The sequence below is a fragment of the Collinsella sp. AM28-11LB genome (genome assembly GCF_003469895.1).
Classification (GTDB): domain Bacteria; phylum Actinomycetota; class Coriobacteriia; order Coriobacteriales; family Coriobacteriaceae; genus Collinsella.
In genome coordinates this window covers 160675-206880 of sequence record NZ_QSKJ01000002.1, presented here as the reverse complement: position 1 = coordinate 206880, position 46206 = coordinate 160675, and the positions used below count along the sequence as shown (strand labels likewise).

At 55.2% G+C, this 46206-nt stretch carries 38 protein-coding genes and 2 tRNA genes; 7 read left to right on the top strand and 33 right to left on the bottom strand.

The window, feature by feature from the left end; genetic code table 11:
• Positions 1-91 precede the first annotated feature (91 nt).
• The 31 genes from DW732_RS02835 to DW732_RS02695 all read right to left on the bottom strand — a co-directional run bounded on the left by DW732_RS02835 (position 92) and on the right by DW732_RS02695 (position 29893).
• Positions 92-1249, bottom strand: coding sequence for a hypothetical protein (locus DW732_RS02835; protein ID WP_118098615.1), 1158 nt, complete (start codon positions 1247-1249; stop codon positions 92-94).
• Between the two features lie 369 nt (positions 1250-1618).
• Positions 1619-1693: transfer RNA gene (locus tag DW732_RS02830), tRNA-Val, on the bottom strand.
• Positions 1694-1736: 43 nt separating this feature from the next.
• Positions 1737-2060, bottom strand: coding sequence for a hypothetical protein (locus DW732_RS09835; protein ID WP_158567325.1), 324 nt, complete (start codon positions 2058-2060; stop codon positions 1737-1739).
• Positions 2061-2111: 51 nt separating this feature from the next.
• Positions 2112-2420 (bottom strand): type II toxin-antitoxin system RelE/ParE family toxin, encoded by a 309-nt coding sequence (locus DW732_RS02825; RefSeq protein WP_199569719.1) that lies wholly within the window; start codon positions 2418-2420, stop codon positions 2112-2114.
• A 2-nt stretch (positions 2421-2422) separates the two neighbouring features.
• The gene (locus DW732_RS02820) at positions 2423-2791 is read right to left on the bottom strand and encodes a hypothetical protein (protein ID WP_117636992.1); all 369 of its coding nucleotides are present in this window, start codon (positions 2789-2791) and stop codon (positions 2423-2425) included.
• A 69-nt stretch (positions 2792-2860) separates the two neighbouring features.
• Entirely contained in the window at positions 2861-3223 is a 363-nt protein-coding gene (locus tag DW732_RS02815) for a hypothetical protein (RefSeq protein WP_118098611.1), read from the bottom strand.
• On the bottom strand, positions 3198-3509 hold the full coding sequence (locus DW732_RS02810) for a nucleotidyltransferase family protein (protein WP_118098609.1): 312 nt from the start codon (positions 3507-3509) through the stop codon (positions 3198-3200). The genes DW732_RS02815 and DW732_RS02810 overlap by 26 nt, the downstream gene beginning before the upstream one ends.
• Positions 3510-3704: 195 nt before the next feature.
• Positions 3705-3836 carry a hypothetical protein gene (locus DW732_RS10155; protein ID WP_255413411.1) on the bottom strand — a complete coding sequence of 44 codons (132 nt, stop codon included), beginning with the start codon at positions 3834-3836 and terminating at the stop codon, positions 3705-3707.
• Between the two features lie 89 nt (positions 3837-3925).
• Positions 3926-4225, bottom strand: a complete 300-nt coding sequence (locus DW732_RS10195) for a type II toxin-antitoxin system YafQ family toxin (protein WP_118098607.1) — start codon at positions 4223-4225, stop codon at positions 3926-3928.
• On the bottom strand, positions 4222-4542 hold the full coding sequence (locus tag DW732_RS02800; RefSeq protein WP_233539336.1) for a type II toxin-antitoxin system RelB/DinJ family antitoxin: 321 nt from the start codon (positions 4540-4542) through the stop codon (positions 4222-4224). Before DW732_RS02800 ends, DW732_RS10195 begins: the two co-directional genes overlap by 4 nt.
• 163 nt (positions 4543-4705) lie before the next feature.
• On the bottom strand, positions 4706-5800 hold the full coding sequence (locus DW732_RS02795) for a hypothetical protein (protein ID WP_118098605.1): 1095 nt from the start codon (positions 5798-5800) through the stop codon (positions 4706-4708).
• A gap of 187 nt (positions 5801-5987) precedes the next feature.
• Positions 5988-7670, bottom strand: coding sequence for a hypothetical protein (locus DW732_RS02790; RefSeq protein ID WP_118098603.1), 1683 nt, complete (start codon positions 7668-7670; stop codon positions 5988-5990).
• A gap of 6 nt (positions 7671-7676) precedes the next feature.
• Entirely contained in the window at positions 7677-8684 is a 1008-nt protein-coding gene (locus tag DW732_RS02785; RefSeq protein WP_233539341.1) for a dsDNA nuclease domain-containing protein, read from the bottom strand.
• Between the two features lie 210 nt (positions 8685-8894).
• The gene (locus tag DW732_RS02780; protein WP_118098599.1) at positions 8895-9917 is read right to left on the bottom strand and encodes a bacteriophage abortive infection AbiH family protein; all 1023 of its coding nucleotides are present in this window, start codon (positions 9915-9917) and stop codon (positions 8895-8897) included.
• 208 nt (positions 9918-10125) lie between these two features.
• Positions 10126-12342 (bottom strand): hypothetical protein, encoded by a 2217-nt coding sequence (locus DW732_RS02770; RefSeq protein WP_147356349.1) that lies wholly within the window; start codon positions 12340-12342, stop codon positions 10126-10128.
• 329 nt (positions 12343-12671) lie between these two features.
• Entirely contained in the window at positions 12672-13931 is a 1260-nt protein-coding gene (locus tag DW732_RS02765; RefSeq protein WP_118098594.1) for a nucleotide sugar dehydrogenase, read from the bottom strand.
• Positions 13932-13994: 63 nt separating this feature from the next.
• Positions 13995-15176: a non-hydrolyzing UDP-N-acetylglucosamine 2-epimerase gene (gene wecB, locus DW732_RS02760; protein ID WP_118098592.1), complete on the bottom strand. Its 1182-nt coding sequence runs from the start codon at positions 15174-15176 to the stop codon at positions 13995-13997.
• A 45-nt stretch (positions 15177-15221) separates the two neighbouring features.
• Positions 15222-16499: a lipopolysaccharide biosynthesis protein gene (locus DW732_RS02755; RefSeq protein WP_158567322.1), complete on the bottom strand. Its 1278-nt coding sequence runs from the start codon at positions 16497-16499 to the stop codon at positions 15222-15224.
• Positions 16492-17643 carry a hypothetical protein gene (locus DW732_RS09770; protein WP_147356348.1) on the bottom strand — a complete coding sequence of 384 codons (1152 nt, stop codon included), beginning with the start codon at positions 17641-17643 and terminating at the stop codon, positions 16492-16494. Before DW732_RS09770 ends, DW732_RS02755 begins: the two co-directional genes overlap by 8 nt.
• Positions 17636-18796, bottom strand: coding sequence for a glycosyltransferase (locus tag DW732_RS02750; RefSeq protein ID WP_118098588.1), 1161 nt, complete (start codon positions 18794-18796; stop codon positions 17636-17638). Before DW732_RS02750 ends, DW732_RS09770 begins: the two co-directional genes overlap by 8 nt.
• 38 nt (positions 18797-18834) lie before the next feature.
• Positions 18835-20052 carry an NAD-dependent epimerase/dehydratase family protein gene (locus tag DW732_RS02745; RefSeq protein WP_118098586.1) on the bottom strand — a complete coding sequence of 406 codons (1218 nt, stop codon included), beginning with the start codon at positions 20050-20052 and terminating at the stop codon, positions 18835-18837.
• A gap of 1 nt (position 20053) precedes the next feature.
• Positions 20054-21112 (bottom strand): polysaccharide biosynthesis protein, encoded by a 1059-nt coding sequence (locus DW732_RS02740; protein ID WP_118098584.1) that lies wholly within the window; start codon positions 21110-21112, stop codon positions 20054-20056.
• Positions 21105-22310 (bottom strand): glycosyltransferase family 4 protein, encoded by a 1206-nt coding sequence (locus tag DW732_RS02735; RefSeq protein WP_118098582.1) that lies wholly within the window; start codon positions 22308-22310, stop codon positions 21105-21107. The genes DW732_RS02740 and DW732_RS02735 overlap by 8 nt, the downstream gene beginning before the upstream one ends.
• A complete protein-coding gene (locus DW732_RS02730; protein WP_118098580.1) occupies positions 22307-22951 on the bottom strand; it encodes an acetyltransferase in 645 nt (214 codons plus the stop codon). Before DW732_RS02730 ends, DW732_RS02735 begins: the two co-directional genes overlap by 4 nt.
• Complete coding sequence (locus DW732_RS02725; protein ID WP_118098578.1) at positions 22941-23594, bottom strand: sugar transferase; 654 nt, start codon at positions 23592-23594, stop codon at positions 22941-22943. The genes DW732_RS02730 and DW732_RS02725 overlap by 11 nt, the downstream gene beginning before the upstream one ends.
• Positions 23587-24840 (bottom strand): DegT/DnrJ/EryC1/StrS aminotransferase family protein, encoded by a 1254-nt coding sequence (locus DW732_RS02720; protein WP_118098576.1) that lies wholly within the window; start codon positions 24838-24840, stop codon positions 23587-23589. Before DW732_RS02720 ends, DW732_RS02725 begins: the two co-directional genes overlap by 8 nt.
• 15 nt (positions 24841-24855) lie before the next feature.
• Positions 24856-26520, bottom strand: coding sequence for a nucleoside-diphosphate sugar epimerase/dehydratase (locus tag DW732_RS02715; RefSeq protein ID WP_233539335.1), 1665 nt, complete (start codon positions 26518-26520; stop codon positions 24856-24858).
• 297 nt (positions 26521-26817) lie between these two features.
• The gene (locus DW732_RS02710) at positions 26818-27354 is read right to left on the bottom strand and encodes a KOW motif-containing protein (protein ID WP_233539334.1); all 537 of its coding nucleotides are present in this window, start codon (positions 27352-27354) and stop codon (positions 26818-26820) included.
• 954 nt (positions 27355-28308) lie between these two features.
• Positions 28309-28384 (bottom strand) — tRNA-Ala (locus DW732_RS02705).
• 168 nt (positions 28385-28552) lie between these two features.
• Complete coding sequence (locus DW732_RS02700; RefSeq protein WP_118098570.1) at positions 28553-29194, bottom strand: thiamine diphosphokinase; 642 nt, start codon at positions 29192-29194, stop codon at positions 28553-28555.
• Between the two features lie 9 nt (positions 29195-29203).
• Entirely contained in the window at positions 29204-29893 is a 690-nt protein-coding gene (locus DW732_RS02695; RefSeq protein ID WP_118098568.1) for an HAD family phosphatase, read from the bottom strand.
• 331 nt (positions 29894-30224) lie between these two features.
• Here DW732_RS02695 and glgB point away from each other — a divergent pair, with 331 nt between their 5' ends.
• From glgB to DW732_RS02660, 7 genes are all read left to right on the top strand, one after another.
• The gene (gene glgB / locus DW732_RS02690) at positions 30225-32501 is read left to right on the top strand and encodes a 1,4-alpha-glucan branching protein GlgB (protein ID WP_118098566.1); all 2277 of its coding nucleotides are present in this window, start codon (positions 30225-30227) and stop codon (positions 32499-32501) included.
• Between the two features lie 94 nt (positions 32502-32595).
• On the top strand, positions 32596-35022 hold the full coding sequence (locus DW732_RS02685; protein WP_118098564.1) for a glycogen/starch/alpha-glucan phosphorylase: 2427 nt from the start codon (positions 32596-32598) through the stop codon (positions 35020-35022).
• Between the two features lie 106 nt (positions 35023-35128).
• Positions 35129-36277: a glucose-1-phosphate adenylyltransferase gene (locus DW732_RS02680; protein ID WP_117762940.1), complete on the top strand. Its 1149-nt coding sequence runs from the start codon at positions 35129-35131 to the stop codon at positions 36275-36277.
• A gap of 4 nt (positions 36278-36281) precedes the next feature.
• Positions 36282-37409, top strand: a complete 1128-nt coding sequence (gene glgD, locus DW732_RS02675) for a glucose-1-phosphate adenylyltransferase subunit GlgD (protein WP_118098562.1) — start codon at positions 36282-36284, stop codon at positions 37407-37409.
• 90 nt (positions 37410-37499) lie between these two features.
• Positions 37500-39674, top strand: coding sequence for a glycogen synthase GlgA (glgA, locus tag DW732_RS02670; protein WP_199569713.1), 2175 nt, complete (start codon positions 37500-37502; stop codon positions 39672-39674).
• Positions 39675-39891: 217 nt separating this feature from the next.
• A complete protein-coding gene (locus DW732_RS02665) occupies positions 39892-43188 on the top strand; it encodes a 4-alpha-glucanotransferase (RefSeq protein WP_118098560.1) in 3297 nt (1098 codons plus the stop codon).
• 87 nt (positions 43189-43275) lie between these two features.
• Positions 43276-43512, top strand: coding sequence for an FmdB family zinc ribbon protein (locus DW732_RS02660; protein WP_117735090.1), 237 nt, complete (start codon positions 43276-43278; stop codon positions 43510-43512).
• A 141-nt stretch (positions 43513-43653) separates the two neighbouring features.
• Here DW732_RS02660 and DW732_RS02655 read toward each other — a convergent pair whose 3' ends face one another.
• The gene (locus DW732_RS02655) at positions 43654-45060 is read right to left on the bottom strand and encodes an RsmB/NOP family class I SAM-dependent RNA methyltransferase (protein WP_233539333.1); all 1407 of its coding nucleotides are present in this window, start codon (positions 45058-45060) and stop codon (positions 43654-43656) included.
• Positions 45057-45977, bottom strand: a complete 921-nt coding sequence (gene fmt / locus DW732_RS02650; protein ID WP_118098558.1) for a methionyl-tRNA formyltransferase — start codon at positions 45975-45977, stop codon at positions 45057-45059. The genes DW732_RS02655 and fmt overlap by 4 nt, the downstream gene beginning before the upstream one ends.
• Positions 45978-46206 lie beyond the last annotated feature (229 nt).

Here is a 46206-nt window from a genome sequence, read left to right as displayed (position 1 = left end):
GTCCGGGTCCAGCCCCGTAATCCGGCATGGTTTTGAAATGGCACTAATTCACTTGCAGGCAAACTAGGTCGTTCTAGCGCCTTGTCGCCGGCTAATTTCCGATTTCCAACCAGTTGCACAAAACATTTGCTCGCAGTCTCGTCTCGGCGCACTTCATTGCCTCAGTTTTGGCTTTATAGCGAATCCCTAAACGGTCGCAGACGCTTTTGACTATGGTGTCTAGCTGCTTTTTGTCGTTAAGCATATCGTGGGTTACCAGGAACACGTCGAAGCCCATGCTCTGCAACGCAGTCATGCGTTCCGCATCGTGGTCAAGTATTGCACCTGAGCCATGAATGACTTCACCTTGGATTTCGATAATTGCCCCTTTCATAAGAATCGGATTTACGATCACGATATCGCCGTAGCAGACCTTTTGACCTGCAATGCTTTGGGCTGCCACGGATAGAGGGGTTAAATCGTTGAGGTACACGTATCTGAATCCTGAACCACCTAGACGTCGAGAACGGCTTAGAAGCAGGACCCCCGCGACCTCGAGTGGTGATGCAGCAATGCCGATAACCTGTTGAGCGGCATCATAAAACTGCTTTCCCCACATTTGACTTTTGACTTTGTCGGCGAAACGATGCAGGTCGCTCAGTTCGATGAGTGGCTTTCTCATCCAGAGAGAAGTAGCTTTGAGTTTTGTAACCTCTCTTCCATCTTCACGCTTGCTCGTTTGGCTATCATTATCTGGGTCCTTAACGGTTGCGCGGGCATAAACTCGTTTCCAAGGAACCTCGTCTTCACCCTCTCCAAGTTCGAACAAATCCTGCGTGCTGGAATTGCGATTCTCCTCTACCGCCATTTTTAGCTGCATTTCGGCAGCGGAAGACGGTTCGAAAACAGAAAACCAGCCGCAAAGTTCGTACATGGCCAGCACGAGATCTATTTGGGACACAAAGCGTGTCATAGTAAATAACGTGTTAAGCGGATTGGTGACACTAAAGCCTAAATGAGTGTCGATTGTTGTGCCGGCATCCGATGCCCCATCCCAACGAATAGTAGAGCGCAATCCCGAGTGGTGATTACAACAACCTGGCGAAGCAACAGCGATAATCGGGGTCTTGAGGACGTCGGTTACGAAAGGGGCTTGGGATAGAGCTCGCCAGCCATCTTCGGAGCTGGGTAAGCGCGGGTAGAGGTCGCGCACCTGCGGCGGGCAGCGCCAATAGCGGAATGCAGTGTTTGCGCAGACGATTTCGTCCATTTGCGCCTCCCCTGGTATCGGTCGTAGGTCGTGCGGATTGCGGGTAAGGTCGATTATCTACTGGCGCATCATGCGGGTAAGTACGGGAAGCTGACCAAACGCTGACCAAAAGCTTGGCGCAATCCGTTGAAAAGCCGCCATAGGCATGAACGCGCTGGTACAAGCTGTGAGCCAGCGGTCTCTGTCTCCACAATTGCACATAGATTACGCAGGGAATTCAATGAATGAACGCAGACGCATTTTGCAAAACGCGCAATGACGACACCTAAGGTGAACTGCATAACATATAACGCCTTAGGTAACTTCGCTTCGATTTTGGTTCCAAAAGAAAAAGGCCAGAGGCATAACACCTCTGACCTGAACTTTAGATGGTGGGCGATACAAGATTCGAACTTGTGACCCCATCCGTGTGAAGGATATGCTCTACCCCTGAGCCAATCGCCCGTCGCCTTTCGGCAAAAGAGATACTAACATAGCAGCGCGTGGTTTACCAAGAACTTTTTGCCCCGATTTTAAATTCGTGGGTGCTAGCCGCGCCATGGCAAACGCCGTAACCACTAAAACCGCAGCTCAACGCTGCTTTACAGCTTGAACCACGACGTCTCGGGGTGGCAGCTTCGTCGATCAGGGCGATGCTGTCCAAATCATCGGGTAAAGTGCGGGGTGCTTTCGGCGCGATAGGGTCGGTTGCGTCTGCTGTACAGTTGTCAAAAGTCATGCTTTCAGGATAATTGCTGCAACAACTATCAGGGCATGTCGTTGCGTTTAACGTTTTAATCACGCCGTCCTTCTGCTGGCTGAATCCGAGCATTTAACCCGGGCATTTCGACCATGCAACCTAAATAGATTATTCTTGAGGCAATCAATCATCGCTGTCCAAGCGTCTAGATGCCAGGTCGAAAACCTTGCCCTTATCCCTTGCACCTATTGCGATGATTTGAACTACTTCGACGTGCCCATCGCGGATGCGATAAATTACGCGAATGCCATCAGTGCGAAACTTAAGTTCCCTACAACCTGCAAGAAGACCCGAAAGCGGCTTGCCAATTTCATCGGCACGAAGCGCAAGACGCGCAATACCTTTGTCCACCATAGCGCGCACCGAGCCATCGAGTGACAGATACTCTTTCTCGGCAATCTTGTCGTAAAACTCAACCTTAAACCTAGCCACGCTCACTCGAACAGCTCCTCGTCGGAAATGGGATCGGTCGCCTCGGCTTCTAGCATGGCCTCGAACCTCTCACGTCCCACGGTATCGGAGAACGGAATGCCCTTTCGATTCGAATCAGTGTCGCCCTGCGCGAGCCTTGCAGCGGCTATAGCGTGCAGGCGCTCCTCTCGGAGCTGTTCGAGTTCGACCGCCATCGCTTCGAACTCGTCGAAGCCAACGATAACAGTATCGATGCCATCGTTCCTGTCTGAGACAAATTGCGGCTCTCTCCGAGCGCGACGTCTCGCTTCGCCAAAATTTTTGCTTGCCTGCGTCGAAGTCAGCACCTGTTCGCGTCCGAAAACGAGTTTCTTGTCTATCACGGCAACCATAGCAACCTCCTTTAAAATCTGTCTCTATTACGTATTATAGTTTCATTTAAATACGTACGTAAAGGAAAGTTAAACAGCAATATTCTTACTATTGATTGCTTCGGATGAACAGGGTTTCGAATCGTACTCCAGAGCAACCGGTTGCCTGACAGGGTTTTCGATGGCGCAGTTTAGGGTCTTTGCGAGCGCCAATGCCGAAGAGACCGAGGCGCGGCGTAGGCCGAGTCGGATCTGCTTGTAGAGCTGTATAGCGCGAAGTAAACCCCCGATTGGATGGCGAGCTATTTTTGCGTTAGACCGGCTGGGCTTTCCCGTGGCTATTAACGCATCCCCATCGCGGATGGCCTTTAGGCTCTCAACGTTGAGTACATCGGGAGGATCAGATAGCAGGATGGTATTCGCAAACTCATCGTCCCGCACATGTTGCTTCATAGATGCGCACCTCATCTTGCTCGATGCTTTTGCGGAAGGGCAGGCGCATGTGCTCTGGTGGGTTGGTGACGATTTCAACCTTTCGCCCAAGTTCCCTTTCGAGCTCATGGGAGAGTTCGTAAAGCGTGCCGAACGTCATGGTGTTGCCGCAGACTAGGCGCAAGTCAATATCGCTATCGGGCGTTTGCTCGCCTCGGGCAAAAGAGCCAAATAAATAGGCTTCGCTGACGTCGTATTGAGCCAGCACGCGGGAGGCGACGGTGGATATGTCGGAAGGCGAAATCATGGGATATTTTCCGTTCAATAGTAGAGCGTCAGGGGGGGCAGCGCGGATACCGCCGATCCGGCTTTTTGCCGTTCTGCAAGCTCGAAAATAAACGGAGCGTTTGATCTAACGAACTCGGTCAAAAAATCCAGATCGTCAGTAGAAAAACCTTCGATATTGAACCAATTAACCTCAGGCAAGAAGCATTCCGCATGGTCAAAGCCAGGCCCAGCCGGGGCCCGACACGCCCGGCTCGTAGTACGTCGCGCCCGCGATGATGAGGCTCTCCGCGCCCGCTGCATAAGAAGGCCCGCCCAGCAGCAAAACGCATAGGCAGGTAATCGTCATTGTGCAGCTACATATCCAACAAGATTGAACAAATTGGATGCCATTAGGTTGAAATCCGAATGGTTTTGGTGGTTTCGATATTAAGGGAATTATCGGAACAGCTCATCATGGCTGCCAGTGCGTTCAAAGAAAGCTACCTCTTCGTTTGATGACCATATGACAAGCCAATCGCCAGAGTTTGCTACGTGACATTCGTTTCGCCCTGCCCAGCTGCCGCTTAGCCGGTGCATATTATGACGTCGCTTTAATATGTCCATTGACTCAGGTGTATTCTGTAGCACCAGGTCAATTAGCTTTTGAAGCTCAGATAAATCCCATTTACGGCGCTTTGCTTTTTTCTCTAAATCTCGGGAGAAGGCTGCAGAGAACTCTGCGGTTAACGTGCTCATTGTGCCATCGCAGCAGCGATCAGATCGGCGCCATTGTCAAACCGTCCTTTTTTGCCAGATGCAAGAAAAGCGTCCCCCTCGCGAATGGCCTCAAGGCTTTCGGCACTGGGCTCCTCAGGGGCAAAAGTCAACGGGATGCGATGGGTGTTGACCATTTGCTTGAAGAAAGCGCGAGTCACGGACGACAAATCAAGTCCATAGTAATCAGCAACTTCCGCCGCCTCGCGTTTGAGGTCGTCGTCAACCCTGATGGTTAATGTTGAGCTTGCCATTTTTAGACCTTCCAATCGCGTGAGTGCAACCTTATTATACTGCATATACAATAGTAGACTATGTAATTACAAGTAATTACATAGTCATTTAAGTGATATGGCACGTCATACATTGCATGCACGAAAAAGGCAACGCTCCCTATCCGGAAATGTTGCCCTTAAAGCTTCAACAGAGTTCTTGTATTGCAGCTAAGTGCGTTGCGCCGCCTCAGCAGCGATATGCGGCAGCTAGAAGTACTGTTCCTAGCAGGAAGAGCGCCACGGATGCTGCAATCCAGTTGGTGTCGCCGGTCTTGGGGAGTACCGCAGTGGCCGCGGTGGCAGCCTTGGGTTTGGGGACTTTGGCGACCGTGGTCTTGGCTACCGTCGTTATTGTCTTGGTTGTCGTGGCCGCGGGTTTCAGTGAGGGATTTGACGTGGGGCCCGTGGTGGGCTCTCCGGCAGCGGGGTTAGCATCGGCGGGAGACTTGTCCGCGCTATCGCCAGTCACCTCGCCCCTGTCGGTCTCCCCCGCCGGCGGCGTGGCGACATCGGGCTCGATCACCACATGCTGTGCCGCAGCCCCGCCAGCATCCACCACGCTACTGGCACCAAAGGCCCCGCCAGCGGGCGTCACAAACCGTGCGGATGCAAGCGACCCGTCCGTGCACGCAACGCCACCGTCGGCGCCGGCCGCATCCAGCCACGAGGCGTCGACGGAAAGCCTACAGCTGGCCGCACCATTGCCAAGGCCCGCATCTTGCAGATACACGCCATAGGCGCGCACGCCCGCTCCGGACCCGGTGCCCGCGGCAACGACGCGCCCGCCGCCGCGCACGGCCATATCGCCAGCGATCACGCCGGCGACCGCCTCGTCCGTGATATCGGCCCCATCCGCCCGGGCATCGACGGTGCAGCCGTCCACCACGAGCGCCTGCGAGGCGTGGATCCCGCACTGCGAGCCCGTCGCCGTCAGGGTCCCGGTGCCGCGAAGCGTCAGGTTACCCCACACCTCCATGCCGCACAGCGTGATGTCCGCATCGGGCGCATGCGACTCCGTCACGGAGTTTTGCCCGGCAAGCGTCAGCACCAGGTCGCCCTCGGCGCCGATGGCCTCACCCGCGTAGCCGTTAAGCTCAAGGTGGTCGGCATCGGTCCAGGTCCAGCCGGGGCCCGACACGCCCGGCTCGTAGTACGTCGCGCCCGCGATGATGAGGCTCTCCGCGCCCGCGGCATAAGAAGGCCCGCCCAGCAAAACGCATAGGCAGGCCATGACAACAATCGCAATGAAATGACGGCTGGTGTAGGACTCGGCAGCAACCATACCCGCTCCGATCTTCGCAGGAGCCAATAGAATGTGTACCAGAAAATGCCCTGGTAGCAGCAGTTATTAGTTTAGCGAGATCAATGCAGAAACAAAGAAAATGTCCCTGAGCAGCGCCAATAATTAGGTGTAAATCGTTTTGCCAATCGGTGAAAGGAGTTCTCCCTTTCACCGATTGACCCGTAAGCTAATTCTTTTCCAAGCATTTAAAGACTACACTCTTGCAATCAGAATAATCCTCTTTGTTGAGGAGATGATATTTCTCATTATTGAGAACAATGATATTAGCGTTCCGAGGGACAACCTCAGAGTCGGCTAAATTAAGCCCTGACACGATCATCTGACCCTGGTAAATAAAAGTGCTGAATATCAGACTGTATTGCCGATAGTATTTTTCATCATCCGCTTCGATATTCAACGGGCTATCTAGAACAACTGGAAGTTCTACCAATTGTTCATTAAATTCTTTCTTCAAATCCAATAGCGTCAAATACCACGCAAGGGTGGCTAAGGGGGCATTGCTGCCGCCCGCCTCAATCTTTGAATTAACATTTTTAATCTTTGCTTTATCAATTGATCTAAGATTGAGTTCCGTTATATGCTCACGTGTCAATTCAACAAAACGTTTGTCGATTTCGCTTTTCTTACTGCTGTAAGAATTGAGTTGTTTTTTAATCTTATCAAGATCGTTACGGCTTTCTTCAAGCGTGGCAATGAAATCAGCACATTCTTCAAGAAGTCGCTTGTTCAGTTGAACGAAACCCTCGATTTGGACTGCTGTTAAGTTATCGCGCTTCACCAGGTTCATTTTCGCTTTCAGCACAGCAAGCTCGGATAATTTCGATTTATATCTCTCTTCTTCAGTGGCAATCTTACGGTCCAATTCGTTAATATCGCGCCCAAGATCATTGCTTAAAAGAAGTGCGTCTTCGCGGGAAATCGAGGAATTAACTCGAACCATTAGGGTGTTAAAAATATCTTGCTCGCAAAGAGGGCATTTTCCCGTCCGAAGCGATTTGGCATTCAAACATAGCTTACGAACTACTCTTTGGGAACCGGCGTAAGCCATCTCCGTTTCTGTCTTATCCGATTTTAGTCGATATAACTTTTTACGGATTTTAGATAGACCGGTAGCCAAGCGTTTATATTCATCTTCAAATTCGTCACAATCCCTTTTAAGTGAGGGCATATCAGCGCTGTAGCCAAGCTGCTCAAGCTCGTTTTGAATACGCTTTCGCATTAAACGATTGGCTTTCAAATCTGTTTCAATTTGTGTAAGGCGGTGCTCAATATCCGTTTTCTGAGCAGTTAAATCAAGATATGTGTGGTCATAGGCGCCTGCAAACTCGTAAATCAAATCGGACTTATACGAACTGTACTCCCCCATGTTATTAAACGAGTTGAAATGCGAACCGTCATAATGATTTTGGTCTACAAAATACGGCGCATAGGAATAAGCGGGCGATGCAATTTCAGTTTTCCCCGAAGCACGCGAGGTCAACCAAATGGCGAAACCAAATTGATCGTATAACTTTTCTGCAAGTAAATGCCTATGGGTCTCAGTCCAAAGCAATTCGAGCCGCTCATCAAATAACTTGAATTGTCCACGGCTTCGGAAAATCGTATATAGTTCAGAACCATAAGAGAACTTTAAAATAAATACTTTACTGTTTACGTCGAACTTGTCATCAAATTTGCAGTCTGCGCCCATGCAGTGATATAGACTTTTAGTGATGACCGATTTACCAAGATCATTGCCCTTTTTTCTATTTGACGTTATGACATTTAAGCCTGATTCGAAACAAATGGTCTTTGCAGTTTCTTCCGAAGGGGACGCAATGATAAGTCTCATGAAGTTAATTCGTGCCATGGCGTGTTACCCTTCTAGAGCAGTCTTAAACGTAGCGATCAGTACATATATCTTTGCAAGCTCTATGCTAATTTCAGGACCTACATTGGATATAAGCTGAGGTCCAACCGTCTCAGCAATCTCATTAGGGCTCATCGACGGATCGGCCTCTTTAAGTAACGAATTTGCAATATTTAGAATCGACTCAGCCTGTGGCTCCATGACTGTTGAAGTGTACTCTTGCAATGCAATACGTAATGAATTCTGCATTAGAGGGGGTTGCCCTTTTATCCATTCGTTTACGAGACCTTGGGGAGTTTCTGCCCTATCTTCATAAACAGAGAAGAGCCTCCTGACTTCCTCACCGCTAATACCCTTATTACTGATCACAGATTTATAATCAGGCTGTTGTTTCTCATTGCATGCGCGATCTGAAGCTAAACCCTCAAGCGCTTCGCATAGCGCCATAGGTTTTTTGGGCTCACATCCCATGACATCATTATAGGTAGACAGAAGGTGTCCGCGAACAGATTCCTGCGGTTTATCAAGGTTCATAGCGACAAGTAGATATGACGCCTTATTTAAATCAGGAGTCATCCCTTTGTTGTCGCGCGTGACAGCTTGTTCGATCTTTTGTTTATCCTCGGGTTCAAGGGTCGCAAACAGAACTTCTCCTGGTGAATCGAATGAACCGCCTTTTTTTACGAAGGGCCTATTGCCAACTATCACAAGTTTTATAGGGCAATCCTGAGATGCATCGTCAAGCTCATAAAGTCTAGCGATAATTGAGATGCCCCTTTTTGGAAGCCGTGTAGCCCAAGTGACTCCAAATTTTCCTTTTCCGCCGGTTTTAACCTGATAAAACTCATAGCGATCGTCTAAATGTAGTTCTATATCGCAACGATAGTCAAAGACAACAGCAAATGAATCAATTCCGGAATCCAAACATGTGAGCAAACGATCGATACCCCAAAAAAGTTCGTTTCTGAATCGATTCTTCGAAATGCTTCCAGAGAGGTCGGGGGCAGTGCCCATATATCCGTCATGGCAAATGGGCATACAGCACTCCCTAACTTAACCAATTAACATAACTGAAGTATAGACTTACCGAAGGCTGTCAGTTGGAAAACCGTTGGGAAACAATTTTATTATGACTCAATTATCTTAGAATCATGACAGGCCTTCATTTTTAGACGATACGCTGCCTATCAATTTCACGTAAGTCGTGAAGCGGCACTCAGCACCCTAGATACTATCTATCGACTGGTCATATTCCTTGTCAAACTCCATGTAACTGGTCATGCGGTAGTTTGAGATGGCAAGCTCGTGGCAAAATTTGTCAATACCATACCGCTTATCCTCGTTGGAATCATACTCGCAAAAGACCCATTCGGCATCACGGTAGCGTGGAGCCAGAACGTCGCGGTAGTATGGCTTATCGACTTTGTCGAACGAGTTGCCCATGACAATTACGGTATCAATCTTGGCAAGCGAGTCCAAGAAATGGTTTAGGGCGTCGCAGTTACCCTCGATGTTTTTCCATGTATCCGCGCAGCGATCGCATGCAACTGTTACACCTTGCTGAATAGTTGCACCGTAAAAATCATCCATTCCATATTTGTCTTCAAGCATCTTCTGAAGCTCGAAAGGATTATTGTCGGGAGAGCCAAATTGAAGAAGCTCGTCTTTATTTAAGACGCTGCCGTGAAGATGGAGGATTCTATCTGGACGAACACCGTAGACATACTCCAGCGTTGGTGTGTAATTAAAGGTAATGAACGAGGCGGCGTCTGGTAAATCAAGCATAGGCTTTACATTAGACACATCGATAGACTCTACCCATTCCCGAAAGCGATCCCTGGTGAGCTTCTTCAGGTATTCAAGACGCATGTGCAACTCAATCCAGAAATCGTCCCATCCTGGATTGTCTTCGGTTAGATCTGGATACGTGTGATCGAGAGTTTCATAACAAAGGTCGTCCCATTCAATGCCGAGTGATTCTTCAAGAGAGCACCATCGAGGATTGTCTTCCCTGGCGGAACCGCGCGTGTAGTCAAGGCTATTCTCAAAATCGGAGCATTCCAACGCATAGACAAACGAATCAAAGTCTTTAACCACTTGCTTATCATGGACTTTCAGCCATTTGTGATAATCCGAATAACTAGTTGCTAAGCCATGATGAAGATCGAATCCGTTTCCAATAATTAAAAGGGTTCGCGTGGCGTCACAATCTACGCCATTGTGAATCTCACGCTCTCTTCTAGCCATCAAGTCGGATGCCTTTCTTTAGAAAAATTCCTTATCAGGTTTTTTGACTTCTGAACACGAACTCCTCTTAATTAAGAAGCTAATATCCGAGTCTTCGATGAGAACATTTGAATTGACGTATGCCTTAGCGTGGCAATGATTTCTGCCGTGCTTCAGCTTGTCCTTTATAATTGCCGATAATGTCTTTCGCTCTATAGGGATCACTGCCTTACTCATCGTTGACGTCCTTCCCAATTGCTAAATCGATAAACGACTTAGAACCCTGATGATACGGATTTACTGAAGATGCCCAAACGGGGAAAAGCCAGCCGTCTTTCCAATTAGAGCCAATGAGCGCACGGTAAAAATAAATACCCATTTCATATTCTGATACTCGCCCTTGTGCATATGGCTGAATATCGCCATCTGCATAGGCATCGGAAAATACATAGTCAAAATAGGGATCTGCCGAATCAGAATTTATTGCATCCTGGTACCTTTTTGCGATACTGTCTAAATCGTTGGGACGCAGCGTGCGCTCATAGTTATCTGAAATGGATCTCGCCACTGGAACTTTATGCATGATATTACCGTGCAGCTTAATCTTTCCATACAGGGCATATGCGGATCCGGCAGAAGTAAAATACACAAGACAGATTAGTAGCTCCCAAAGCAATCGAATTAAATCTGCCCATTCAGCATTCATACACAGGAGCAGGCCCAGCACAAGCGCCGTGATGGTCGTAACGGCAAGAGCGCCGACTCCCATCCACAGCCATTCCTCAGCAAAATAGTCTTCCATTGTTTGCCAAATTGAGATAATATTACCGACTGAAAGAATTGTGATTAATCTAAACAAGTCAGAGGCATCAAAACCGCTGCCCATGCCCTTTGCGTCCGTGCTGCTGGAAAGTTGCAGGTTGTTCGCGAAATAGATATAGACCATTACCATAAGGCATAGAAAAGCAGCCATCGCTAAGGCCGCGATGGGCTTATGACTGCGTTTTTCGTAAGACAGCTCAAGGACAGCTCCGGAAAAACCACGTCCCTCATGAATGTAAAGACGTGAAAACTGTTGATCATAACGATTGCTAACAATCAATTTGTCGGCAAAGAATATATCGCGACCAAGTCCGATTGAGTTTAAATTTAGGCCAGATAGATAACAGTCCTTTAAACCATGAAACGTCAGGTGATAGCTCTCGCAGCAGTCTGCCATTCCAAGTCCAAAGTAATAATGCATGCGCTTTTTGGTTAGTAGTCGCTTGATGTGCAGGATACCCTTGCCGACTATAGATTCGACTCTTTCCCTAAGTAGAACTTGAGGAACGGTTCGTTCAACAGTAATTACTGGAGCCGCAATGAATCCACCCTTATCAGATGGATTTAGCTCATAACAAACGGGTTTTGCGAATCTGTATGATTCCAACAATGACTTTAAAGTTAAGACAGCCTGCCTGTTGTTCTCCGTCTTATCTTGGAATGCATTCAATTCTTTAACTGAATTTACCCCAAGAGCCTTACAAATGCATGAAAGAGAGTCATCTTTAAACTGTTTGTCAGTCTGGTATCTACTAGTTTGCAGCATATAAGCGCAAAAAACCTTGGAATCAATTAGGCGAGGGTAATGGCATTCTGAAAAGTAGTTATTTAGTTCTTCTATCAGCTTATTTAATAACTCGGCATCGTTAAGCCTTCTGCAACGATAGCCGTCCTTTGAGTTCACAACAAGATTGCGCATCAACTCGCATTTCCCTTGGAACAGGACGGGGAGTGTAATGGATTCAGAAATTTGCAGATCGTTAGGTAATAAGAATTCAATTTCGGAGTTGACTTTATAAGCACCTGTCGCAGGCGTTATGCCCTCGCGAACTCGCTTTATTAGCGCCGACGGCGTTATCAAGGCGCGAATAAGAACGGCATTACGGGAAACATCTTTGTTCAGATCGCAGCTAGAGCGCACCTTGCTCTTACAGACTCTGCTAAATACATAAGGGTTACTGGCGCTTTTTATTTCAACATATGAATAAGCTCCGATATACGCCGAATATAGTCCGATAACTGTATCCAGAATAATTGCCGCTTTAATAGAATTGAAATTAGTAAATGAATTGAGACAGCCGAATATGTTGGCTGTTGACCAGAGTAACCCAACTAGTGTGGTTGCGATAAATATGTGGCGCAATCGCCTAATTGCTATCTTGCTTGCCGAAAGCCTGAATGCGGCAAACGTAAGTAATAGCAGAAAGACGCAAAGACTCGCCTCGCTAAAACAGGCAAGGCGGGCATTATGGAAATGAAAGTAAGTGCTTGCACAGGCAGGCACGGCACCGATTGATAACCTCGGAGCCGATCGAGCACCGGTTATAAATTCCGTGGCGGATAGAGAGATTGCAAAGAATAATAAGTACAGTAAAGCAAAGCACGCGTGTATAGAACTAAACATATTAGCTGGATTTCTACTTGATCATTCACTGGACTCAGTATGACAGTCGCACTGTCAAATTTCTTGAAAAATTGTCCTATAAGCCAATAAGCTATGGTTTCTTTCAAATAAGCATGGGATGTCTCAGTTGAAATGACCATGGCTCCTGTATTGATTTGTAAACGGAACGCTCAATAATCAGAAATTGTTGGCTCACTACTTAGTAACGAATTCATTAATGTTAAACAACAGTGGGGTGGTATCGGCGTTAGCCGATACCACCCCACTTTCAGCGAAGCAGAACTTGTCGAAGCCGAGCCCACCCAACACAGGTAGACCGTTCCTCTCCCCTAGTCCCGCTTAAACAGATCCCTCGTGTAGACCTTGTCCGCCACGTCCGCGAGCTCGTCGCTCCATCGGTTGGCCACGATCACGTCGCAGCCGGCCTTGAAGGCCTCCAGGTCGTGGGTCACCTCGGAGCCGAAGAACTCCGGCGCGTCCAGCGTGGGCTCGTAGACCACCACGGGCACGCCCTTGGCCTTCACGCGCTTCATGACGCCCTGGATGGAGCTAGCGCGGAAGTTGTCGGAGTTGGACTTCATCGTCAGGCGGTACACGCCAACGACCGGCTTCTCCTTGCCGGCGTACACGCGGTCCCACACCATCTGCAGCACCTCGTCGGCCACGAAGTCCTTGCGGGTGCGGTTGGCGTCCACGATGGCCTCGATCAGGTTCTGGGGCACGTCCCTGTAGTTGGCCAGCAGCTGCTTGGTGTCCTTGGGCAGGCAGTAGCCGCCGTAGCCGAAGCTGGGGTTGTTGTAGTGGCTGCCGATGCGCGGCTCCAGGCACACGCCGTCGATGACGTCGCGGGTGTTGAGGCCGCGGACCTCGCAGTAGGTGTCGAGCTCGTTGAAGTAGGCCACGCGTAGCGCCAGATAGGTGTTGGCGAACAGCTTCACGGCTTCGGCCTCGGTGGTGCCCAGAACGAGCTCCGGGATGCCCTTCGAGCCGTCGGCGTTCACGCGCTCGAGCTCGGCGGGATCGGCGCCCTGCGCGAGCAGGCCGGCGAAGCGCTCGGCGGCGGCCACTGCGTCGGCGTCGTCCTTCGGCGCGCCCACAACGATGCGGCTGGGGTGCAGGTTGTCGTAGAGCGCCCTGCTCTCGCGAAGGAACTCGGGGCTGAAGAAGATCTTGCTGTCGCCCAGCCTCTCGCGCAGTCCCGCGGTGTAGCCCACGGGGATGGTCGACTTGATGACGATCCAGGCATCCGGGTTCACCGAGCGAACGGCGGCGATGGCGGCCTCGACGGAGGAAGTGTCGAAGAAGTTCTTATCGGAGTCGTAGTTGGTGGGCGTGGCGATGACGGCGTAGTCGGCGCCCGCGTAGGCCTCCGCCACGTCGACGGTGGCGTGCAGGTCGAGCTCGCGCTCCCCCGCCTTGGCCTCCGCCAGGAAGCGCTCGATCTCGTCGTCTTGGATGGGCGATACGTAGTTGTTGATCTTCTCGACCTTCTCGGGCACGATGTCCAGCGCGTGCACCTCGTTGTGCTGCGAGAGCAGGACGGCGAGGGACAGGCCGACGTAGCCGGTACCGGCGACAGCGATCTTCATGTCATTCTCCAATTGTCAAAGAACAGGTTAAAAATAGCCCCAAAAGCTGTTGGGGCTTAAAATCTAGAGGCTCTTCCTCCACACCATCTTGTCCACGACGCCGGTGTAGCTCTGGATGATCTTGACCACCTTGGTGGACACGGTCTCGTCGGCGTAGTCGGGAACGGGCGCCTCGGGCAGCGACCCCTCGGCGTCGAGCTCGACGGCGGTGTGGACGGCCTGCAGCAGCCCCTTCTCGGAGATGCCGGCCAGCGTGAAGCAGGCCTTGTCCAGCGCCTCGGGGCGCTCGGTGGAGGTGCGGATGCACACTGCCGGGAACGGATGCCCGACGCTCGCGAAGAAGCTGGACTCCTCAGGCAGGGTGCCGGAGTCGGAGACAACGGCGAAGGCGTTCATCTGAAGGCAGTTGTAGTCGTGGAAGCCCATGGGCTCGTGCATGCGCACGCGCGGGTCCAGCTTGAAGCCGCTGGCCTCCAGGCGCTTGCGGGAGCGCGGGTGGCAGGAGTACAGGATCGGCATGTCGTACCTCTCGGCCAGCGCGTTGATGGCGGTGAACAGGCTCGTGAAGTTGGCCTCGGAGTCGATATTCTCCTCGCGGTGCGCCGAGAGCAGCATGTAGCGCTTGGGCTCCAGGCCGAGCTCGGTCAGGACGTCCGACGCCTCGATCTTCTCCAGGTTGGCGCGCAGGACCTCCGCCATGGGCGAGCCCGTGACGTAGGTGCGCTCGGGGGCGCAGCCGGTGTCCTTGAGGTAGCGGCGGGCGTGCTCGGAGTAGGCCAGGTTGACGTCGGAGATGACGTCGACGATGCGGCGGTTGGTCTCCTCGGGCAGGCACTCGTCCTTGCAGCGGTTGCCCGCCTCCATATGGAAGATGGGGATGTGGAGCCTCTTGGCCGCGATGGCCGACAGGCAGCTGTTGGTGTCGCCCAGGATCAGCAGCGCGTCGGGCCGCACTTGGACCATGAGACTGTAGGAGGTCGCGATGATGTTGCCCACGGTCTCGCCCAGGTCGGCTCCCACGGCGTCCAGGTAGACGTCCGGGTCGTCAAGTGACAGGTCGCGGAAGAAGATGCCGTTGAGCGTGTAGTCGTAGTTCTGCCCGGTGTGCGCCAGCAGGCAGTCGAAGTGGCGGCGGCACTTCTTGATGACCTCGGACAGGCGGATGACCTCGGGGCGGGTGCCCACGATGATCAGCAGCTTCAGGCGGCCGTCATTTGAGAAATTTGCATTAGAGTAATTGTTCATTGAATTTCTCTTTTCTAAACAAAAGCTGACCATAGAACATATCGGCTATAGCGACTTTAGTTGTCTATCAAATTTGAAACAGCAACAAAGAACACCTGCAAGCATGCATGCATACATAATTGAATAACCAAAACCAATTGCCTTAAGAAAGGATTCCATCGGCCACGAACAGGCAATCGAAAGCCCGTAAACAATGAAAGCGGCCAGAACCAAAGCGACGTTGAGAAACAACTCGTACTTCTGTTTACCAAATGCGGTGAAAGAACCAGAAAAAGAAGTCGCAACTAGTCGCATGGCGTACATAAGACATAGACAACGAATATACGAGCCTGCGATACCGTACCCTTGGCCAAAAATTAGTTCACACAAGGGAACAGCAGCTAGAAACACCACACCAAAAGTAGCAATCGAGACTGCGCTCAGAATGAGCACCAACTTAGCAATCGTTTTCGAAATCGGCTGCGATTCGGAAACACTCTCACAGATACGCTGGAAACACACTTTGCTTACATTGGAAGATATAAACATGATGGGAACATCGAGCACCCGAACGCCCATGGAATAATACCCCAGAGCAGAGGCGGAAAACAAAGCTCCAATCATCATTGTTACTAGCGATGAGGAGAAGCTATTTATCAGCTGCGCAGGCATTATAAACATAATTTGTTTTCTGCCACGTATGAGCAGCCCCTTGATTTGGGAAAACGTTATGCGAGGTCTATTCTTAAGTCCTTGAAAATAGCGTTTCATCTGCAGTCTATAGCCTAAAACGGGAGCAACAGCATAGCCGGCGAGAAGCCCTTGCGCGCCAAATATTAGAAAACCTGACGCGGTCTGTATAGCAGCTCGGACAAGCTCGCGAAGGGCTTCCAGTTTTGAAATAAGTTTATATTCTTTGTACCTGTTGTTATAGCTAATGAACAGAAAACGTAACCCATTTGTCAATACCAGGATCGGGGCAAAGTAAATTAGCGATCCGTATTGAAGTAAAACTACATTCGGGAAAAAAATCTTACAGACGATTAAGAAAAAAAATAACCCAAACGCAACGAAAAAGCAGGCCAGGACACAGATATCTGTAATATACTGCGCCCTCATATCATCCTTTTCGGAAACAATTAAGAGGTCCAGTTTCAGAGATGCAATAGGTATTAAAATGTTTGCAACGGATATTACGAAAGTATAGATGCCTAAATCAGAAGCTGGAAAAATGCGAGATAGTAAAGGCTGGATAAGGACGTTAATTCCTTGAGCAAGTAGCGTCCCAAGACCCATAATTGCAATATTTTTGCCAAGCCCATCTTTTTTTAAAGCGTTAATCACGCGGTACCGACCCCAAATCTTTAGAGATTCCTGCATTGCAGAAAACAACGCACCAGAAAGCAAGCGTTATAAGCAATTCTGGTCGAAATAGAAAGCTCTCAACGAAGCTATATGCGAGGACACCACATATAAAAGCAAGTTTTGAAACTTCAGCGTGAATAGCTAAATTGACGATTGCCCTCTGGATGACGATTAAAAGTAAAACGAGAAGAGGCAATCCGTAATTAGCGACAGTAACAAGGCAGAAATTGTCCAACGAAAAGTTGACAGGACTGCCTGTTACCCAATCAGAAATTGTTAAATTGCTTGCAAAGGCTGAAAATAAACTAGGCCGACCGCTCAACAGATCATTCACTGGAGTATTCTCTAGCAGCGGCAACGCAAATGAACCAACCACTACGAATGCTAGTACGCCGGTGGAAATTACAGCTGGTAAACCATTGTGTCCAAAATGATATGACAGTTGAAACAAAATATAGCAGGTACAAAAAACGATACAGCAAGCATAGAGACCTCGTGTATCTGTTACATTTGCGATATATAACAAAAAGGCAAATAACGCTGCAAAAAACAATGATTTTCTGAATTTAGGAATTAAAACCAGAGTAATGGCGGCACAAAAGAAAAGGGATGTTTGATTCGGATTTTCGAAACCAAGAGTTCTTCTAAAACGTCCTTTTGTGCTTATATATGAAAAATCAGGAAGAACGTGAGCGAAGAGCAGGACAAGGTTTAATGCTATTAAAATTACTGCAGATACTGCAATGATCTTAGTAGCGTATTTCTCGCCTAAACGACGACTAACCAATATAAATAAAACTACGAGCAGCAGGTTTAACGAGCTTTCGCCATGATATAAAAACGAGATTAGCAATAATCCTACAATCAAGATTTCGATTACGGAAAGCTTGGCTGAGCGCAGCTCGAATAATAGAGCGATGACAAAACCAATAACAGCAACCAAACGTAACTGGGATTTTAGGCCTGCAGCCAGTCCGGTGCAGTACAGCATAAAATTCAAAGAAAGAAGGAATACTGATATCGTGAAAAATAGCTTGGAGATTGGAACGTCTGCCACGCTTCTAGATAAAGAAATCTTATTGCATGCACTGTATCTGCTTTTTTCAGCCACTGATTTAGACATGGCCATCAACATCCAGCCGAGTCATGTTGCTATTCGTCAATTCAAGTAGCGCCTTCAGATACCTACGCCTCAACTTATCAAATTGGACCTTCGAATTGAAGTAATCAATTGCTGCCTGTCTTCTATTTAACATTTTCGTTGTATCTGAATCAACAATCGACTGCAAAGTCTCAACCCATTGCTTAAATTCTTCAATGGGGATCGCCGTACCAGCGTTCTCGAATTCGTTAAAATCCCAAGGAGTTTGATCACTTACAAGCACGGGACATCCGGCTGACAAGGACTCCGCAATTACATGTCCATAGTTTTCGCTCAATGTAGGGAAGACAAAGCAGTCATAATTTGCGAAAGTTTTCGCAGCCTCGCCCTGCCCGACCGTTCCTTTATATGACACCTTTATCGAATTTGGTAGTTCTTTTACGGCGCGGAGACACTCGTCCCAATAATCGTAATCTTCAATTGGCCCGTAAATATCGAAAGTCAATTTTCCTCGGATCCCTGCAATTAAATCTATCGCCTTGCGAAGATTTTTCTTGGGTACAATGCGCGAAATGAATACGAGCTTAGCTTCACCTGGTTTCTTTTCTGGATGATCGTAGTTTTCAGATGGCATGGAAGGCACGTTGGTCAGGAAGTAGCAGCGGATAACTTTGCCGAAATATTTCCTTATGCCCTCAAGCTCATCTTGACTCGTGTATTGAAAACTAATATCGCGAACTAGGCCCGAAGCGCGGAGGAAAGAAATGTAGGGAAGTTTTTTATACTTCTTCTTCATCGCCCCGGGGCATAATTCACCCCTCGGAGCAAGAAGAACAGGAATGTTATTCTTCTTCGCGAGCATTAAACATGGCACTATACAGTCTGCAAATAAACTTTGTAAATAGAGCACATCCGGCGCTACTTCGTTAATCGCCTCAGTAAAACCCTTATAGCAGTATTCGGAATCGCTTAAATATTTTACTATGCAATTACCCCGATCGTTCCACCCGGGCTTAATGTCTTTATACGGTTCCGTTTCTCCCATGTCATGATTCTTAGTAACGATATAGCACTCATCGTCTTGCATAAGCGTGCAAAAGTTATTCACGCTAACCGGAGGTCCACCGAATTTAACGCCTGGGAAAAATCCACCGATGATGATTAATATTTTCATTCTTATTACTCCTCGCCGAATAGTGGACTGGCGAATCTCTAAACTTCCTCGAAGAAGGTGTCGGGATTCTCGGGATCGAAGGGCTCGTTGGCCCACATGATCGTGACGAGGTCCTCGGTGTCGGACAAATTGGTGATGGAGTGTGTGTAGCCGGGAATCATCTCCACGGCGCGCATGTCGGACCCCGAGACGGTGTACTCGTCGACGGGGAACGGGTTGCCATCGGCGTCCTCCCCAACCTTCCTCAGCTTGATCGATGCGGTGCCGGAGACCACCAGGAACCTCTCCCACTTGCTCATATGCCAGTGGTTGCCCTTGGTGACCCCGGGCCTTGAGACGTTGATTGAGACCTGGCCGCGCTCAGGCGTGCGCAGGAACTCGGTGAACGAGCCGCGCTCGTCGTTGTTGGGCCTGAGGCCGTAGGCGAAGTGCCCCGGCTCGTAGTAGGACAGGAACGTGCTCCAGAGCTTCTTGGAGAAGGAGCCCTCGGTGAGGTCGGGCACCGAGAGCGTCTCGCGGCTGTCGCGGAAGCTGTCGAGCAGGTAGACGATCTCGCCCAGGGTCTTCACGTCGGTCCCGGGAACGTAGCAGAACCTGTCTCCCTCTACCCTCTCGAGGCCCTCGTATCCGCAGCGGTGCTCCTCCCCCAGCAGCGCCCCCAGCATCTCGTCCACGAGGTCGTCGATGTAGAGGAGCTCCAGCTCCACCGAGGGGTCGTTGACGGTGTAGGAGCGGCCGTTGGCGATTGCGTCGCAGAAGGTCGCCACCGCGGAGTTGTAGCGCGGGCGGCACCACTTGCCGTAGAGGTTGGGGAAGCGGTAGATGAGCACTGGCGCCCCCGTGCGCTCGGAATAGTCGCGGAACAGGCCCTCACCCGCCAGCTTCGACTCGCCGTAGACCGAGCCCGCGAAGCGGCCCGACAGGCTCGCCTGCGCGGAGCTGGAAAGCATGACGGGGCACGTGTTCCCGTGGCGCTCGAGGGCGTCCAGCAGCATGGAGGCGAACCCGAAGTTGCCCTCCATGAACTCGGATTGGTCCTTGGGGCGGTTGACGCCGGCCAGGTTGAAGACGAAGTCAGCGCGGGAGCAGAAGTCCTCCAGCTCAGCGTGCGTCGAGTCGAGGTCGTACTCCATGACCTCGAGGGGAAGAAGGCCCGCGTACTTCTCGCGGCGGTCCTTGCCATCGCGAACGTTCTTCAGCGCGCAGCAGAGGTTCCTCCCGACGAAGCCCCTGGCGCCTGTGACGAGGACGCGCACCCTACTGCACCGCCTCGTGCTCGCGGCCCTCGAGCGCCAGCTGCACGTACTCGGCGGTCTTGATCTTGGCGATGGTGCCCTCCACGTCGAGCCTATCGGTGTTGTGGGAGGTGTAGGACTCGTCTGCCTGGGTCTCCACCTCGCCGTCCACGACGAACTTGTCGTAGTTCAGGTCGCGCGAGTCGCAGGCCACGCGGTAGTAGCCGCCCATGTCCTCGGACCTCAGGCGCTCCTCACGGGTCATGAGGGTCTCGTAGAGCTTCTCGCCGTGGCGGGTGCCGATCACCTGGGTGCCCACGCGGCCGAAGACCTCCTGCACGGCCTCGGCGAGGTCGCCGATGGTCGAAGCCGGCGCCTTCTGGATGAACAGGTCGCCGGGGTTGGCGTGCTCGAAGGCGAACTGCACCAGGTCGACGGCCTCGTCCAGGTTCATGAGGAAGCGGGTCATGTTGGGGTCGGTGACCGTCAGCGGCTCGCCTTTTCGGATGCGGTCGATGAACAGCGGGATGACCGAGCCGCGCGAGCACATGACGTTGCCGTAGCGGGTGCAGCAGATGGTGGTTCGGCCGGCGCCGTTGCGGGCGTTGGCGTAGATGATGGACTCCATCATGGCCTTGGACTTGCCCATGGCGTTGATGGGATATGCGGCCTTGTCAGTGGACAGGCACACGACGCGGTCGACGCCCTCCTCGATCGCGGCGTGGAGCACGTTGTCCGTGCCGATGACGTTGGTGCGCACGGCCTCCATGGGGAAGAACTCGCAGGAGGGCACCTGCTTGAGGGCGGCGGCGTGGAAGATGTAGTCCACGCCGTGCATGGCGTCGCGCACGCTCTGGGCATCGCGGACGTCACCGATGAAGAAGCGCACCTTGTTGGCGAGCTCCGGAGACCTCTCCTGTAGGCGGTGGCGCATGTCGTCCTGCTTCTTCTCGTCCCGACTAAAGATGCGGATCTCGGCCAGGTCGGTGTGCATGAAGTGCTTCAGCACGGTGTTGCCGAAGCTTCCAGTGCCGCCGGTGATCATCAAGGTCTTGTCTTTGAAAACCGTCGGATTATCCATTGAAGTGCCTCTCAATCAAGTCGCATGACCTCTTTACGTCGTAGTTCTCTTCTAGATACGCCCGCCCCTTCGCGCCCATGGTCGCGGCGGTCCCGGGCGCGAAGCGCGCGCAGGTGCGCAGGAACTCATCGGGATCTGTGCTACCGCACCGGAAGCCGAAACCGTTCTCCTCCGCTATGGTCCCGACGTCAGTGGAGGGGTCCACGGCGGCGACGACGGGCTTGGACGCCTTGAGGTAGCTCAGCAGGCGCGAGGGGAAGTTGGGGATGGTGAACCGGTGGTCGAGGAAGAGCAGGCAGACGTCCGCCGACGAGACGAGGTCATCGAACTCCTCGACGGGCAGCATCGGGTAGAGCCTCGCGTGGGCGGGACGGGACTCTGAGAAGTACTCCTCAAGCCTGGGGCGATCCGTGCCGGCGCCCGCTATGGCGAAGTAGCCCACGGGATTTATCTCATTGGCCTTCAGGCACTCGATGAGAAAACCGATATCCTGCGGCTTGCCGAGGCTCCCGCCGTAGACGAAGACCATCTCCCCCGCGGGAAGTCCAAGCTTAGCGCGGAGCGCGGGCACGTCCGGGACGGGACGGGGCGCGACAGCGACGCTGTTGGGGTTGACCTCCACGGAGCCGGCGTCGATCCAGGGCTCGTGCTCGAGCAGATATGCCCTATTGGCCTCCGACATGCACCCGATGTAGTCCGCGAGCTCGTAGGACTCCTTCTCGGTCGCTTTGAAATGTCGGAACACGAGTCCCATGGGGCCAGACTCCCTCAGCATGCCCAGGTCGAGGGAGTTTTGGGGGAATATATCCTTGAGCAGAAGGTATGCCTTTGCCCCAGTGTGCTTCTTGACCTTGCCGATGAAGCCGCAGAGCGTCGTCGGGGGCGTCGTGTAGACGACGAGGTCAAACCGCTCGTCGTCGAAGTAGCGCCGGAATGCGGACCAGTACCTGCCGCCGATGGAGAGCGTCGCCACCCCCTTCTCGAGGAGGCCGCTCTTGGTGACGTTGCCGACGGCGACCTTCAGGAGCCGGACGCCGCAGGAATCGGAGAACTCAGTTGGCAGGCCGGAGCGTCTCTCCCTGGGCACCATTGCACAGACGTCGTGGCCGCGTGAGGCGAGCTCCCTCAGGAGGTCGCTGTAGATTCCGGGCCTGTCCATGGTCTCCATGGAGACCATGCAGGCGAAGAGGATCCTCATTGGGACGACTCCCTTCTCATATGCCTTGCGGGAACGCCGACATACGTGCCGGGCTCGGTTATATCCTTGACGACGACCGCGCCGGCCCCGACCATCACGTCCGCGCAGACGGAGACGTTGTTCGAGACAGTGGCCCCGGCCCCTACCCAGGTGCCGTCGCCGAGCGCGACCGTGCCGGCGAGGTGGGCGCCGACGGCTACGTGGCACCAGTCCCCGACGGAGCACTGGTGGTCGACGGAGGCGCAGGTGTTCACGATGGAACCCCTGCCCAGGGAAGCGCCGGCGTTGACGGCCGCGCAGGGCATGATCACGGAGCCCTCGCCGATGGCGGCGCTGGCGGAAATGACTGCAGAGGGGTGCACGAGCGTGACGGGGGTGAAGCCGGCGGCGATAAAGCGCTCCGTCAGCGAGCGGCGGATGGCGGGATTGCCGATCGACACGAAGAAGCGGCACGGGCGCTGCGTGAGCGCGTTGGAAACGGACCCGACGATCTCGTGCGGGAAGCCGGGTCCGACGCATGGGTCGTCGTCGGCGAACCTGATGCCCGAATATCCCATGAGCTCGGCGATCTCAGCACATACGAGGCCGTGCCCGCTCGCGCCGACCATGAGGAGCCCCGCGCGCGAATCTTTAGCAGGCATCCCGGGTCTCCTTGCTCTCATCGCCCATGAACTCGGGCATGGTCGCCTCGCCCTCAGCGCTAATGCCGGAGCGGCGGAGCGTCGCCAGGATGGTCCTTAAGAAAATGGAGGCGTCGAGGCCGAGGGACACGTTGTCCACGTACTCGACGTCATAGAGGAACTTCTCGTCCCACGATATAGAGTTGCGGCCGTTGACCTGGGCGAGTCCAGTGAGCCCGGGACGCGCCTCGTGCCGGCGGCGCTGCTCGGCACTGTAGCGCGGGAGGTACTTCACCAGTAACGGCCTCGGCCCGATAATCGACATGTCACCCCTCACGATGTTAAACACCTCGGGCAGCTCGTCCAAGCTCGTGGAGCGCAGGACGCTGCCGAACTTGGTCAGGCGCTGCTCGTCAGGCAACAGGTTTCCGTCGGCGTCGCGCTCGTCGGTCATCGTGCGAAACTTATATAGGTTGAACACTTTCTCGTCGCGGCCGGGACGCGGCTGGCGGAACAGCACAGGGCTGCCCAATTTTACGCGCACAAGAATTGCCACGATCGCCAGTACCCACCAGAAGAGAATGAGCAGGACAAGAGACAGGCACAGGTCAATGACTCGTTTGCCATATCGCTGATAGAACGTCTCGTTACCAAGCCTACTCAAAACAACGCCTAATCACTCCGATGATTACGTCCTGCTGCTCGGGAGTCATCTTGTTGTCGGAGGGCAGGCAGAGACCACGATGGAAGATATCGGCGCCTACATCCAAAGGCAAGCCATCTGCACCTGTTGCGCCGCCGGAAATATACGCATTGGTCTTAGCTCGACCATTGCCCTCGCGCGTTACGAAAGCATTCATGCGATAAATAGGCTGCATGTGCATAGGCTTCCAAATGGGACGACCCTCGGCGTTAATGGCGGCAATAGCCTCAAGAATCTCGGTGGGACAGCTCTTGCCAGGCTCGCTTGCGTAAAGTGCCTCACTCTCGCCTCGAACCTGCTTGCACATTGCGCTAGTATCAATCAGCATGCAAGAAAGCCAGAAGTTAGGCTCGCAAACGTTGGGGTCATAGGGGTTCATGCTCACCGGCAGACCCTTGAAGCCCTCTTTGTAACGCATGTAAATAGCCTTCTTTTGGGCAATATGCTCCTCCAGATACGGAATCTGACCACGCACGACACCGGCAATTACATTGCTCATGCGATAGTTATAACCAAGCTCCTCATGCTGGTACCAGGGAGCAGCCTCGCGCGACTGGGTCGACCATTTGCGCGTTTTATCAGCTGCCTCTTTGCTTTCCGTCAAGAGCATGCCACCAGCGGAACCAGTAATGATCTTATTGCCGTTAAAGCTAATGGCGCCGATGTCACCAAACGTGCCGGTCTGACGACCCTTATACGTGGCGCCAAGTGACTCAGCAGCATCCTCAACAAGGACAGCCCCGTGCGCATCGCAAATTGAACGAAGCTCTTCGACTTTGCCAGGCGTTCCGTATAGATGCGCCGCCACAACGACCTTTGCAGTCGGATGCAGTTCGAACGCCTTTTCAAGAGCGACGGGATCCATATTCCAAGTGTCTCGCTCGGTATCGATAAATACAGGGACACCGCCCTCGTAAACAACTGGGTTCACCGTTGCGTCGAACGTCATATCGCTGCAAAGGACCTCATCACCGGGCTTAATTCCAGCAAGCTTCATGGCAAGATGCAAGGCAGAAGTACCACAAGAAAGGGCAACGGCATAGCCGCAACCAATCTTTTTAGCCATTTGGCGCTCGACTTCGTTGATATTCTCCCCTACCGTCGACATCCAGTTGGTCTCATATGCCTCGGTAATGTATTTGAGCTCATCGCCGTGCATGGTCGGCGAGCTTAGCCAAACCTTATTCTCAAAGGGCTTGATATCCATCGTGACTCCTTATCCCTAATCGTTGAGCTGTGGATGATACGTAGGTACAACCTCGGCGAGAACGGACTTGACCGTGTCGTTATCCTTGTCGAGGCAGTCGTGAAGCTTCTCGAGCTTGTCTTTGATTTCTTCCATCTTGTCGGCCTCTGCCGTGGAAATGCGAATCTCGGAATGCTCGGTAGGCAGGAGCTGCTCGTTGTCCATAAGGAGCTCCTCGTACATCTTTTCGCCAGGACGCAGGCCGACTTCTTTGATCTGGATATCTTTGCCAGGCTTAAGACCGCTCAGCGTAATTAGGTTGATGGCAAGGTCGTAGATCTTGACCGGCTCACCCATGTCCAGTACAAAAATCTCGCCGCCATGCGCCAAAGCGCCGGCAGTAATGACAAGCTTGCTGGCCTCTGGGATGGTCATGAAGTAACGCGTGATGTCCTTGTGCGTAATGGTGATAGGGCCACCCTCGCGAAGCTGGCGCTTAAACAGCGGGATGACCGATCCGTGACTACCCAGAACATTACCAAAGCGAACAGCCGTAAAGACGGTCATACTTTTTGCCGCGTAATACTGAACGATCATCTCGTCCATACGCTTGGTGGCACCCATTACGTTCGTGGGATTAACGGCCTTATCGGTAGAAATCTGCACGTAGTGGCTGCACTGGTACTCATCAGCAAGGCGCACGACATTGAGCGTGCCAAAAACGTTATTCTCGATTGCCTCGCGGGCGTTGTGTTCCATAAGAGGAACGTGCTTGTGGGCTGCAGCGTGGAAAACAACTTGTGGATGGTACTTCTCAAAGACTTTGGTAATCGCGGGGAGATGCGTAATGGAGCCGATATAGACTTGAATATCAGTGCCTTGATCATGAGCGGTCTTTATGATGTCGTGATACAGCTCATAGGTAGTGTTCTCGTAAATGTCAAACAACACGATTTGCGCAGGCTTTGCCGGAAGCAGCTGACGTACAAGCTCTGAGCCAATAGATCCGCCGCCGCCCGTGACCAAAATGCGCTTACCGGTAACGTAGCCCATCTGGTTAAGGTCAAGCGATTTTTCCTCACGAGAAAGCAAGTCACTGATTTCGACCTCACGAAGGGCAACCCTGCCTACACCATCCTGCGGAATATCGCGGACATTGGGGAGCGTGAGGACCCTATGACCTGTTTTCATGCACAGGTCATAGATACGCTGACGCTCTTCATGCGTGGCACTCGGAATTGCCACGACAATCTGTTCTGCTTCACTATCGTGCGCAATAGAAGGGATATCGGCGCAAGTACCGCAAACCTTAACGTCATGAATACGCTGGTTTTGCTTGTTGGGGTCATCGTCAACAACGGCAACCGGATCTCCGATCATATCAGGGTCTCCGTTGAGCATACGTTTGATGGAAAGAGAGCCGGTCTCACCTGCTCCTACGATGAGCGTACGCGGGAGATGCGCATCGGAATTGCTTTTAAAGCGCCAGAGCTGGCTGCCATAAATGGCGCGAATGGCAAAGCGGCCGCCACCGCAAATAATGAGGATGACAGCCCATGCCATAACGTCCTCTCGAAGGGTCATGCCCTTGCCAAATAACACGTTAAAGATAACGTCGCCAATGACTGAGCCTACCGTTACAGCAGCAACAATACGTCCAGCCTCGGAAATGCTCGCATAGCGCCACAAGCTGCTATACATATGAAAGAACCAAAAGACGACAACGTTAACAAGCGCAAGCACAAGAATAGCCGGGCATGCGCCGGCTGCTCCGCTGAGCGTCGCCCAATGCTGCGTTCCCCACGATGCAACAAACACAGCAATAAAAGTTGCAGCAACGTCATATGCCATCAACGCATACGGTTCAAAGGCGCTCAGCTTCCCCTTTTGCTTTGCGCTCTTAGATTCTGTGTTCAAAGCTCTTCTTCTCTTCCCTGTTGATCCCGTTATCCCCGGCCCTCGGGGATCCTCCCTGTTCCGTTAAACAGTCGCCTGCAGCTAGGCGATCGCCTTTTTAAGGCTTCGCATTACGCGCTGCTCGCTTGAAAGCACCGCGAGGCCAACGCGGGTGGTCACGCATCGGCCGCACAAGTTGAGCTCCAAATAAGCAGTGCTCTTGCGTCTGTTAATGGTTTTGATAAGGCCTTCGTGGCCTAGCAGCGGACCTGCCGTCACTACGACCTGGTCGCCGTCCTTTAGGGCCTCGCTCATGGGCACTACGCGGTCTCCCCTATGCGTAAAGCCGCCAATAAGCTGGACCTCTTCTTTTGCCAGCGGCACAAACTGACCATCCTGGGCAAGCACCCGGGCAAAGTCGTCCATGCGTAGCAAATACTGTTGCACGGTTCGGGGATCTGACGTATCGCAGATAAGATAACCGGGAAAGAGTGGCTTGGTTGTGTTGACCCATTCGCCGTGTACCTTGATCTCAGTTTGATATTGGGGATAAAAGAGCTCCTGCATGGCACCAGCCGGCACCACATGCTCTATGCGCTCGCGCATTACATCTTCGCGACCGTTAATGACCTGAATCACATACCACACGAGCACCACCCCCTTGCTGTCTTACGTGTGGCTCACGTGGTTTGGGTATGGCTTCGCCAGGGCGCGTGTGCGCGAAGGCGCTCCATATTCAAACCCTGAGCCCAGTTAGACAAGCACGTGGCTCTGCCCCACCGTGAACGGTATGTAAAAGCGCAGTTGCTAGAGTCGCGGACGTGTATCGCAAAAAGACCGCGACTCCAGCTGGCTGCGTGCGGCCCAGTCAAGCGGGTACAAAACTGAACCGCACGCAAACAGCTGAAGGACTGCTACGCATTGACACGCAAGCTATTAAATGCATCCTAGAATTAACTCAATGCAAATAACGTCGCATGACATCTTTATTGGAGCTCGTGGTGTTTCTGGCACCGCCGTTACGGCCGGATGCTGATCGACCCTGCGCTTTGTGGCTTGCTGAAGCCGTGAGCACAGTTGAACTCATGTAACGTTAGGTATCCTAGCACAAGCTGATAGCGAAACTGATTTGGGTTGCGTTGGACAACATATCGTTCATTTGGCGTGCTTAAGGGGGTTGTTTTGGGATGTTGTTCACGTTGGCGCAGGTTATTGGGGTGCCGCAACGGGCGCCCGAGTAAATGCAGGCAAACCTAGGCTTTAATACGCAAAAGGAATTACGTGGTGCTTACGAATAATGTACAGAACTGGGAAATAAATTGCACAACATCTTGCGGGCGTGTGGGTATGGGCGTTGCATTGCGAAGATGCTCATCACACACTAGGCACGTCTGGCTACAGAGTCAACGCCTTTAGAGGCGATTTGTTGGATAACTTTTGGGGCGCAGTTGTCGCAAATTTTGCGACAACTGCTGCAGACGGCAAACTTGAACAGGAAAGCAATTTGCAAATTTTGCAAAAATGCAGTTCAGGCCGTTAAAAATCGTATGCAAATAAAAAAGGCCACTCTATTGAGTGGCCTTACATTCACGATGGTGGAGACGAGGGGGATCGAACCCCTGACCTCTTGACTGCCAGTCAAGCGCTCTCCCAGCTGAGCTACGCCCCCGTGACGAGGAGATACTATAGGGGAAGACTTTCTTTGATGCAAGGACTTTTTTTGAGTTGATTGTCTTACTTACGGGTTTTCCTGGGACGGGGGTAAATTAGCTATTTTAGCTTTGGCGAAAATAGCTAATTTACCCCCGTCCCGATAAAACCCTCACGCCGCGATGCCTTACTTGTAGAGGTAGGCGATCGCCATCCCTTGGTGGACTTGGATCTTGGCCGTTTTCCTTACGACATTAGAGATGCCCGTGTCGGCTAACAAGCCCAGGGGGCTGTGGTCTAACTCCCATTCTAGGCCGTGTTCGCTTATCTCTGTGTTGGGAGCGATGGCGATGATGGAGAAGGTTTTACCCTCGGCGCCCTCGATGGTCCAGGTCTCCTCCTGGTGCAGGATTCTGGCCGTCACTTCGTCTTCTTCGATCCAGACGGGGGCGTCCGCATAGCCTGCCAGAAGCCCTAACACAGACAGGGCCATGTCCGGGCGGCCGCCGGTGGCGCAGGTTGCTACCACTTCGGCACCTGGCCAACGACGGTGGACGGTATCGAGCGCCAGTGCCAGATCGGTGTAGTCCTTGTAGGGGTCGTGGCGTTCAACTTCAAAGTCGGTGGCGGCATCGACTAACGCACGACCCGCATCGCTCACCGTGTCGGCATCCCCCACATAAACGTCGCAGCCCAGACCGGCGCCCAGCAGTGCGTCGAGCCCGCGGTCCACGGCGACAACATGGTCACACTCCCCTGCTAACTTACGCAACAGATCCGCGCTCGCCACCACGGGCGAGCCGCAGACCACTAATACCTTGCAAGCCACAGCCCTCGCCTATCCCTCAAACGAAAGCACACGGGCCAGATCCAGGTCTTCATAGCTGTCGATAAAGATATCGCAGTTGGCGCGCACGTCGTCGTGCTCCATACGGCCGTGCGGGTCATAAATACCCACACGCTTAAAGCCGGCGACCCCAGAGCTCTTAAGGCCAAAAACCGCGTCCTCAAACACCCAGGTGCGATCAAACTTGTGCCCATGGCGCTCCTCCAAACGACGCAGCGCCAGCTCGTACACGTCGGGGAACTGCTTGGAGCGTCCCGCCTCGCCCGTCGTGGTAATAAACTCCATATAGCGATTAAGGCCAGCACCCGAAAGGGCAGACTTCACCAGTTCGGCCGGCGTGGACGTAGCAACGCACATGGCAATACCGGCCTCCTCCGCCTGCTTCAAAAACGCAAGCAGGCCCTCGCGCGGCGGCACCTTGGAGTACCCATCAATCAAAATGTCGCTCAGCTCGCGATACAGCTCCTCGCCATTCGCGCCAATGCCCCACGTGTCGTGGTAGGCCTGGCACTCGTCCTCGAGCGACAAATGCTCAAACTGGGCAAAATCGTCGACCGTCACGTCAATACCGTGGCGGTGCAATAACTCGGGCTGGGCATAGGCCCAAACGGGGGTGCTATTAACCAGTGTGCCGTCGCAATCGAAAATAAAAGCGACATTGTGAGCGGCGGTCTGGGACATAAACATACCTTTCGATGTCAAATGGTAAACAACCTGCTAAAAACGTTTTACCAAACGTTAATCTACTAGTCTAGAAACCCTATTTGGTAAAACTGTCAAGAGTTTTACCATCGCAATTCTGCCAGTGGTATAAACATGGCGCTCGCCGATTAAACGCCGCCGCAAATCCACTTTTCTCCATAAAAGTAACGAACAGGTGTTATCGTATTTCGTGCCGAAAGTTCCACCGAGCACGCGAGGTGGAACGAATCATAGAACTATCGCCGTCCCCTCGATTCGTGCAGCCTTGGACCTTTCGCATCTAGTCACCAAGGCAACACGCTGCCGCGTCATGATGGGATCAAACGTGAGCGATACAAAGCTAAAGCCAGCAACCAAAAAGCCTGCTACCCGTAAAGCCGCCCCGCACGCACCGGAGCTCTCTAAGGACGATGTCTACCTGTTTGGCATTGGCATGTGGGAGCGCAGCTGGGAAAAGATGGGCGCGCACCCCGACACGCAGAACCGTACGCGCGGTTGGCGCTTTTGCGTTTGGGCGCCCGACGTAAAGAGCGTCCATGTCATTGGCGAATTTAACGACTGGAATGAGGAAGCCAACCCGCTGGTGCCCGTGCATACGAGCGCTATTTGGGAAGGCTTTATTCCTGGTGCCGAGCAGGGCCAGCTCTATAAGTATCTCATCGAGACCAACGAGGGCGAGAAGCTCTACAAGGCCGATCCGTATGCCTTTAAGGCCGAGTGCCCTCCGGGAACAGCGAGCGTGCTGTGGACCCTCGACGGCTATAAGTGGAACGACGCCGCATGGCTCAAGCGCCGCGCCGGCCACAACCACATGTCGCAGCCGCTGAACATCTACGAGGTGCATATTGGCTCGTGGAAGCGCCACGGCGATGCGCCGCAGGGCGATCCGGACGAGTACGGCAACTATCCTGGCCCCATGGATCCCTTCCCCGCGCAGCGCGGCGAGTTCTATACCTACGACGACCTGTCGGTGGAGCTCGTGGACTACGTGCGCGACATGGGCTACACGCATATCGAGGTCATGCCGCTCATGGAGCATCCCTTCGATGGCTCCTGGGGCTACCAGACGACCGGCTACTATGCCGCCACGTCGCGTTATGGCAACCCGCAGCAACTCATGCACCTTATCGATGCATGCCACGAGGCGGGCATTGGCGTGATCATGGACTGGGTGCCCGGCGGTTTTTGCGCCGACGCCCACGGCCTTGCCACCTTTAACGGCCATATGCTGTTTGAGCACGAGATTCACCCCAACTGGGGCACGCACAAGTTCGACTTCGCTCGTGGCGAGGTCCGCTCCTTCTTGGTCTCCAACGTGCTGTACTGGCTCGAGAACTTCCACGTGGACGGCATTCGCATGGACGGCGTGTCCAGCATGCTGTACCTCAACTTTGGCATCGACGATCCGGGGCAAAAGAAGTTCAACAAGTACGGTACCGAGGAGGACCTGGACGCCAGCGCATTTATCCGCCAGGTCAACTGCGCCGTGGAGGCGCACCACCCCGACGTGATGATGATGGCCGAGGAGTCCACCGCGTGGCCGCTCGTGACCTACCCGCCGCAGGACGGCGGTCTGGGCTTCCACTACAAGTGGGACATGGGCTGGATGAACGATACCCTGCACTACATGCAGACCGATTTTCCGTGGCGCCCCGGCAACCACGGGCTGCTCACGTTCTCCATCATGTACGCCTTTACCGAGAACTTTATTTGCCCGCTGAGCCACGACGAGGTCGTACACGGCAAGTGCTCGCTGATCGGCCGCATGCCGGGCGACTGGTGGCGCCAATTTGCCGGCCTGCGCACGCTGGCCTTCTACCAGATGACGCATCCCGGTGCCAAGCTCAACTTTATGGGCAACGAGATCGGCCAGTTTATTGAGTGGCGCTACTACGAGTCCATCCAGTGGTTCCTGACCGAGGAGTACGAGACCCACCGTCATCATCAGGCGTTTATCAAGGCACTCAACCACCTGTACACCGCCGAGCCCGCCCTGTACGAGCGCGGCTACACCGACGACGGCTTTACCTGGATCGATGCGGACAACTCCAAGCAGTCCATCGTGAGCTTTGTGCGTCAGGGCGAGGACGTCGACGACGATCTGGTGATCTTGATCAACTTTGACCCGGCGAGCTACGAGAGCTTCCGCGTGGGCGTGCCGCGCGAGGGTGACTGGGAGGTCATCTTCGATTCTGACCGTCCTGAGTTTGGCGGCAGCGGCTATGCCGGCAAGGAGCCCTACACCTGCTCGAGCGAGCCCTATCCCTGGAACGGGCAGATGGACTCCATCGAGATTAAGGTACCCGGTCTGGCAGGTGTAGTGCTTAAGCGCCGCGGTCCCAGCAGCTACAAGCCGCCCGTGGTCGAGGAGCCCAAGGCTGCGCCCAAAAAGCGCATGTCTTCGGTGAAGCCCAAGCCTGCGGCTGCTAAGAAGGCTCCGGCTAAGGCCAAGGCTACGACGACCAAGGCCAAGGCCAAGGCTGCCGCAAAGCCCGCTGCTAAGGCCGCAGCCAAGAAACCGGCTGCCAAAAAGGCCGCTACCAAGGCCAAGTCTGCTTCTGTTAAGCCGTCTGCCAAGGATGCGTAACAAAACCGTTACAGCTGTAATTACCCGCCCCGACGAGGCGTAGGATACAAGTCATAACCGTTCCGGGAGAAACATCCCCGGGGGAAAGGAACGTATGAATAAGATCTTCGACAACAAGCAGGAGTTTACCGAGCTCTATCGCGATGCCGTCATGAGCATTAGCGGCAAGAGCGTCGAGGCCGCCAGCGACCTCGACCGCTTTAACGCCCTGGCCAAGCTCGTGGCCGAGAAGGCGCGCACCGTTGCCACCAAGAGTGACGCCCGCGTCACCGCCGAGGGCAAAAAGCGCGTGTACTACTTCTCGATCGAGTTTTTGATCGGCCGCCTGCTCGACAACTACCTGCTCAACTTTGGCGTGCGCGACATGGTCGCCGAGGCGCTCGACGACATGGGCTTTGACCTGTCCGTCATCGAGAACCAGGAGCCCGATCCGGCCCTGGGCAACGGTGGCCTGGGTCGTCTGGCCGCGTGCTTCCTGGATTCCATGGCAGCCGAGGGCATTGCCGGCTACGGCAACGGCATGCGCTACCGCTACGGCCTGTTTAAGCAGGAGATCGTCAACGGCAGCCAGGTCGAGGCCACCGACGAGTGGCTCACCCACGGCTATCCTTGGGAAGTCCGTCGTCAGGACAAGGCCGTGACCATTAAGTTTGGCGGCCGCGTCGAGGGCTTTGAGGAGAACGGCCGCACGTTCTACCGCACGGTAGACACGCAGGACATCCTGGCCGTCCCCTATGACATCCCCGTTGTGGGCTATGCCGGCGAGACCGTCAACAAGCTGCGCGTCTGGGCTGCCGAGCCGGTCGAGGAGCACTTCGATCTGGAGGCCTTCAACCGCGGCGACTACGCCCTGGCCGACGCCGAGCGCGCCGAGGCCGAGGCCATCAGCGCCATCCTCTACCCCAACGACGCCGGCGAGCACGGCCGTCTGCTGCGCCTGAAGCAGGAGTACCTGTTTGTCTCGGCCGGCATCTACAGCCTGCTCGACACCTTTGAGAAGGAGCACGGCGAGAACTGGGAGCTGCTGCCGCAGTTTGTGGCCATCCACACCAACGACACGCACCCCGCCATGTGCGGCCCCGAGCTCATGCGCATCCTCATCGACGAGAAGAAGCTCGAGTGGGACGACGCCTGGAACATCGTGACGCAGGTCGTGAGCTACACCAACCACACCATCCTGCCCGAGGCTCTGGAGAAGTGGCCCATCGGCACGTTCTCCAAGCTCCTCCCCCGCGTGTACCAGATCATCGACGAGATCAGCCGTCGTTGGCACGAGTCGTTCGACACCACGCAGGAGGGCTGGCAGGAGCGTCTGCGCCAGACCGCCATTCTGTGGGACGGCGAGATTCGCATGGCCAACCTGTCTGTGATCTGCAGCCACAGCGTCAACGGCGTGGCCAAGATCCACTCCGACATCATCAAGAACATCGTGCTCAAGGACTTCTATGCCCTGACGCCCGAGAAGTTCAACAACAAGACCAACGGCATCTCGCACCGTCGCTTCTTTGCCGAGGCCAACCCCACCTATGCCAAGCTCGTGACCGATGCCATTGGCGATGGCTGGCTCAAGGACGCCTTTGAGCTGGAGAAACTAAAAGAGTTCCAGAACGACACCGAGTTCCTGAAGGCCGTGGGTGCCTCCAAGCGCGCCAACAAGGAGCGTCTGGCCGCCTACGTTAAGGCCGAGACCGGTCTGGTCATTGACCCCAACACCGTCTTCGACGTTCAGGTAAAGCGCTTCCATGCCTACAAGCGCCAGCTCATGAACATCATGAAGGTGATGGACATCTACAACCGTCGCATCGCCGATCCCAACTTCCACGTGACGCCGACGACCTTCATCTTTAGCGGCAAGGCAGCCTCGAGCTACACCTTTGCCAAGGAGACCATCCGCCTCATTAACTCCGTGGCCGACGTCATCAACAATGATGCACGCGTCAACGAGGTCATGAAGGTCTGCTTTATCCCCAACTTCCGTGTGAGCAACGCCCAGCTCATCTACCCCGCCGCCGAGATCTCGGAGCAGATTTCCACGGCCGGCAAGGAGGCCTCGGGCACGTCCAACATGAAGCTCATGATGAACGGCGCCATTACGCTGGGCACCCTCGACGGCGCCAACATCGAGATCGCCGACCTGGCCGGCCGCGAGAACGAGGCCATCTTTGGCCTGACCGCCCCCGAGGTCGAGCAGCTGTGGGCATCGAACAGCTACTTTGCTTGGGATACGCTCAACAACGATCGCGAGCGTCTGGGCCGCGTGATGGACGAGCTCAAGGACAACACCTTTGCGGGTCTTTCGGGCAACTTCGAGAGCATCTACAACGAGCTCATGAACAACAACGATCCCGACCTGGTCATGGCCGACTTCCGCAGCTACGTGGATGCGTGGGAAAAGCTCACTGACAGCTACGGTGACCAGGAGACCTGGAACCGCAAGGCTCTGCTCAACACCGCCTCGAGCGGCTGGTTCTCGAGCGACCGCACCATTCGCGAGTACCGCGACGAGATCTGGCACGCGTAAAGGCGCGCGAGTCCCCTTTGCCGCACGGCATTACTCGACGGGCGCGACCGAGCGCCGCGCCCGTCGCTAATGGGTTTAGGAACATCGATGACAGAAGGAGAGATCGATGAGTAAGAAAGAATGCATCGCGATGCTCCTCGCAGGAGGACAGGGCAGCCGATTGGGGGCACTTACCCAAAAGATCGCCAAGCCGGCGGTTAGCTTTGGTGGTAAGTTTCGCATTATCGACTTCTCTCTGTCCAACTGCTCCAACTCGGGCATCGACACGGTGGGCGTTCTGACGCAGTATCGCCCCTACCTACTGCATGCCTATGTGGGCTCTGGCGAGGCGTGGGATCTGGACAGCCGCGACGGTGGCGTGTCGATCCTGCCGCCGTACGAGACGCAGACCGGCGGCGCCTGGTATGCGGGCACGGCCGACGCCATTACGCAGAACCTCGACTACATCAAGACCAACGACCCCAAGTACGTCCTGATTCTTTCGGGCGATCACCTGTATCGCATGGACTACCGCAAGATGCTCAAGACGCACATTGAGAACAACGCCGACCTCACGGTGAGCGTTATGCCCGTACCGTGGGAGGAGGCCAGCCGCTTTGGCATCCTGACCACCGACCCCGAGGACGGCCGCATCACCAAGTTTACCGAGAAGCCCGAGAAGCCCGATTCGAACCTCGCGTCCATGGGCATCTACATCTTCTCGGCCGACGTGCTGATCGAGGCGCTCGAGGAGGACGCTCTGGATCAGCGCTCGAGCCACGACTTTGGCAAGGACATCATCCCCAAGCTGCTCGGCGAGAACAAGCGCCTGTACAGCTACGAGTTCCACGGTTTTTGGAAGGACGTCGGCACCATCGCCAGCTTCCACGAGACCTCGATGGACCTGCTGGGTAACAACCCCGAGTTCGATCTGTTTGACAAGAACTTCCCCATCATGTCCAACATCACCACGCGTCCGCCGCACTACATTGGCCCGGACGGCCGCCTGGACGACTGCCTGGTCTCCAACGGCTGCAAGATCTACGGCACCGCCCGCCACTCGATCCTTTCGACCGATGTCATCATCGAGGAGCGCGCTGTGGTCGAGGACTCCGTGTTGCTGCCGGGTGCGCACGTTAAGAGCGGCGCGCACATCTGCCGCGCTATTTTGGGCGAGAACTCCACGGTCGAAGAGGGCGTGAAGCTCGGCTCTGTCGATACCACCAAGGATACGGCCGTCGTTGGAAATGACGTCGTTATCGGGAAGGGGGAATGATCCGATGATCAATCGCAAGGCCATCGGCTATATCACCGCTAACTACTCTTCGACCTACGGCAGCGTGCTGCTCAAGGACCGCCCCATCGCGTCCGTTCCGTTTTTGGGCCGCTACCGCCTGATCGACTTTCCGCTGTCCAACATGATGAATGCCGGCATTAAGACCGTCGGCGTCGTCATGCCGGGCAACTACCGCTCGCTGATCGACCACGTGGGCTCGGGCAAGGACTGGGGCTTGGACCGCAAGAAAGGCGGCCTGTTCATGGTGCCCGGCAACGCGTATGGCACCACCAAGGGCGGCATGCGCTTCCTGCTGCGCGACATCATCTCCAACAAGACGCTGTTCCAGCGCTCGGACAAGCCCTATATTGTGATGATGGGCACCAACATCATCTTTAACATGGACCTCAACACCATCATCGAGGCGCACGAGAACTCCGGTGCCCAGATGACCGTTGTGTACTGCAAGGCCACGCGCAACGTTGATGACGAGACCAAGCTCGAGATTAACGAAAACGGCCGCCTGACGGGCGTGAGCGCCGGCGTCGTGTACGGCGACAACGCGTCTATGGACTGCTGCATCGTCAACCGCGAGACGCTGCTCGAGATTATCGACCACTACCAGGCCGCCGACTATCTGGACCTGCTCGAGGCAATCCAGGGCGACTTTGGCAACATCGACGTGTGCAGCTACGAGTACAAGGGCGAGGTCGTGGGCGTGTTTAGCGAGAAGTCGCTGTATCGCCGCAGCATGGACCTGCTCGACCAGACCGTGGCCGATCAGCTCTTCGATCCCGAGCGCCCGATCCTGACCAAGGCTCACGACGTGCCGCCTTCGCGTTATGCGACCGGCAGTCACGCGTGCAACTCGATCATCTCGGCCGGCTGCATCATCAAGGGCACCGTGCGCAATTCGATCCTGTCGCGCGGCGTTATGGTTGAGGAAGGTGCGTCGGTCACCAACTCGATCATCAACCAGAGCTGCATCATCAAGAGCGGCGCCCGCGTCGAGAATGCCATTCTGGACAAGAACAACGTGGTTCCCACCAACACCGAGCTTCGCGGCACGCCCGAGAACATCCTGGTGCTGGGCAAGGCTCCGTTAACTTCCGACACCACCATCGTACGTTAACGTTGGCACCGCAACATCGCTCGTAACATGTAGAATAGCCGCCCGGTTAGCGCCAGGCGGCTATTCTCGAATTGCAACATAGGAGACAATATGGCAGATTCCAGCAAAAAGATGCAGATCGTGTTTGCCTCGGCCGAGTGCGCACCGTTTGTTAAGACCGGTGGTCTGGGTGACGTGGCGGGCTCGCTGCCTGCGGCGCTCGTGCGCGCCGGCGCCGAGGTTATCGTGATGGTGCCCAAGTACGCCACCATCAAGGACGAGTACAAGGCGCAGATGGAGCACTTCTCCGACTTTTACGTAAGCCTGGGCTGGCGCAATGAGTACTGCGGTCTCGAGAAGCTCGAGCACGACGGCGTCACCTATATGTTCATCGACAACGAACGCTACTTTGCGCGCGACTATCCGTACGGCTTCTTTGACGACGGCGAGCGTTTTGCGTTCTTCTCCAAGGCCATCACCGAGAGTCTGCAGCACCTGCCGGCCGGCTTTGAGTGCGACATCCTGCACTGCAACGACTGGCAGACGGCACTGGCGCCCGTGTTTTTGCGCGAGTTCTACCAGGGCTTGCCGCTGTACGACCGCGTCAAGACCGTGTTCTCGATCCACAACGTGGCGTTCCAGGGCCAGTTTAGCGACACCGTGATGGAGGACATCCTGGGTGTGGCGCATATTCCCGCCGCCGCCTCGCAGCTGCGTTGCGACGCCTGCAGCGTCAACTACATGCTGGGCGCGCTGCGCTATGCCGACGCCATCACCACGGTGAGCCCCACCTATGCGGCCGAGATCCAGACGCCCGAGTTTGGCGAGGGCCTGGACGGTGTGCTGCGCGAGCGCTCCTATGCGCTGCAGGGCATTTTGAATGGCATCGACGTCGCGGGCTTTGACCCGGCGACCGACAAGCGCATTGCCGCCAACTACACCGTGGAGGACCGCACCGGCAAGGCCGTGTGCAAGGCCAAGCTGCAGGAAGAGCTGGGGCTTGAGGTGCGCGACGACCGCCCGCTCATGGTGATGGTCACGCGCCTGACGCGCCAAAAGGGCTTGGACCTAGTCATGTACGCGCTCGACCGCATTCTGGCCGGCGGCGTTCAGGTGGCCGTGCTGGGCACTGGCGACCGCGACTACGAGGACGGCCTGCGCTACTTCCAGCACAAGTACCCCGGCACCATGGCCGCGCGTATCGAGTTTGACCCGGCGCTGTCGCAGCGCATGTACGCCGCCGCCGACATGTTCCTGATGCCTTCGAAGTTTGAGCCCTGCGGTCTGTCGCAGATCATCGCCATGCGCTACGGCACCCTGCCTATCGTGCGCGAGACCGGTGGCCTGAAGGACACCGTGCGGCCGTACAACGAGTTTACCGGCGAGGGCACGGGCTTCTCGTTTAGAAACTTTAACGGAGATGAGATGGGCGACGCGGTGTTCCGCGCGGCGCGCCTGTTCTGGGATAACCGCGACGCTTGGAACCAGCTGGTCACGCAGGCCATGAGCCAGGACTTTAGCTGGACGCGCTCGGCCGACAAGTATCTGGACCTGTACTTCTTTATGCATCCGGAGATTGAGAGGCCGGCGGCTGTTGTGGAGGCTGCGGCTGAGAAGCCCGTGGCTGTTGAGGAGCCCAAGGCCGAGGAGAAGCCGGTTGAGGCTGAGCCCGCAAAGGCCGAGCCTGAGGTGAAGGCTGAGGTTGCTTCTGAGGCAGAGGCCGAGGTCAAGCCCGCTGCAAAGCCCGCAGCTAAGAAGACCACGACCCGCAAGACGACCGCCAAGAAGGCTACGACGACCAAGGCTGCTGCGTCTAAAACGACAGCTGCCAAGACAACGACCACGCGCAAGCGCACGACCGCCGCAGCCAAGAAGGCCGCTACGGCCAAGGCTACCCCGAAGAGTGCCGCAAAGCCCGCTGTCAAGGTCGAGGAAACCCCCGTCGAGCCCAAGGCCGAGACAGCTATCGAGACGAAGCCGGCCGCAAAGACCACCACGCGCAAGCGCAGCACGACGACGACCAAAAAGACCACGACTAAGGCCGCAGCTACCAAGACAGAGGCTAAGCCCGCTACCGTCAAAGAGGAGCCCAAGCCCGAGGTAAAGCCCGAGCCGGCACCGAAGGCGGCCGAGGTCAAGGCTAAGACCAAGGCTGCCCCGAAGGCAGAGGCTAAGCCCGAGCCTGCCAAGGAGACCCCGGTCTCCCCCGCCGCTCCGGCAGAGGAAAAGGCCCCGTCCAAGAAGACGTCCGTCCGCAAGGCCACGGCTGCCCGAAAGCGCCGCTAGCCCACAGACGATCCAAAACCTCATCAAACCCTAAGCAAGGGGCGCTCCAACCGGGCGCCCCTTTTCTGTAGAAAGTGGTAAAACGATTTTCTAGGACAACCGTTCGCCGATGATAAACGGATGTTGTTTATACACCCTGTGTACAACAGATATACTTACATCCTGTGCGTAAAGCCCATGGCCCGCAGGCCGTGATTCTATTGAACTGGACCGTACTATGAGATTGATACACAACAGCCGTCTGCCGCAGTTTCGCACTCCGTTTGGCGCTGTGACCACTGGAACTTCCGTTTCGCTGTCGGTAATTTTGGAGGATGCCGACCCCAACCAGGCAACGCTTACCCTGCGTACCTGGGTCGACGAGATCGGGGAAACTCTGTATCCCATGACGCACGAGGGCGACGGCATCTTCACCGCCGAGCTAGAGTGCACCGAGCCCTGTCTTATCTGGTACAGCTTTATATGCAATATCGAGGGCCAACCCGAGGTCCGCTTGGGCGCACCGCAGGGACGCACCGGCGGCGAGGGCGTAACCTACGACTACGCCGAAGTGCCGTCGTTCCAGATCACCGTCTACAAGCACCGCGAAGTTCGACCCAAGTGGTACGAGCGCGGTATGGTCTACCAGATCTTCCCCGATCGCTATGCCCGCGACGAGCACTGGCGCGAGCGCACGCTGGCCGAGGTCGGAAAGCCGCGTCGCGGCATTCAGCGCCGCATGGTCGAGGACTGGAACGAGCCGCCCGTATACGAGCGCGCCGAGGACGGCTCCATCAAGACCTGGGACTTTTACGGCGGATCGCTCAAGGGCATACAAGAAGACCTGCCTCGCATCGCCGAGCTGGGATTTACAGCCATCTACCTCAACCCCATTTTTGAAGCCGCGAGTAACCACCGCTACGACACCGCCGATTACACCAAGATCGATCCAATTCTGGGCACCGAACAGGACTTTACTGAGCTGTGCGAGGCGGCCGAGAAGCTGGGCATTTCCATCATTCTCGACGGTGTGTTCAACCACACGGGCGACGATTCGATCTACTTCAACCGCTACGGCAACTACCCCGGCGTGGGCGCGTGGCAGAGCGAGGATTCGCCGTGGCGCGATGCGTTTTATTTCCATGAGGACGGCTCGTACGACTGCTGGTGGGGCGTGGGCAATATGCCCGCCATCAATGAGAGCTCCGAACTGGTACGCGAGCGGCTCCTGGGCAAGGACGGCGTAATCCGTAAATGGCTACGTGCCGGCTCCCATGGCTGGCGTCTCGACGTGGCCGACGAGCTTTCCGATGACTTCCTGGCCGAGATCAAAAAGGCCGTGCTCGCCGAGAAGCCCGACGCGCTGTTGCTCGGCGAAGTCTGGGAAGACGCCTCCAACAAGATTAGCTACGGACATCTGCGCCGCTACCTGCAGGGCTCCGAGCTGGACTCTGCCATGGATTATCCCTTCCGCGACATGGTCATCGGCTTTTTGATGGGCTACAAGAATGCTTTCCAGGCAGCCGAGGATATCGAGACCCTGCGCGAGAATTATCCGCGCGAAGCCCTGTCCTGCGCGCTCAACCTGCTGTCGAGCCACGACCGCCCACGCATCATCTCGGTGCTCGGCGGTGGCCCCGACGAGTCGCAGCTACCCGAGTGCGAGCGCAGCAAGTGGCGCCTGGACGAAAACTCGATGGACCTGGCCAAGAGCCGTTTTTGGCTTGCAACGCTCATGCAGATGACGTTCCCCGGCGTGCCTTCGATTTACTATGGCGACGAGTACGGCCTTGAGGGCCTGACCGATCCGGGCAATCGCCGCACGCTGCCTTTAAAGGAAGACCTGCACGACTTCGATACACTCGCCATCCTTAAAAACGCCTCGGCCGTGCGCCGCGCCCTGCCGTTTATGGTTGACGGCGAGATCAAGGCCTTCGCGCTCAACGACGAGATACTAGCCTACACGCGCACCGGTAAAGACGGTGAGGCCGCAACGGTTATCATCAACCGCAGCCTGCGCAATTCACACCGTGTGACGATTCCGGCGCTCGGCGAATGCGCAAGCGACGTGATCAGCGGCCACGAGTGCGAAATCCACAACGATACCGTCACACTCGATCTGTATCCGCTGGGGTCGTCGATCATCTATCACCACGCCGAGCAACGTCTACAAGAGCCGCTTGATCACGGCGCGGGTGTCGTGTGCCATATCACCTCGGTGCCCAGCGACGATGGCAAGCCCGGTACGATCGGCGCTCCCACGCGTCGCTTTATCGACCATCTGGCCGCCATGGGCATGCGCTACTGGCAGGTCCTGCCCGTCAACCCGACGGATTTCTTCCGATCCCCTTACGCCGGTCCCTCGGCCTTTGCGGGCAATATCGATCTGCTGCCCGAAAGCCACGAGGAGCTGGCCGCCGACTTTGTTACCTGGAAGGCTCGCGGCGGTGAGGATGCCGACCCGCTGTACACGGCGTTTAAACATCGCAACGCCAACTGGCTCGAGAAGTACTGCGTTTACATGGCCGTTAAGAAGTACTTTGAGGGCGAGTCGCGCCACGATTGGCCGGCAGATGTCGCGCGCTACAACGAGCATCTGATTGACGACAAGCGTTTCCACGACGAGGCCGAGCTGCAGGCGTACATGCAGTACCGCTTTGACCTGGCCTGGTGCGAGCTTATGAACTATGCGCACAAGAAGGGTATCGAGGTCATCGGCGACATTCCTATGTATGTCTCGGACGATTCGGCCGATGCGTGGAGCGAGCCCGAGAACTTCTGGCTGTCCGATACCGGCAAGGCGATTGAGATTTCCGGTGCGCCGCCCGACAACTTTGCGCCCGAGGGCCAGGTGTGGGGCAACCCGACGTTCCAATGGGACCACATGAAGCAGAACGGCTATAACTGGTGGATGGATCGCCTGCGTCGCGCGTTCTCGCTCTACGACCGCGTGCGTCTGGATCACTTCCTGGGATTCCACAGCTACTTTAGTATTCCTGCGGGCAAGGCCTGCGCCGACGGTCGCTGGCTGGCGGGACCGGGCAAAGACCTGTTCCAGACCGCCTACGACGAGCTGGGTCCGCTCAACTTTATCGCTGAGGACTTGGGCTATCTGACGCCTGGCGTTCGCGCCATGGCTTTGACCTGCGGCTTCCCCGGCATGGATGTGCTGGAGTTTAGCGACTACGACGTCCGTTGCGGCGTGCACCCCACGCCTGGCAAGATCCTGTACACCTCGACGCACGATACGTCGACGTTGGCCGGGTGGTGCACGCGTTCCTTTGCGGGCGGCGATGGACCGAACGGTGTTGAGGTGGCGGCCAAGCTGATGGGCGACGCGCTGGCAAGTGATGCTCCCCTCGTGATGATGCCGCTGCAGGATGTCCTGGGGCTGGGCGACGATGCGCGCATGAACGTTCCGGGCGTGGCCACGGGCAACTGGACCTGGCAGGCTGACGAGGCCGACGTTGCGGCCGCCGAGGGCAAAACTGCGCAGCTCCTGCGCAACACCCATAGATTCTGGGGCGAGGCGTAATAAAACGCCCGATATAGGGTACAGTACAGACGTTTGAATTTTTGCGGGCAGAGTAATCTGCCCGCTTTGTGCTGAAAAGGAAGTATTATGGCGCGCTACGATTACAAGTGCTCGAGCTGCGGCAACGTGTTTGAGGTTGAGCATCCCATGTCCGAGACTCCCGAGGTCGTTTGCCCGAGCTGCGGCGCTCCGGCGGCCAAGACGTTCTCGGCCAACGGCATTAAATTTGAGGGCAGCGGTTTCTACAACACCGACCAGCGAAGCGGCGGCTCAAGCACCAGCGCCACCAGCGGCTGCTGCGCCAATTGCCCGCACAACCACTAACAGCCGAGCAACCAACCACACGCCAACATAAACACAAACGAGGGCGGCCTGCGACTACACCAGTCGCAGGCCGCCCTTTTTCGTAATGTCAACGCCTTTGCGCCAATGCGGTTTGGGTAGCTAAAATAGCCCCGTCCCAAATTAGCTACTTTGGCGGACCAGGCGGGCGCAGAAGTGGCCGTCGTAGGAGTCGGCGTTTACCGGCACGCTTTGGAAGAGGCCTCGGTCGTTTTGGCGTACAGAAACGAGCTTCTTGGCCTGCTCGAAGTCGGGCAGTTGCAGAATCTGTGCCCCGGAAAGCGGTGCCATGGCAAAGCCGGCACCCTCGGGAGAAGCAAGGAACGCGTCCACGACCTGCGTGTTCTCCTCGTCGAAGACCGAGCATGTCGCATAGATGAGTTCACCGCCGGCAGCCACGCGCACTGCTGCTTCCTTGAGCATTGCCAGCTGCAGCTTGGGCAACTCGGTCGTAACGTCATTCTCAGTTAGGCGCCATGGGATCTCGGGATGACGGCGCATGGTGCCGGTGCCCGAGCACGGTGCATCGATAAAGACCGTGTCGAACTTTACCGGCTCGCCAAGCATGGCATCAAACGATGTGAGCACCTCATCAAGCTCGCAAGCATCGCCCGAAACCGTACGAACGCCCTGAATACCGGCCTTATGCAGGCGAGCGAGATTCAGATCGCACTTGCGATCATGCAGATCGAGCGCCGTATGCTGACGCTCATAGCCCGCACGCTTGGCCTGGCACATCATCACATAGGTCTTGGTGCCACGGCCGGCGCCAATCTCAAGGCAACGCCCAGGACGGGTCGCCGCGGTCGCGATAAGCTGGGCATTGAGATCCGAGGCCACGGCCGCAGCGCGCTCAAACACGCCCGACGCAACCGTGACCTGCGCATCGACCGGAGCATGGCAGCCCGGGAAGACAGGCGCAACGAGCTGCGAGATATACGGATCGGGCTTAGTCGCAAACGCATTCTCGTGCAGGGCCAGCGGCGCGGGGGCCAGATTGCCGGCAAAGTTAAGCGCACCCTCTGGCGTGTCAAACGACGCCATAATGCGAACGCACAGCCAACGCGGCAGACCCATCAAGCGCGACAGACGGACCAAGCGCCGCTCAGACTCATCCACATCGGACGCAGTAGCAAAGTCCTCAACATTGTCCGCAACCTTGTGCAGCACGGCATTGGCCAAGCCAGCGGCGGACTTAGCACCGCAGCGAACCAGCTCAACACCCTGACTTACGGCAACGCGGCCAGGCGTATGCAGATAGAGCATCTCGAAGACCGAGATACGAAGCGCCATGCGAACACGCGGTGCAACCTTTTTGGGCTTATCGAGAAACTGGTCGAGCAGCTCATCCAAAATGCCCTGCGTGGCGGCAACGCCCAGCGCCAAGCGGGCAGCAAAAGCGGAATCGCGCTGGTCAATAGCCTTGGCCGATGCGCGAGAGGACAGCACGTCACGCGCATACATGCCGCGGCGGTCAGCTTCCATTAGCACATCGAGTGAAAGCTTGCGCGCAGGAGACAGCTTGCTCACGACAAAACACCCCAGATAAGATCAGCACCCTGCAGGCCAGCAGCCCAAGCAGAAGCGGCCATAGCACGCTTGCCATCGGGCTTAACTTCGAGCAACTCAACCGTGCCATCGGAAAGACCAAGGTAAACACGCTTGTTCTTAACGTCAACGGCGCCCTCTCCAAGCGACACATCAGCCGGCGCAGCATCGAGCACGCGCACGGTCTTACCGGCAATCACGCAACGAGCAGGCGCGGTATCGGACGAAGCCAGCACATGGCGCACGCAATCAAGCGCCGCCATGTGCGGATCCAGACGCATTTCCTGCTTAGAAATCTTGGCAGCATGAGTGACGAGCGCCTCATCCTGCTCAGTCCAAACAGCCGAACCATCGGCAAGCGAGGGAAGCGTATCGGCAAGCAACTTGCCGCCAAGCTCACCAAGCTCCATGGTCAAAGCCTCGGCATGCTTACCGGCGACTGGCGTAGAGGCCTGGGCGCAATAAGCGCCGGTATCCACGCCATGCCCAATGCGCATGATAGAAACGCCAGCCATCTCATCACCAGCGAGAATCGCACGCTGAATAGGAGCAGCCCCACGCCAACGAGGCAGCAGGGACGCATGAACATTCACAATACCGAGCGGCGCCATATGCAGCACCTCATCGGGCAAAATGCAGCCATAGGCAGCCACACAGAAAATGTCAGCCTGGGCAGCCCGGAGCGCCTCAATAACCTCCGGCGTCATACGATTAGCTTCAATAACCGGCAACCCCAGCTCAAGCGACTTAGCCTTAACAGGAGACGGCTCCAGCTTCTTACCACGTCCGCGAACAGCATCAGGACGAGTAATTACGAGCGCAATATCATTGCCAGCCTCAACAAGCGAAGTCAGCGAAGGCACAGCAAAATCAGGCGTACCCATAAACACAATACGCATAAAAGTTAGTCTCCTCTCAATAACGAGCCGAGACGGCTACAAAAAAGCGTTCCAGGTCGCAAGCGCACCCAGCCGCAAGAACAGTTCAACAAAGACAAATATACCCAAAAACAAAGAAAGAGCCGCATAAAAGCAGCCCTCCCAACAAAGCACCTATCAGCGAAGACGCCCTTCCCTGGCCCGACGGCACCCGGGCGAGTCAAGCAGCGTCAACGTAGTCCCCGGGGCG

Excerpts from the sequence above, each read along its gene's own strand:
- DW732_RS02720 (WP_118098576.1), bottom strand. The coding sequence starts at position 24,840 with ATGGATATCAAGCCCTTTGAGAATAAGGTTTGGCTAAGCTCGCCGACC.
- DW732_RS02685 (WP_118098564.1), top strand. The coding sequence starts at position 32,596 with ATGAATAAGATCTTCGACAACAAGCAGGAGTTTACCGAGCTCTATCGC.
- DW732_RS02785 (WP_233539341.1), bottom strand. The coding sequence starts at position 8,684 with ATGGGCACTGCCCCCGACCTCTCTGGAAGCATTTCGAAGAATCGATTC.
- glgA (WP_199569713.1), top strand. The coding sequence starts at position 37,500 with ATGGCAGATTCCAGCAAAAAGATGCAGATCGTGTTTGCCTCGGCCGAG.
- DW732_RS02735 (WP_118098582.1), bottom strand. The coding sequence starts at position 22,310 with ATGAGGATCCTCTTCGCCTGCATGGTCTCCATGGAGACCATGGACAGG.
- DW732_RS02795 (WP_118098605.1), bottom strand. The coding sequence starts at position 5,800 with ATGGTTGCTGCCGAGTCCTACACCAGCCGTCATTTCATTGCGATTGTT.
- DW732_RS02750 (WP_118098588.1), bottom strand. The coding sequence starts at position 18,796 with ATGAAAATATTAATCATCATCGGTGGATTTTTCCCAGGCGTTAAATTC.
- DW732_RS02770 (WP_147356349.1), bottom strand. The coding sequence starts at position 12,342 with ATGTTTAGTTCTATACACGCGTGCTTTGCTTTACTGTACTTATTATTC.
- glgD (WP_118098562.1), top strand. The coding sequence starts at position 36,282 with ATGATCAATCGCAAGGCCATCGGCTATATCACCGCTAACTACTCTTCG.
- DW732_RS02680 (WP_117762940.1), top strand. The coding sequence starts at position 35,129 with ATGAGTAAGAAAGAATGCATCGCGATGCTCCTCGCAGGAGGACAGGGC.
- DW732_RS02810 (WP_118098609.1), bottom strand. The coding sequence starts at position 3,509 with ATGATTTCGCCTTCCGACATATCCACCGTCGCCTCCCGCGTGCTGGCT.
- DW732_RS10195 (WP_118098607.1), bottom strand. The coding sequence starts at position 4,225 with ATGAGCACGTTAACCGCAGAGTTCTCTGCAGCCTTCTCCCGAGATTTA.
- DW732_RS02715 (WP_233539335.1), bottom strand. The coding sequence starts at position 26,520 with ATGTATAGCAGCTTGTGGCGCTATGCGAGCATTTCCGAGGCTGGACGT.
- DW732_RS02740 (WP_118098584.1), bottom strand. The coding sequence starts at position 21,112 with ATGGATAATCCGACGGTTTTCAAAGACAAGACCTTGATGATCACCGGC.
- DW732_RS09835 (WP_158567325.1), bottom strand. The coding sequence starts at position 2,060 with ATGCTCGGATTCAGCCAGCAGAAGGACGGCGTGATTAAAACGTTAAAC.
- DW732_RS02780 (WP_118098599.1), bottom strand. The coding sequence starts at position 9,917 with ATGGCTAGAAGAGAGCGTGAGATTCACAATGGCGTAGATTGTGACGCC.
- wecB (WP_118098592.1), bottom strand. The coding sequence starts at position 15,176 with ATGAACAATTACTCTAATGCAAATTTCTCAAATGACGGCCGCCTGAAG.
- DW732_RS02815 (WP_118098611.1), bottom strand. The coding sequence starts at position 3,223 with ATGAAGCAACATGTGCGGGACGATGAGTTTGCGAATACCATCCTGCTA.
- DW732_RS02765 (WP_118098594.1), bottom strand. The coding sequence starts at position 13,931 with ATGAAGATCGCTGTCGCCGGTACCGGCTACGTCGGCCTGTCCCTCGCC.
- DW732_RS09770 (WP_147356348.1), bottom strand. The coding sequence starts at position 17,643 with ATGTCTAAATCAGTGGCTGAAAAAAGCAGATACAGTGCATGCAATAAG.
- DW732_RS10155 (WP_255413411.1), bottom strand. The coding sequence starts at position 3,836 with ATGACGATTACCTGCCTATGCGTTTTGCTGCTGGGCGGGCCTTCTTAT.
- DW732_RS02665 (WP_118098560.1), top strand. The coding sequence starts at position 39,892 with ATGAGATTGATACACAACAGCCGTCTGCCGCAGTTTCGCACTCCGTTT.
- DW732_RS02820 (WP_117636992.1), bottom strand. The coding sequence starts at position 2,791 with ATGGTTGCCGTGATAGACAAGAAACTCGTTTTCGGACGCGAACAGGTG.
- DW732_RS02695 (WP_118098568.1), bottom strand. The coding sequence starts at position 29,893 with ATGTCCCAGACCGCCGCTCACAATGTCGCTTTTATTTTCGATTGCGAC.
- fmt (WP_118098558.1), bottom strand. The coding sequence starts at position 45,977 with ATGCGTATTGTGTTTATGGGTACGCCTGATTTTGCTGTGCCTTCGCTG.
- DW732_RS02800 (WP_233539336.1), bottom strand. The coding sequence starts at position 4,542 with ATGCAGTATAATAAGGTTGCACTCACGCGATTGGAAGGTCTAAAAATG.
- DW732_RS02790 (WP_118098603.1), bottom strand. The coding sequence starts at position 7,670 with ATGGCACGAATTAACTTCATGAGACTTATCATTGCGTCCCCTTCGGAA.
- glgB (WP_118098566.1), top strand. The coding sequence starts at position 30,225 with ATGATGGGATCAAACGTGAGCGATACAAAGCTAAAGCCAGCAACCAAA.
- DW732_RS02835 (WP_118098615.1), bottom strand. The coding sequence starts at position 1,249 with ATGGACGAAATCGTCTGCGCAAACACTGCATTCCGCTATTGGCGCTGC.
- DW732_RS02730 (WP_118098580.1), bottom strand. The coding sequence starts at position 22,951 with ATGCCTGCTAAAGATTCGCGCGCGGGGCTCCTCATGGTCGGCGCGAGC.
- DW732_RS02660 (WP_117735090.1), top strand. The coding sequence starts at position 43,276 with ATGGCGCGCTACGATTACAAGTGCTCGAGCTGCGGCAACGTGTTTGAG.